Here is a 57,671-nt window from a genome sequence, read left to right as displayed (position 1 = left end):
AGGTAGCCCTGCTTGATGGACCCAACGCCTTCCTCGCCGGGTACCATGCTTTCCGGTTCAGTGTTGGGTGCGGCGGTAAATAGATTGTCTCCCGCCGCAGTCAGCCCGTTGGGGTTATCAAAAACGGCCAACTCAATTTGCCCGATTTCCACTCGATCACCGTTTTCATCCCGGCAGCTGACCCTGCCCGCTTCATCAATCATTAAATCGCTGTAATTTTGCGGCAGTTCCCCGTCCAGGAGCGCCAGTCCCCGGGTGTTGGTTATCCTTCCATCATTGTCTATGGTAAAACCACCATCCCGAGTATAAAAAGTTTCTCCGTTTTCCCCGGTCAACTGGAAAAATCCCCGGCCGGCAATGGCCAGATCAAGGTTGCGGCCGGTATACACGTGGGTGCCGGGTGCAAATTGTCGTCTGGTTGAAGAAACCATGGTTCCGCTCCCCTGGGTGACCCGGTCGGCGTTTTCCCGGGTTACCGGCAACCCCTGGTCTACCATGCGCTGGCGTACCAGTTCGGAAAAACCCACAGATTGTCTTTTAAACCCGGGTGTGCTGATATTGGCAACATTGTTGGCGGTAACGTCGATGGCCTGAATTTGTGCGGACAAGCCCGTCATACTGTTCCACAGGGATTTCAGCAAATTAATCACTCCTATTCCGCCCGATTACAGTGCTTACCTGACCACGCCTACTTTGTTGATCGCCAGGTCCAACAGGCCGTCCTGGGATTGAATTATTTTTTGTCCGGTTTCATAAGCCCTGGCTACATTAATCATGTGCATCATTTCTTCCACCGGTTCCACGTTGGAACCCTCCAAAAAACGCTGCATCAGGCCGGGATCCGCCACCTGTTCGGGCTCCTGCTCCCGGGCCCTGTATAAATTGCTGCCGATGCGTTCCAGGCTGCCGGGATCATTAAAGCTGGCTATGTAAAATTTACCGGTTACGTTTTCATTTTCCGTTATGCTGCCGTTTTCGTCAACGGTAAATTTTTCACTGTCCGAAATTTGTAATGGTCCGTTTTCACCAATGACCCGGTAACCGCCGTCGTTTACCAGGAAACCGTTTTCGTCCAGGTGAAAATTTCCGCTGCGGGTATAGTAGATGTCATCTTCATTTTCAGGGTCGGCCAATACAAAGAAACCCGGCCGGCTCAGGGCGAAATCGGTGTTGTTGCCGGTTTCCCGCAGCAGTCCGGGCGAAAAGTCGGTGGCCACCTGTTTTACCGACGCCCCCAGGTTTGTGCTGCCCAGCGGGACTCGACCGTTGTTCGGCGAAACTGCGCCGGTTTGCCGGATGCTTAATTGTAACAAGCTCGTAAAAGGTTCCGCCAGCGTGCGGTCTTTTTTAAAACCCGGCGTATTAATATTGGCCAGGTTATTGGAGAGCGTATCCATTCTGGCTATCTGCACATTCATTCCTGAAACGGTGGTATAAATCCCCCTGATCATTGGCAGGCTCCTTTCCGCAAACAAAAAGTTCATGTTATAAACGATCAGATAAAATACTTCGCAAGCGCTGCAGCGCTTTGGCATGCAACTGGCAAACCCGTGATTCGGTAACTTCCAGAATTTTACCTATTTCCTTCAAGGTTAGTTCCTCCTGGTAATAAAGGGCCAGTACCAGTCTGTCCCTTTCCGGCAGTTCGTCAATGGCCGCCGCCAGAACTTCTTTTTCGGTCCTTTCCACCACCTGGTCCAGCGGGTCGGGACTGCCGGGATCGCTGATCATATCCACCAGCACGCTGTCGTTGTCGTTCCCCGGGTTGTCGTCCAGGGAAACGGGAAAAGCATTGTTGTATTCCGCGGCCAGTTGGCGTAATTTCACATCATCCACGCCCAATTTTTCGGCCAGCAGTTTTTCTCCGGGATGTCCCCCCTGTTGCATCAAGCGCTCCTTTGCTTTTTTTAGTTGATTAAACTTCTGCCACTTGCTCCGCGGTACCCAATTTTGTTTTCTTATTTCATCCAGGATGGCCCCGCGTACACGGGTATAAGCATAGTTTTTAAATTCCATGCCCAGTTTGTTGTTGTACTTGTCTATAGCATCCAGTAAGCCGATCACCCCGCATCCCTCCAGGTCCTCCCGGGTCATACCGGGGGGAGCATTGACGGCCAGTCGCCCGGCCAGATACTTAACCAGCCCGAGGTGATCAAGCACCAACTTTTCTCTCAAGGACGGGTCCCGGGTTTTGCCGAACTGGTCCCAAACATCATGGTTGCCCATTTGATCACCCCGTTTAACGCAGGCGTTTTTGCTGGGCCATTCTTTCAAAAATAAAGCGCACGATCATATCTTCTTCGCGATAGGTTATATCCTCAAACCTTAAACCCAGGTGATATACCTCCCTTTGGGGATCCGCTTTTATTGAGCGAACAACTTTGGCTTTTAATTGTACGGGTTCGGCTTTGTTTTTCAACGGTAATACAAACTTTAAGATTAAAAGGCTGTTTTCTTCTATATTTTCCCGCGCCGCCAATTTCATGCCGCCACCGCTCAGGTCCACGGTGATGCCTTTGGTGAATTTTAATTTTTGACTTTCTGATTCCTTTACGGCGTACTCCACATCCAACATTACCGATAGCCGAACATGGTTTCGCAGTTGAATCCGGTCAATTTTTTCGGGGTAGGCCAGCTTGTAAAGTTTGATATTGTTCGTGGCTACCCCGATAACCCGGGTGGTAAATCTATAACTGGCGTTTTGCAGGGTGAACCGCACCCGCACCTCTTCTCCCCTGTAAAGTACCAGGGGGTGTTCCTTAAGGTAGGGGATGGCTATGCTAAAAAAACCGCCCCGTACGTCCTGGATGCTGGAATCAAAATAATTTTCTTCAGCTATTCTGGAAACCTGAATTTTTTGGTTGACATCAAAGGTTATTTGCTGAGACAAGATCAATTTCCTCCCAATCACCTGAATAACCTGCTTAACTTATTAACAAATCCTCGCAGACCCCTTTCTTCTTCCGTCGCCCATTCCTTGTGCAAAATGGCATGTGCAATTTTTTTAACCGCTATGGCTGCCCTGGCGTTGGAATCACTCAATATAAATGGCCGCTGGTTTTTAACAGCCCTGGAAACTGCTTGATCGTACCAGATATCGCCCAGGTAATTCAGTTTGATGGTTAGGTAATTGTCCACCACAGCCCGCAAGCGTTCCACGGTGTGGGACGTTTCGCGGTCATTGTGCGTTTGGTTGACCACGAAAAACAATTCCCTGTGTACTTTAAACCGGTCCAGCACCTTGATCAGTCCATAGGCATCAGCCAGCGAGGTTGGCTCGGGGGTGATGACCATAAAGACGTCATCCGCCGCGGCGCAAAAAGCGAGCACATCTTTGGAAATGCCGGCGCCGGTGTCAATTAAGACAAAATCAGCCATACGATTCAGTTTTTCAATATTTTTTAATAAACCGGCACGTTGACTACTGGAAAGATTAGTCAGCTCCAAAAATCCCGACCCGCCGGAAATTATTTTTATGCCGCCGGGCCCCGGCAATAAAATATCTTCAATAGGCACATCCCTGTAGATATGGTCATAAAGAGTCAGTGAAGGCGCAACATCCAGCAATACGTCCACATTGGCCAATCCCAAATCGGCGTCAAAAATAATCACCCGCTGTCCCAGTTGCACCAGGGCAATGGCCAGGTTCACCGTCAGGCTGGTTTTTCCCACGCCACCCTTGCCGCTGGTTACGGTAATGACCCGCGGTCCCCATGCCGGTACAGGCTCATGAGGAAAGCTTTGTGTCTCATCCTTGAAAAAATTACGTTTCAGAATCCTCATCCAGCACGACGCCCCCGAGCAATATTTCAGCAAAGCGTTTGGGAGTAACTTTTTCGATATCATCCGGTACGTTCTGGCCGTTGGTTGCGTAAGCCACCGGAAGGCCTGTGTTACAAGCCAGGTTTAGCATGGTGCCGAATGTATCTGTTTCATCCATTTTAGTCATAATTAATTGATTGTACCCGATGGGCATAAAGTCATTGGCGATCCTCAAAACATCACGGTTTCTGATAGCCGTGCTCAGCACAAGGAAAATATGCTGCGGCTCGTTCACGGCGCCGACAAAAGTTTGCAATTCCAGCACCTGGCTCTGGTTTTTGGATGTTTTGCCCTCTGTATCGATAAAAATAAAATCTTTGTCCCGGTGCGCTTCAACGGCCCGTGAAAGCTCTCCGGGGGTCATGACGACCTCTACCGGGGTGCCGATGATATCGCCGTAAAAGTTCAATTTATCCACGGCGCCGAATCGGTGATTAAACACACTGATCAAGGCGATTTGTTTTTTCTCCATTACTTTCATCCTGGTGGCCAGTTTGGCCAGCGTAAGGGTTTTCCCCACGCCGGTGGGCCCGATGAAAGTGTAAATGCGCGAAGTGTTAACCTTATTGTACGTAAGTTTTAACAAATTAATAATTTCTTTTTTCAGGTGCACTAGAAAAATGTCTTCAGATACTTCCTGCTCCTGATCTGCCAGTAAATCAAGCTCTTTAAATAATTTTTCTATAACGCTGTCGTTGACTTCCATCTGGCGCAATATTTTTTTCCATTTGCCCACCAGTCCGTTTTCCACAACGCTTTCCTCCTTATCCATTTCCCGTTCTAGAACAACCTTAAACCAGTTGTCATGTTCTTTACCGGCAATTTGCATAATAGGTTCCGGCAGTTTGGCGGGTATCAATCTACCGGGAATGATGCGCGGCGGTGTAATGACATCATCAGTGACATATAAATTATTTTTCTCCTTGTTATCAGGCCCGCCGGTGAGCAGTGGAGGCGGTTGAGTCTCACTAATGCTTTGGGGGCTACGATTGTTGTCCGGCACCTCGTCCACTGCCGCGGTAACTTCAATCTGCCTTTGGCCGAAAAGATGCTTGATACTGCGTATAGGTTCTTTTTGGGTGCTGATGATTACCGCGTCTTCCCCCAGTTCCCGGCGAACCTGCTGCAATATCTGCTGCATGTCGGCGGCCACAAATTTTTTAATTTTCATCCAAAACCACCGTCCCCACTGCTTCGATCTCAATTTCCGGTATGATTTCGTTCATGGACAGCACTGCCGTGGCCGGCATCTGCCGGGCGATAAACCGCCTGAGCGGCAGGCGCAGGCGCGCCGAGCACAACAGTACCGGTGAATAGCCGTGGCCCAGCGCCTTTTCCAGTGTTCCGGCAATACTGTCCAGTACCCGCCGGGCCAACCCGGGTTCCAGCACGGGATAGGAACCCAACTGGGTGGGCTGTATGGCGTCAGAAAGCAACTGTTCCAATTTGGGGTGCAGGGTAATTACCTGCAGCTTGTTTTCAGCGTTCAGCAGGCTGCGGCAAATACTGCGGGCCAGCGCCTGACGTACATGTTCAATTAAAAAGTCCATGTCCTTGTTGACGCGCACCCCGTCGCCCAGGGCCTCCAGTATAGATATGATGTCTTTAACGGGCACGTTTTCCCGTAGCAGATGCTGCAGCACCTTTTGAATCTCACCCACCGACATGAGGTCCGGAACCAGTTCGTCCACTACCGCCGGGTTTTTATCTTTCACCACATCAAGCAATTCCCTGACGTCCTGGCGGCCCAGAAGTTCATGGGCGTGCTTTTTAATAAACTCGGTCAAGTGGGTAACCAATACCGTGGGGCAGTCAACCACGGTAAAACCGGCCATTTCCACCTCGTCCTGCTTGTCCCTGGTGACCCACCAGGCCGGTAAACCAAAGGTGGGTTCGGTGGTGGGTATGCCGGTGACGCTGATTTCTTCGCCGGTGGGGTTAAGCGCCAGAAAATGGCCCGGCATCAGTTCGCCGTTTTCAATTTCTTCTCCCCGGATTTTGAAAATGTACCGGTTTGGCGGCAGTTGCAGGTTGTCCCTGATGCGGATGGGGCGCACGTAAATCCCCATTTCAATGGCGCACTGCCGGCGCACGGCAGCCAGTCTTTGCAGCAGGTCGCCCCCTGATTTTTCATCCGTCAGGGGAATCAGGTTATAGCCGATTTCAATTTGCAGCGGATCGGTTTCCATAAACTGCAGGACATTTTCCGGTTCGCGTTTTTCCTGCACCTGTCTTTTTGCTGCTTCTTCCTGCCGGTGTATTTCCTTCTTTTTCTGGTCGTTAAGCAAGGTATAGCCCAGAAAACCGGTGGCGCCGGCCAGGATGAAAAAGACCAGGGTCGGCATGGCCGGGATCAACCCGATGGCGAACAGGATACCCGCCACGATAAACAGAATTTTGGGGAAGTTTAAAAACTGCTGGGCTAAATCCGTACCGAAGCTGGCATCGGAGGTGGCCCGGGTGACCAGTATACCGGAGGCGGTGGATATAAGCACCGCCGGTATTTGGGAAACCAGTCCGTCGCCAATGGTTAAAATAGTATAGGTTTGCATGGATGTCAGCACGTCCATGCCTTTTTGCGCCACACCGATGGTTATGCCGCCAATAATATTAATGATAATGATGACAATGCCGGCTATGGCGTCGCCGCGCACGAATTTGCTGGCACCGTCCATGGCCCCGAAAAAGTCGGCTTCCCGCTGCAACTTGCGGCGGCGGTCCCGGGCTTCGTCCTCGGTGATCAGCCCGCTGTTGAAGTCGGCGTCTATGCTCATTTGCTTACCGGGCATGGCATCCAGGGTAAAGCGTGCCGCCACCTCCGATACCCGGCCCGCGCCGCTGGTGATGACCACGAATTGAATGACAGTGATAATAATAAACACAATGGCTCCCACCACGTAGTCACCGCCCACCACGAACTGGCCGAAACCGTTGATGATTTTACCTGCCTGGGCCTCGCCCAGGATCAGCCGGGTGGAGGAAATGTTCAGCGACAGCCGGTACAGCGTGGTTACCAGCAGCAGGGCCGGGAAAACCGAAAACTGCAGCGGCTCAGTGGTGAACATGGTGATCATGATGATGACCAGGGCCAGGGTGATGCTGATGGTAAGAAATATGTCCAGTGCCAGCGGCGGCAGGGGTATGATAATGAGCAGCACTATCCCCAGAATGGCGGCGGCGATGATAACGTCGGTATTATTTTTAAGATGCTGCCCCATGCCTGCCCTGGTATAGGTTGCCAATGCTGTTTCCTCCTAGTTTGAATAATTACCTTGCTGCGCCGGGTGCTGTTACCGGCGCTCCAGGACGTCACTTGCGGGGAGCCGCCGGCCCCGCCGCTGTCTTTCTTTCCTATGCATAGGTTCTACCCGGCTTTGCCTTTCATCCGGTATACCATGGCGATGATCTCGGCGATGGCCTGGTACAGTTCCACGGGAATCTCCCGGCCCACCTCGACACTGTTGTACAGCGCCCGGGCCACCGGCGGGTTTTCCACCACGGGCACATTGTGCTGCCGGGCCAATTTTTTCATTACGGTTACCAGTTCGCCCGCCCCCTTGGCGGTAACCGTCGGGGCACCCATTTGCCGGTCATCGTACTTTACCGCTACGGCCACGTGGGTGGGGTTGGTGACAACCACGGTGGCTCGGGGGACTTCCTGGCGAATGGCATTCATCAGCAATTCCCGCTGCCGACGGCGCAGCCAGGATTTGACCAGCGGGTCGCCCTCGGTCTGCTTCAGTTCATCCTTTAATTCCTGTTTGGTCATACGCAGGTTTTTTATGTGTTCATATCTTTGGAATAACAAGTCAAAAACGGATATGGCAAAAAAAGCGCCCCCGCCGGCAAAGGCGGCAATCAGCATGGTTCCGGCGATCTGGTCCAACAACTCGGGCGGGGTTTTGAAATATATTAATAACATTTCGGGTAACCGGACTTTAATGACTGAGTATACCACGGCGGCCACGATGATTATTTTCAAAATGTTTTTGGCCAGTTCAAACAAACTGCGCAGGCTGAATATTCTTTTAAAACCTTCCACGGGGTTCAGACGCTCCGGTTTGGGCTGTAAAACCTGCGGTGCGAAGAGCACCCCCACCTGCATGACGTTGGCCGCCACGGCGGCTATGACAATAATTATGAAAACGGGCAATAAAATCACGCCGGCGCGCAACAGAAAACCCAGTATGTAATAAGGCAGCTTTTCCGCCGGTAAATTTATTGCGAAGCCGCCGCTGAAATATCCTACCAGCAGGCGCTGCATGGAAATAACGATGTAATCCTTGAAAAAAGTTATTGTTACCAGGGCCGCCAGCAGTATTACCGCCGCGCTGAGGTCGCGGCTCTTGGGCACTTGGCCCTTTTTGCGCGCCTCCCGTAACCTGCGCGGTGACGGCGCTTCGGTTTTTTGCTGCGCATTGTTATCAGCCATCAGGTCATTCCCTTCAGCAAGAATAGTATATCTTTTTCAATAACCCCGCAAAGAGAATAGATAATGCGTACCAGAACGGGCACCATGATGCTGATGGTCAACAATCCGAAAATTATTTTAATGGGAAACCCCAGCATGAAAGCGTTTAACTGCGGCGCGGTCCGGGCCAGCAGACCCAGCGTTACATCAATCACCAGCATCACTGCTATCAACGGCGCGGCGATTTGCACCCCGATGGTAACGGCCTGGCCGAAAACCTTGATTAAAAACATGGCTGAGGCACCCTGTAGCAGCGCTGTATTAACCGGAACGATCTCAAAACTGCGCACCAGGGCGGCGATGATCATGTGGTGACCGTCAAAGGCCAGCAGCACGGCAATTCCCAGCAGGTGCAGGAATCGGGATAAAATACCGGTCATCGCCCCGGCCAGTGGGTCAAAAATCATACTCATAAAAAAGCCTATTTGCATGTCAATAAGCGCCCCGGCATAAATAAGCGCGCTGAGCACCAGACTGGCTATGTAGCCCACCGCCAGGCCCACCAGTATTTCGCGCGCCAGGGCAAATACAAAGCTCCAGCCGTCCGGCGGGTAGTTTGCCCCGGCTTTTTCCACCATGGGAAAAATAATTACGGCTATGGCAAAGGACAGCCCGATTTTAACCAGGCCCGGGATGTTGGGCATGGAAAACAGAGGCCCGGCGGCGAAAAAGGCGGAAAGTCTGGCCAGTACCAAAAAAAACAGGGCCAGTTGATTCATGTCCAGCAATTTATGTACCCCTTACCTGAGCAGATCGGGAATCCGGTTGTAAATACGGTTTGTAAAATTGACCATTACCCGGACAGTCCAGGGAGCCATAACAGCCAGGGTGATAAAAACGGCAATTATCTTGGGCACGAAGGTCAGGGACTGCTCCTGCACCTGAGTTGTGGCCTGCAGAATACTTATGACCAGGCCCACGATCAGGGAAACGGCCAGGGGCGGGAGGGCCACAATGCAGACCATTAATACGGCCTCTCGGGCCAGTTCGATGATCATTGCTTCAGACATTCCGCTATCCCCCCTGGAAACTTTCCACCAGTGTTTTAACCACCAGGTACCACCCGTCCACCATGACAAAAAGCAATATTTTAAAAGGCAGGGATATCATGACGGGCGGCAGCATGAACATGCCCATGGACATCAGGGTGCTGGCCACCACCATGTCAATGACCAGAAATGGCACATAGATCATGAAACCGATTTGAAAGGCGGTTTTCAGTTCACTGATCACAAAGGCCGGAATTAAAACGCCGGCGGGCACATCCTGTTCATTGCGTAGTTTTTCCCGGCCCGATAATTTAACAAACAGCGCCAGGTCCTTTTCCCTGGTCTGCCGGAGCATGAACTTGCGCAGGGGCGCATATGCGCTGTCCCAGGCCTGCTGCTGCGAAATTTGGTTGGCCAGGTACGGTTGTACGGCCTGCTCGTTAACCTGCCGGGCCACCGGGGCCATGATAAAAATTGTTAAAAACAGGGCCAGTCCGATAAGCACCTGATTGGGCGGCGTCTGCTGCGTACCCACGGCGCTGCGCAGTAAAGACAGCACCACGATAATCCGGGTAAAACTGGTCATCATCAGCAAAAATGCCGGTACCAGAGAAAGCAGGGTCAGCAGCAGTAAAATTTTAACGGTGTTGACCACCTGGGCCGGTTCGTCCGTGGGTTGAACATTTAAATCAATGCCCGGGAGCGGCTGGGCGGCAGCCGGGCCTGCATGGCCGGTAATTGCTACGGCAAGCGCTGTCAAGAATATCAATAACAGAACGCGTTTTTTGTCTGTTGGCAATGTCAATATTTCTCCCGCCTTGCTGATATACGCCCTTATTTGTCCGCCTTAATCCCGGATGGCCTGACTTTACTGATCAGTTGAACCAAACCCGGCCATTGGGGAGCGGCGGATTCGATGGCCGCGGGCAGTTCTTCCATTTCCCGCACCAGAATGATGTTGCCTTCCTGGTGGGCGAAAAGCATGTATCTTGTCCCCACCTGCACCAGGGAAAGCCCACACTTGGGGTCCAGGGATATCTGTTCTACCAGGCGCATACGTTTTTGTGATCCATGCGCCAGGGGAATTTTCGTCCGCCCGAAGCCGAACCGGATGCTCAAATAAGCCAGTCCGCAGATCAACGGCAGTAAAATGACTATGCGTACCAGGGCAGTGAGCATTTCTTTATCCATGCGTAGCGACATCCTTTGCTCTGCCCTGGCCGGGTGATTGCTTGGGATCAATCACCCGGTCTATGCGGATACCCAGGTTATTGCCGATAATAATAACCTCGCCCCGGGCGAAATCCTGCCCGTTTACCTTGATATTCAGGGTATCCCCGGCGGCTTTTTCCAGTTCAAAAACCGTTTCTTCCCGCATGTTGAGAATTTCTTTTACCGTGAGCGTGGCTTCACCCAGTTCCGCCCAAATGTCTACGGTAATATCGTTGATAAAATCAATGGGCAACCGGGACTGCGGTAACCCGGGTTCGACCTGCAGGGCGGGGAATTGCACTTTTTTTACAGTGGTGTCACGCTTGTGCAAATTACCAAGAAACTCGTCCAGTTCACGCTGAGAAAGCATCCTAAATACTCCTTTGGATTTAGTTTTTGAGGAAGTTATGCCGGGCGTAGGGACAGGCTGCTTTTTCGTTTTTTGAAAAAAATTGCCCGTCCCCTTTTTATTGTACAATGTACTGGGTAAAAACTACTCTCTCAATGACCTTTTTTCCCAGGCGGTCGTTTATATTCTTGACCAGTTCTTTTTTTAACTGGTCGGTGGCACGCGGGGGGCGGACATCGTCAATGGTTTTCTGTCGCAGCGTGATCAATACGGTTTCAATGATATGATGTTTCTTTTCCTGCACCAGTTCCTCCAATTTTTTGTCTTCCGGGTACTCAATGGTAATTCTCGTTTTCAGAAAATGGTCATTAGTAGGGCCGCCGGCCAGGTTCACCACCATATCACCCAATTCCACAGCGGACAAGGGGACCTCTTTTGGGGTTTTTTCTTTGGCTTCGGCTTTATTGCCATCCGGTGCAAAAAACTTGAAATACCCGATAACCATGCCTGCTCCTACCAGAAAAACCGCCAGCATCATGACAAACATGATGAGAAAGTTTACCTGCCCCGTCTTTTGAGCCGGTTGGGAAGTTTGCTTATCTTCTTTTTTGGATTTTCGCAAGGCCATTTTCAGTCACCCTAACTATGTTGGTCGATTTTCGTCGGCGATATGTCGCCGGTGGATGTGTCATAAAATATTAACTAATTATGTATGTAAATGTTAAGTGGAAGATTATGTACAGGTCAAGTATATTATGGTGTGCCCGCGCGCCCGATTGAAGCGCGCGGGTCTGCTATTGTCAACTACCTTTTCAGGTTCATAAGTTCTTCCAGCATGGTGTCAGAAACTGTGATAATCCTTGAATTGGCCTGGTAACCCCGCTGGGTGACGATCATGTTGGTAAACTCGTCGGTCAGATCGACGTTGGACATTTCCAGGAAGCCGGATTCAATGGTGCCGTATCCTGTTTCGCCCGGTATGCCGGCCTCGGCTGTTCCACTGCTGACGCTTTCCCGGAACAGGTTCTGGTTGATCCTTTCCAGGCCGTCCTGGTTGGGGAACATATATAAGGTGATATTTGCCACGTCGTAATCGCCTTCGAAGAGCAGCGGGGCTCCCTTGTTATCTTGACCGGTAATCATGCCGTTGTTTTGAATATTAATTGATGAAATGGGTACGTTGGTTATTTGGATGGGCACATTTTTGGTGTAATTGGTAATGTTTCTTTCAAGGTTGCCACCATCTAAATCTAAGCTACTTCCATCAGTAACTGTTAAAGCAGGATTTGCTACATCAGTATAAATTTCGTCGTAACCGTCATAAACAGTTGTAATGTACAGGTCAAATTGATCGGGGTTGGTAGCGTTCGGTCTTTTATAGGCCATAACGCCGGAGGTTGATTGCTCGGCGTTTATTTTTGTTAATACATCATTTATTGATTCGCCAGCATTGAAATCTATTTGTACAGTCTGTCCCACGGTTCCATCAGCCAAAACCCCTCGAACCTCAAGCGTCCCTGGAGTTGCTATGGCGTTGTTAGGGTCCAGATTGGTTGCGAATGATTTTGCCTTTTCCCAGGTCGTTCCAACCAGCTGATACCCGTCTGAATTGACCATCCTGCCGTCCTGCGTTAAGTAAAAAATACCGTCTCTTGTGTAATAGTTATCGTCAGCCCCTTTGTTAACTTTGAAAAAGCCGTTGCCGTTTATGCCCAAATCCAGGGTGCGGCCGGTGCTTTGTAGACCGCCGGGTTCCATGTAGTTACTGATACTGGCCACGTTGATACCTAAGCCTGTCTGAGCGGGGTTGGTTGAAATGCCGCCGCTTTTAATGGTTTGGTACAGGGTGTCCTGAAAATTGGTACGCCCTGCTTTAAAACCGGTGGTGTTGACGTTGGATATATTGTTGCCGATTACGTCCATGCGGATCTGGTGGTTTTTCATACCTGACACTCCGGAAAAAAGAGAACGGATCATGTGTTTTGTCCCCCTTGATTGATTTTAAAAAACAAAAATCTGTTTTACCGCTTTAGTTGGGTGGTTTCCTGGATAACTTCATCCGCCGTGGTAAAAACTTTGGCGTTGGCCTGATAGCCGCGCTGCGTAGCGATTAAATTGGCCAGTTCATCCGCTATATCAATATTGGACATTTCCAGAAAACCGGAACGAATGATCCCAAAACCTTTCGCCCCGTCCTGATTGGAGGTCCTTTCACCGGTGATATCGTTTTCCAGAAAAAGATTGTCGCCGGCCCTGGTTAAACCCGCTACGTTTAGAAAATTAAACAGACCGATTTGTTTGTCGGTACTTTCTTTCCCAATGAACAGTTCTCCCGTCTCCGATATCTCGATATCCTCAATAGATTGATCATCATCCAAATCCAATTGTATTTCATTTTCGTCGGCATCTACTACTTTAAGACCAGCATGGTTCCTCAGGATACCATCTTTATCAAAGAAAAAGGAACCGTCCCTGGTAAATTTTAACCGGTCATTATTGCCATTGTCGTCGATAACCCCAAAAAACCCGTTACCTGCAATACCCAGGTCCAGCTTCCTACCGGTCGCCTGCAGCGGCCCCTGGACAAAATTATTTGACACTCCCGCTATACTTACCCCTGTTCCCACCTGACAGGCGCTATAGCTGTTTCCGGCTGCGCCCATGGCCTGGTATAACGTATCTTGAAAATTGGCCCGACTAGTCTTGAAGCCAGTCGTATTGATATTGGAAATATTATTGCCGATTACATCCATGCGAATCTGGTGGTTTCGCATTCCGGATACACCCAAATACAGGGAACGAATCATTTTAAAAACCTCCTGAGTACCGCCGTATGATAATAAGCAGTAAAGAGTTCAACAGTGCCATTCCCGGATCGCGTCGTTCATTCGGCGACCCCCGGCCTCCCGCAGGTCCGGCCGTTTACTTGACTATGACCGCACTGTCAATATTGGTAAACACATGCTCTTTCATAGCTTTTTTATCCATGGCGGAAATTACTGTACGGTTTGTTACGCTTACAATAAGAGCCAGGTCTTCATGAATCATCAATGAATTTTTAGCACCTTTGGCTTCTACCTTATGCAGGGCGCTATTTATTTTCTCCCAGTCCTGTTGGTCAATGGTAATATTCCTTTCCTTCATGCGCTTTTGCGCATGGGCGGAAACCCTTAATTTCCCAGCGATGACTAGTTCACGGCACAAGACGTCATGAAAGCTTTCAGCTGTTTTAATTGTACCTGCTTGCTTTTTAGTTGTTTTTGCAGCGCTGTTGCTTTGAACCAGCGGTTCCGGGACAACAGGTATTTTATTAATTTCCAAGTATTATCACCTATCTTTATAACTGCTTCATATGGCATGGTCAGTCCCCGGGGTGCTTATCGAGCTTGTTTCTCCTGCACAGGCAGTGCCCGATTCAGTCGTTGTTGAATCAGTACCAGCGGTAGAGGCGAGTATTTGTTACGGCACCGGCTCAGTATCTTCTGGAGCCAATGATACTCCTACAATCTGTTCTACACCATACACTTCACCATCAACCTGAAGAGCGGCACCGCCATTTTGCAGCAACACCTTTTCCACCACTCCAGTAATCTCATACCCGTCATGCTTTACTGTCACCTGCCGGTCGACCAGTGAGAAATATGGGAGCATTTCATTTGTTACACTGCCATTAATGCCGGTGATCTGGTCCAGGGTATACCTTTCCCCGTTGGTTGATCCGGCCAGGTAAAAATAAGGCTTGCCTTCATCAAATACTACGCCGCCAACTTTGCCTTCGACTACGTCATCCCCATTGACCAGCGTAACCTGCCGGCCAATTAATTCATAGTAACGGGACATTTCATATTTGGAAGCTAGGTTATCCATGCTCTGACTTACATTGTACATTTGCTCCATCATGGCCATCTGGGTTAACTGCGTGACAAAGGTTTCGCTGTCCTGGGGCTGCATGGGGTTCTGGTACTTCATCTGGGACACTAAAATTTTGATAAACATATCCGGGTCGGTAATGGACTTTGATTCTTTTTTGCCTGTATTATCGTCCGGCAAATAATAGTTTTGGCTTGGAATTATAGCTTCCGTCATGGCGCACCTCCTAGACAAAATAATTCAAACGGCTACTGGCCTCCTGTTGCGTCGCGACCGTTGCTCCGGATTGGCCGATAAGCCCTGCGCTCGGTATGTGTGCGCTGTGCTGTTTTTTAAAATACCGGCCCTGGTTTCCGTCCTGTCCCCAGCGCCCGTTTTCATGGCCTACGGATACCGAAGCATTTTGCAGGCTCAGTTGGAATGAGGCCAGGGTTTCGCGCAACTGGGGCAGAGAATTTTCTATAATTTGCTTGACTTGCTCGGATGCCGCCTGAAAATGGGCGGTAACATTACCGTCACGGTAAATTAACTTTATCGTTACTTCACCTAAATTTTGCGGGTGCAGCTGCAGCCTGACATGCGTTTGTCCCTGGCTATCCTTGCTTACCTTGCCTTTTATGGCTTCGGCCAACTGCATAAATACAGGATTGTTTTCGGGGCGCATGGTTGCAGGTGTTTCCGCGCCCGCAGCTTTTGCGATTGTTACCAAGCCGTCCGTGTTGAATAACCCTCCGCTTGTATGTGGTTGCTGGTGATTTACGGCGGTTTCTCTAATGGGTACGCTTTCTGATACATTGTTTGCAGGGCGGTTGCCGTAAGCGTTCAACGCGCGCCCTGTCACAGCTTCAATAGATTTATCACCATGCGTTAATCGACCGTTTTCTGCATCACTTTTTACTTCACTGAACATATTTTTTTCTTGATTACCGATATTTACAGTCAACACGGCATTTTTATCGGTGAATATTGACTTCAGCTGCTCCCCGTTTACTGATTTACCTGTGGCCTGGCCCGGAGCCTGCGTATTGCTAACAGGCATTTCACGTATGTGTACAGAGTTTTGATCGTCCGTTAATTTAATACTGTTATTTACCGGCCCAGACAATGCTCTGTTTGTTAAACCGGCGTCCTGAAGCAGTTTTTGCCGCTGCGGTATATCGCCGCTTGTTTTTTCCACGTTCTGCAACACGGAAAGAAGCCGGCTTAATTGATTGTAATTCAGATTCCTCAAATTTAGTTGAGCAAGTGTTGCCTGCGATTTCAAAGACTGTTGTAACTCGCCCGTGTACAGCCGGTTTTCATTCATCCCGGCTTGTTGACCCGCTGCCATTTGCAGCAAGCGGGTGAATAGTTCATCCTGTGGAACTACCGCCGCTTCAGTAAAATAGTCACGCGGGTTTTTCGACGTAACCTGGCCAAACAATTGATTGATTAATTTCTCGATGTTTGACGGCCAAGTATTAGCTTCGGAGCGGACGCTTTGTGAATCAACAAAATGTTTTGGCAAGTCAGCTTGCAACAAGTTGTTAGCGGAAGAAAGTGGAGGTAATTGCAGCATTAACTGGTTGATATCCGGGTTCGGCGACATTGTTTTTTTATCTTTTAAATCACACTTTACTGTCTGCTCCCCCTGCATGCTTTCTGTCATCCCCGCCCCTGCGCTGTCGTCACCGGCAAATAACAATTGCAGCAACTCCATAAAGCCGTCTGTTGTTGAATTCTTTGCCTTATTGTTTTGCAGGCCATTTAATGGTTTGGTATTACAGGTTTCTGGACTGACATGCAAAAAATTTTCGACAGGCGTATTATTCACCCCCTTTTTTAGATACTAATTTGCGTATTAATAATAAACAGTCTTTTAGCCAGGCATCACCACCTTTACTCACGGTTCCTTTTTTCGCTTGCCAGCGCCGGCTGGTTATCGATTGTGCAGGCATTGCCTGGTAGCCAGGTCGTCGGTTTCTTTTTGCTCGTGGATGGATATGGCATGGTTATAGGCTTTAAACTGCTTTTCCTTGAGTTTTTCCATAATAGATCGTTCCTGCATGGCCTGAACCAGCTTTTGCCTGCACTGTTCAAACTTTTTAATCGATTGATCCACGACTTGCTCTTGCTTTTTAATTTCTCTTATCATGTATGCGCAGTAAATTTGCTGGTTGATAATATCTACAGGGCTCGCAAAGCAATTTTCTTGTACTGCCCGGTTTAATTTATCCCTGGCAATGCACAGGTTATCATATTGACGCCGGTATTCCTCATGCGCCCGGGCCTGTTCCAGTGCGGCCTTTTCCTCGCGGGCCTCTCGGTGTTTTAATACAGGTTCCAGACGAAATGAAAATTTATGCATTTATGCATCAGCCTCGCACGAAAGTTAATCCTTGCACAGTTATCTCAAAATCAGACTTTTCATGAAGGTCTTGTTTTAAAAATTTGACTATTTCAGGGTAATACTTTAACGCCTCGTCGATAGCCGGATTGGACCCCTTTACATAAGCACCTACGTTGATGAGGTCTTCTGATTGTTTGTAAGTGGCCAGCAGGTGTCGCAACCGGGTGGCGGCTTGCATGTGCTCGAGCGTTACCAGGTTTGGCATCAACCGGCTGACGCTGTGCAATACGTCAATGGCGGGAAAGTGGCCGTGGGCCGCCAATTCCCGGGATAAAACAATGTGCCCGTCCAGAATGCCCCTTACCGCGTCGGCCACTGGCTCGTTCATGTCATCCGCTTCCACCAGCACGGTGTAGAAAGCGGTAATGGTACCCCGTTGGGAAGTGCCGGAACGTTCCAGCAGCTTGGGCAAAAGGCTGAAAACCGATGGGGTATAGCCCTTGGTGGCGGGCGGTTCTCCGATGGCCAGACCCACCTCGCGCTGGGCCATGGCGAACCGGGTGATGGAATCCATGAACAGCAGCACATTTTTACCCCGGTCCCGGAAATATTCCGCTATGGCACTGGCAGCAAAGGCGCCCTTCAGCCTGACCAGGGCCGGTTGATCCGAGGTGGCGGTAATCACCACTGAACGGGCCATGCCGTCCCGCCCCAAGTCGTTTTCAATGAACTCGCGCACTTCGCGGCCCCGTTCACCGATTAGCGCGATGACATTCAGGTCGGCGCTGCAGAACCGGGCCATCATGCCCAGCAAAGTACTCTTCCCCACACCGCTGCCGGCAAAAATTCCGATACGCTGGCCCTTGCCGCAGGTCAGCAGCGCGTCGATGGCCCGCACCCCGGTTATGAAAACTTCGTTGATGCGCTTTCTTTCCAGCGGATCGGGTGGAGCATTGTTAATCGGGTGTTTTTCCCGTGCATCCAGACTTTTGCCGTCAATTGGCCTGCCCAGACCGTCCAAAACCCGGCCTAACAGGTCCTCGCCCACGCTGACGGTTAATGAAGACCCTCGGGGCACCACCTGGCATCCGGGGTAGATTCCCCGCAGTTCACCCAGCGGCATTAAAATGGAGGAATCTTCCTGAAAACCCACCACCTCCGCCATTACCGGTTCGCTTTCACCCGGCACGACTATATCGCATACTTCACCTACTCCGGCGGAGATACCCTTGACTTCCACTGTCAAGCCGATAACCTTGGTTACTTTGCCCGTTGAACGCAGCAGCTTGGCCTTATTCACTTGCTCCCGCCAGCGCCGGATGTCAGCGATCAAAGTTTGCATCTGGCTTACCCGGCCCCTTCATTATTAAAGGACTTCAACAGGGCCTGCCATCTGGTAGACAGCCTGGCGTCCACCTTGCCGTAATCGGTTTCCACAACGCAACCGCCCCTGCCCACAGCTTCATCCGTCATGATTTGCAGCTCCGCCCGGGGCGGCAGGTGGCCCAGCAATCGCTCGCGGTGTTTTTCACACATCTCCTTTTCCGCCGGGTGCACCCATAGGACGACATATTTGCGGTTACTGACCAGTTGAATGGATTCTTTCACAATGGCCAGGACGGCATCAGGGTCGAGTTCCAGTTCCCGGTTTACCAGTTTCTCGGCAATTTCCAGGGCCAAATTGCGGATTTCCGTTTTTAAGCTGGCCAGCTTTTCCCGTCGTGCTTCCTCGGCCCGTGCCAGCACTGTCCGGGCCTCGGCCCGGATTTTTTTAGCCTCGTTCCGGGCTTCTTCCATGGCTGCCCGGTAACCTTCGGCATAGCCTTCCCTGGCGGCTTCAGTATTAATTTTCTCGGCTTCGGCGGTAGCCGCCTGCCTGGCTTTTTCAATGATCGTGGAGGCAGCTTGTTGTGCGCGGTTTATAATGGCTTTGGCCTCGTTCCGTGCCTCAGCCAGTAAATCCGAGGGTATACTTTCCACGGCTTGTTTTTGTTGCGCCATATCCCCCGCATTATTACCAACAATGAAATGATGCCGCAAGTCTAAATTATACCGGACTTGCAATTCGGAAATGCCCGACTGTCGGTTACGTATGATTTTATGTAATAATGGCATCCTCACCACCCCGTGCTATAATAATCTCGCCGGTTTCATCCAGGCGCCGGATAACTTGTACTATTTTTTGCTGCGACTCCTCAACATCCCGGAGACGCACGGGTCCCATGTATTTGATTTCATCCCGCAGCATATCGGAGGCCCGCTTGGACATGTTTTTGAAGATCCGTTCCTGCACGTCTTCGTTGGTGGCGCGCATGGCCTTGGCCAGATCCTTGGGGTCGACTTCCCTGAGCACACGCTGGATGGAGGGGTCGGGCAGCTTGACGATATCCTCGAAGACAAAGAGCAATTTGCGAATTTCCTCGGTAAGTTCGGGGTCAGTTATTTCCAGTTCTTCAAGGATTGTTTTTTCCGTGCCCCGATCCACCCGGTTTATAATGTCCACCAACGACTTGATGCCGCCGGAACTCTGTTCGCTATGTTCCAACACCGACAGTTTGCGCTCCAGAATGCTTTCCACCTCGCGCGTCATTTCAGGGGAAACCCGGTCAGTCGTAGCGATGCGCCGGGCGATATCGCTCTGTAACTCCGGGCTTAACGCAGATAATATCAACGCCGCCTGGTCACTGTGCAGGTGGGTTAAAATTAAAGCTATCACCTGGGGGTGTTCATCGCGAATAAATGACAGCAAGTGCTTGGGATCAGTTTTACGCAACGAACTGAAAGGTTTATTTTTAATGGTGCTTTGCACTTTTTCCAGGATTTCTATAGCTTTGTTGTCGCCTAGTGCTTTATGAAGCATTTCTTTGGCGTATTCCAATCCTCCCACCATGAGGTACTCCCGGGCCTGGGTCATTTGTACAAACTCTTCCAGAACTGTCTTTTGAACTTCCTGCGGAATGGCATCCATCATGGATATTTGCTGGGTTATTTTTTCAATGTCTTCCTGGTGAAAATTCTTTTTTAATATTTGAGCTGATATATCTGAACCCAGTGATATGAGTAATATGGCGGTTTTCTGCAAGCCGTTTAATTTAGTTGCGTTGGTGACCACAACACATTACTCCTTTAACCATACTTTTAATATTTCCACTACGTCGGACGGTTTTTCCCGGGCAATTTCCTTGATCAGGGTGCGGTATCCCGGCTGAGGTTCTTCTATTACGATTTCTTCTTTCGGCTGCTTTGCTTCTTCGGCGGCCCGGCGCAGTGCTTCTTCTTCAGCCTTTTGGCGTAACATCATTTCTCTGCGCCGACGGGCCCGCCGCCGGAACAAGAAAAATGCGATCAATAAAATTAATAACGCACCTGCCACTGCTCCGGGGATCAGAAGCTGCTTATCAAGCGGCGTTGCCGCAGTGGTTACAGGCGTATCCTCGAAACTGGGAACGGCTGCCTCGTTGAATTCTATGCCGGAGACGGTTAATTGATCGCCCCGGGTGGCATCGTAGCCCATGGCGGAAGCGATCACCCGCTGGATGGAATCCAGCTGGTCCTGTGTGTATTGGCCGTCCACTACCACGGATACCGAAAGGCGGCGGATGGTGCCCGGCGCTTTCACCAGCGTTTGCTGGGTGGTATCTACCTGATAGTTGGTGGTGCGCTCTTCCCGGTTATAATTAGAACCGGCGCCCATACCCTGATCCGCTAAAGGCATGGTTGTCCCCGGCATTTCGGAGTCCATGCCCGGTATCCCCCCGTTACCCGCGCCGCCCGAACCGTCTTCGGTCACTGTCTGCTCGCTGAGCACCGAACCGGGACCAAACTCCGTTCGCACCGTTTCTTCCCGGTCAAAGTCCATATCGGCGCTAACCATGGCCACCGCCCGGCCCGGACCCAGGATGCGATTCAACATTTGCTGCAGCCGGCTTTCCATTTCCTTTTCGTATTGCCTTTTAATCCCGAGACTTTGCAGCGTTGAGGCCGAAAGCAATCCGTCATCGCCGGATTTCATGGCGTCGTTGAGCACATTGCCCTGCATGTCAATAATATGTATGTTATCCGGGGACAATCCCTGGACGCTGCCCATGACCAAGCTTTGAATGCCTTCCACCTGGTTGGGTTCCAGCTTGGCAAAAGGTTTTAATTTCAGCGCTATGGAAGCGGAAGGCGTCACCTGTTCGTCCAGAAAAACGCTTTCCCGGGGCAGCACCAAATGCACCCGTGCTTGTTCCACTTCGCTCAGCTGGACTATGGTACGGCGCAGTTCCTCTTGCAGGGCTCGCTGGTAGCCCACATGCTGTTCAAACTCCGTTATGCCGAATTTCTTTTCGTCAAAGAGTTCAAAACCGGCGCCATTTGTGTACAATGCACCGGCGCTGGCCATTTGAATACGTAATTTATAAACCTGGTCTTTGGGCACCTCAATGGTTTTGCCGTTATTGGTCAAGCGATAAGGAGTCTGTAAGCTTTCCAGTTGTTCAATGACCTTGGCTGCATTTTGCGGTTCTAACTCGGTAAACAATGGTGCATAAGCGGGGCGCAATAACATTTGGCCCAGTAAGGCCATGGTTACCAGAATACCGGCGCAACTTGCTGTAAATAAAACTTTTTGGGAAGATCCAAGGGACTGCCACCATTGTCGCAATTTATCCAGTATTCCGCTGCTCATCCGACCACGCCTTCTACCAACATGTAATTATATCTGCATTCGTGACATTTCCTGATAAGCCTCAATTAATTTGTTACGCACCTCCACAGCCAGCTGCATGGTAAGTTTGGCTTCTTCCAGGGCGATCATGACCGTATGCAAGTCCTTGACTTCGCCGGTTAAAAATTTTTTGACAGTTTCTTCGGAATTTAGCTGACTGCTGTTTAAGTTTTCAAGGGCTTTGTCGAAAACATTATTAAAGGAATTACTTGCAGTTTTTGTATTTCCCGGTGTTTGGTTTACAGGCTCGAGTTGCAACGGTAAAGCCGCGGGCAATATTTTCATAAATTATCATTCTCCTGCAAAGGAAAGTATTAACGACCCATTTCCAGGGCGCTGACAGCCATGTTTTTTGACGCTTCCAAAACGGTGACATTGGCCTCGTAAGCCCTTGTGGCTGCTATTAAATTAACCATTTCATTTAATATATTAATATTCGGATAAGCTACGTACCCGGTTTCCGGGTCAGCGTCAGGATGGCCGGGGTCGTGAACCAGCCTCGGTTCACTGTTATCGTGGACCAACCGGGTGACATGCACCCCTCGGCCCGGAGTAGCATCGTTGTTCATTTTTTGCCTCAACACTTCAGCAAAAACGGGCACCTGGCGTTGGTAAGGACGGTTGGCCGGGTCATCCGGCGTGCCGGTGCTGTTGATATTGGCTACGTTATTGGCAATCAAATCGGCCCAAAAGCGATTGGCCGTCATTCCCGATGCGCTGATGTGAAAACTTTCAAACAGGGCCATGATTACCTGCCTCCCTTAATTACATAGCTCATGGTGTTGGCCCGGTCGCTTCTCACCCGGGTTGCCAGCCTGTATAAAAGGGTGTTGGCGGCCAGGTCAACCATTTCTTCATCTATATCTACATTGTTTTTACCGGCTTTCATGGCGGTATCCCCCACCTGGACCACCTCAGGTTCCAGGTTTTGCAACCCACTCTGCCCCGGAGCAATATGTCGCGCGTTGGTGGTGCGCATGGTAAAGTCGCTTTTTCCCAGCGCTTGCTGCAACTGCTGCTGAAAATTAACCTCGAATTTTTTAAAGCCGGGGGTATTAATATTGGCAATGTTATTGGCAATTACCTGCTGGCGCAGGGTACAGGCATCCATTTGCCTGACCAAAACAGTGGATAGAGTATCGTTAAATAAGTTCATAAAATTCCCCCAGTTGGTATAATATTTCCAAATTAATTTGATGAGGAATATCTTCAACATTATTTTTTTTATTCCTGCAAAAAAAATTAATTATTAGGCATTTTATGAAAAAATAACCCTTATTTTAATATTTTTGCAATAAAAAATAGGAAGCCACAAGTGACTTCCCGCTTTTAATTTATATAGAAGTTATTACTTGCAGCCTGGCAATCATAACGCAGATTTGCACCTTAGACCCACGGCTTTGCGCCCCCGGTTTTCACCGGGTTTGCCCAGTGTATGATTCTTTTGTCAAATGTACATAATTATATATCTTATGACAAATTATATCAATATTATATAGATTAATCAATAAATATATCATTTCAGGGCTTTATAAAGTTTTAATCAAGGTGAATAAGAAAAATGCAATAATTTACACTATTTTATCATAGAGGTTAAACGATAAATAGGAAATAAGCAATAGGGTTTTAGACTTATATCTTCATGACCAATGTCCCATTGACTTACGGAAAGTGTGGTGTTTTTTTCGGCCATTGATAAAACTAAAATACCCCGCCTGAGCCGGCGAGGTCAGAAATAATGTTATTCTGATAATCATTCTTAAAATTAAATCATCTTATCGACAATAATACCTAATAGCTTTTTAAAATAAGCCACCATGTCCAGTACCTTTTCCGGGGGGATTTCCCGAATTACAGTATTGTCTTTCTCATTGATGACCTTGACCATAATTTCCCCGCTTTTTTCGTGCAATTCAAAACGCAGTTCCGTTACATAAGATTCCATGGTGTTGTTTAATTTGTTAACAGCCTGCTCCAGTTCCTTCCTGGAATACTGTTGCCCCTGGCGTTGTTCATCGGTATCCGCTATGGTCTGCTTGGCTGCGACCCCTCCGTCGTGCTGCTTTTCCGCCACTGCCGGTGGCCTGTGCTTATTCAGGTCGGCAACCGCCCCGGGGTCTATACCTGCAATTTTCATTACACTTCACCTCCCACCGGCTTTTACTTTTTTTTATCAATAAAGTACGCTCGCATCTGCCGGGCTTTTTTACGATACAAGTTATCGGCCTGCCTGGCGGTGCGCAGTTTACCCATGGATTTAACCAGAGCATGATGTTTTTCTTCCAACTCCTGCATGACCTGCCGGTTAATCTCTTGGACTTGAAGCAAACAATCCTGGATGTTTTGTTTCAGGCGTTGCATATCCCGTACCAATTTTTCGGCTGCAGCATTGTGAAAAACAGCCTGGCGGGCATTTGCCAGGTAGGCTTGCTCACGGATAATTATTTCCTTATCGAGCCCGTCAACGATATCTATAATTTTCTGACGCGCTTCGATGAGTTCATTGAACTTTTGCATGTCATCGCCGGCCAGGGCTTGTTGCTGCAACGTGGTCATTAGACAAAACTCCTGCAGTAACGCCAGTTTCTTCTGCAGGGCCGCACGGGTTTTAAGCAACGGTTCCCTGCCGTTAAACACAATTGCCAACTCCTTAGCCCTGTTCCCGGGCCTTTTCCATGGCCTCTTTCCATGTGTCGCGCAAATCTTCGGTCAGCGCGACGATTTCTTGGAGAATGTCGGTATCTTTTTTTATATTGGCCTGCATCAACTGGTGAATTATAAAATCGTACAGGCTGTGCAGATTGCCGGCTATCTCGATATCCCTGTTCAGGGTGTCCTGCAGGTGCGCGTATATTTCCTGGGCCCGAACCAACTTTTCATGCGCTTTTTCCAGCTCTTTGGCTTCGATATGTTGCATGGCCTGGCGGATAAACCGCACCCCGCCGTTATACAACATATGTGTCAATTCTTCCGGCGCAGCGCTCATAACTGAATTTTGCTGGTACTTTTGATATGGGTTGCTTAAAGCCATTAACTTTACCCCCTGTCAATCTTTTTACTGACCGCCCGTGCCGAACTGCTGCATCAACCACATACTTTGAGCATTCATTTGTTGGATGGCCTTTTCCATGGCCGTAAACTGCCGCCAGTAGCGATCCTCTATCTGTTGCAGTCGTTCTTCCATGGTTTCAATTCTTTCGTCGATATCCTTGATTTCTTCACCGATAAAGCTATCGTCCACCAGATCGTAGTTGGTGTCGCTACCGGCCTTTTCAATAATCCTGTCCATGGCGTTGTTTACATCATCGTACAGCCGCATGGCAATGCCCTTCTGGCTGTAATCATCGGCGCTTTTGGTGAACAAGTCCAGCACGCCCTGCGGGTCTTGTTCCACCGCCTCGCGCAGTTTTGTTTCATCTATTACCAGGGTGCCGGACATGTAATCCTGGGTAGTGGTGATGCCGATGGCGGCCAGGCTGTTGCTGTAAACGGTTTGGCCGTCCTTTACATACCCCCCGCCAACGTCCACCGTGGCCGACATGGTCATGCGCATGTTGGAAAAAATACTTGATAATGTGGGATCGTGGCGCAACAAGCCGCTGCGGGCTTTTTCTATCCACTGGTCAATCTGGTCATCAGTAAGCTGTTCCCGCTGCTCGTCAGTAAGCGGTTTGTAGTCGGAGTAGCGTTCTTCGTATAGTTTGTCACTGATTGTTTCCATGGTGGTGTTATACTTGTCAATAAAGTCGACAATGGCATCAAATACGGCGTCGGTATTTTTAGAAACGGTAACGGTAGCGGTGCCGCCGGCCTTGAGCGTCAAGTTTACGCCATTTACCGTCACGTTGTTGGTGGAACTGGTCAGCCCGGCGGCGTCGCCGAAATCAAAAGAAGCATCCTGGCCGGTATTGTTGCCGGTTACCAGTTTGAGTTTAAGCGTGTTGTCATTACCGGTGCCGTCCCCGGATAAAAATTTATCGGGGTCGGCGGTTACATTAATAACGGCGTCTGTTCCCGTGGTGGTCGTGTTCAAGAAAAACCTGTTTAATGTACCGTCATAACTGGCGGTAATGCCCAGATCCGCGTCATTTATTTCCGCCACCACATCGTAAATGGTTTTGCTGGCGGTATCAAAACTAAAGTCCTTGCTTCCCTGACTGCCGGTAAGCGAAAAAGTGAGCGTGGCGGGCAGTCCGGTAAACTGTTCCGCCAACTTTTTTAATGTGCCACTATCGCTTGTTTCATCAGCCAATTCGCCGGTACTGGCCACGGAAACGCCCTTGGCCAGTTTCGTCACCGTAACGGTATAACTGCCCGGCGCTGCGGTGCTGGCGGCCGTAGCCGTCAGCACGCTTTCATTTGAAGAAGAAGCGTTTTTGGCCAAGTAGGTGGACTGCAATTTCATATTAAAAACGGTGTCCCGGAAAGTCCGCAGCGACGTATTAATCTCTCGATAGTCCTCCTGCTGCCATTCCAGGATTTGCTTATCCTGTTCCAATTTTTGCACGGGTATCCGGTGCGCCTGCATCAAGTCTTTGATAATTGAATCGGTATCTATGCCGGACGCTAATCCGCCGATCCGCAGGTTGGAGGTCACGGTTATCACTGCCTTTCTTTTTGAAAAATACTATGTTATTAATATCGGTATAAGTACCAGAAACTTAACTTATCTTAATAGCTTGTTTAATACTTTTCAGCCAAATGGCATTCAAAAATGACTGGATTGACTGCATTATCCAAAAGCTGGTATCATAAGCTTATAATTGAGTCTATTTGTGCCTGTCATTTAGAAGCTATCTTTGATATTAGCCGGCATTGCAACAGAACCTTTTAAGGAGAACAACATGGAAACCAATTAGATAGTAACATTTCCTGAGTCAACCGCTTCCTGTAAATTCGTAACGCCAAAGCACTTGTTCCTACCCCGCGCAACCTCACGATACACGCCTTTGGGTACATAAACCTCATCAAATAACTCCCATAATAGTTGGAGTTGTTCTATTTTGACAATTTAAGATCTTCCTTTGTATATTCGCACTTTAGAATAATGCTTTGTCAACTTCTATTCATCGGCGAGTCTTGACTGTTACAGCAATACGAAGGTGAAAAAATTAAGCTCACAGAAGAGGCGGACAACATCTTTTTCAATCCCGGCCACACAACACATTGCCACCAGAAAGTCTGAGAAGAACGAAATCGCTTTGCGATAGCTTATAACAGTTCAATTTCGAACAGATCATGTTATAATAGAACGGTACAGCCATTGAAAAGCAGGAATTATCGCCACTACCTTGTGAGCTGCGCAATCCCGGATTATCGTCTATGAAAAAATCCGTTTTAAACATAAGCATACCGCTGTGTTACATGAATTATTTGGATCTGCATTAACTTTTGGGTATGTTAGAAACCGCCGACCCGTGCTACCATCGCCAGTAGCCGGATGGGAAAAGAAAAGCCCTCCGCCGACGTGGTAGCAGAACTGAAAGAATTCTTTCTCTATTATGATTGTAAATTAGCGGGAGATGGTTGTATGTTAAAATTCCGTTTAAATAAATTAGAATATATTTGTCATAAGAACCGGGTAGCACTGGTTTATCTTTTTGGCTCACAAGCCCAGGCGGGAGCGAAAATACTTGCGGGAGAGAAAATCATAATTGATGACCCGTTAACTGACCTGGATGTAGGTGTAGTAACGGAAGGTCCGCTACCCCCTCCAAGCCAGCGATATAAGTTTTACGCAGAGCTATATAACGAAATGGAGGATATTTTCAAGCCTTTGCGCCTTGACTTGGTGCTGTTGGAAGAAAATCATTCGGTATTTCAATTGGAAGCTATTAAGGGGATATGTGTTTACCAGAATAGCCTGGAGAAAAGAGATGATTACGAAATGATGATTCTCCGCCGCGCCGCTGATTTCCGTCCATTCCTGGAGAAATACCTCCAGGAAGTCCTGGAGGAGGTTAAATATAATGATTAATCATATCTTGCTTGAACAACGGCTGGTTTTAATGACAAATTACCTGTTAGAATTGGAAAAGTTAGCCCAGACCCCGAAGAGTGAATTTTTAAACGATAAAACTAAAACCGGGGCTGCCGAGAGTTACCTGCGCCGGTCATTAGAAGCTATCTTTGATATCGGCCGGCATATTATGGCCAAGACTGGATCAATCGATCTCGCGACAGAGTATAAAGCTATTGCCAGAGGTTTGGAACAAAAGGGTATCGTAGATGACCGGCTAGGCAAAAGACTTATTGAGATGGCTGGCTATCGTAATCGCATGGTACACTTATATAACGAAGTGGACAGATGAAGAACTCTATAACATCTTAGAAAATGACCTTAGTGATATAAAAAACTTTATAATTCAGATAAGGGATTACTTAACGCAAAAGTTAACATAGGGGACGGTTCCTTGGCTCCGACAACAACTTCGATTTCCCCGTAATGCAGCGTACCATAAAGTTGGTTAACAATTTCACGGTTTCTAACTGAACAGATAGTAACATTTCCTGAGTCAACCGCTTCCTGTAAATTTGTAACGCCAAAGCACTTGTTCCTACCCCGCGCAACCTCACGATACACGGCTTTGGGTACATAAACCTCATCAAATAATTCCCATAACAGTTGGAGTTGCCCTATTAACGATAGAGCCACAATGGGGCTGGTATTGCATATGGCTTTACTCATGGTTATTCCCAATGTCTTTCATTATTTGCTCAATCGCCAACTCATCCTGCTTAAGATCTTCCTTTGTATATTCGTACCAAGGTATACCCCGTTCCTTTAAAATATCCATGAAATCAACATACGTTTTCCCTGCAATCTCCGCTGCCTTCCCTATAGATATGACCCGGTTGACAAATAATTCATTGGCTACAGACAGTCTAACTTTATCGTCAATTGATGTACCCGAAAGTTTTCTCAGAAGAGGTTTTAGTTCTGCAGGTAGTGTTACCTTAAAGGTCGATTCTTGCGTGGCCATATATTAAATCACCCCCGTTAGGGATATTATACCACTAAGAGTAGGCACAACCAAAGTCTCCCAGGCATAACTGGTGAAAATTGTGATCAAGGGAAGGTGACAATTTCAACACTTTTAAGCCTGGCTTTTCTTAGATCTAAAGGGAACCAGGTTAGAAAGGTTTTTATTGCTTTTAGAAAAAACATTAATAGCATACTTTCAGCCTATACTACTTATAAGAACAAAACCCTTAAAAATGAGATCCTGCGGCGTTTAATTGACGTTGTCATCCTAAATAAAACAGGAAAAGGGACTTTTGACTTATTTATGCAGCCAAAGATATTATCGCAAATGGTTATTATTGACAGTTAACACTGTCCTAGGTATAATTAATAAAAAACTAAGAGGCTTTAGCTGTGTCCAAAAAACGTAAGGATAACGAAAAGAAGTTTGGTTCCTGGGACAAACTTCCCGGTGGCGGTCGCCGGTATTACTACGAAATTAAAGGAAAGCACGGCTGGTCAGCCCGTTACGTTAAAGAAGTCAACCAGGCGGAAACAACCATTCGGTTCTATCAGGAGATTTACGATCAAAATGATAATCTAGTAGAAATACATGAGAAATATCCCATTGATAAAGGCCACAAAAAAGTTCTGAAAGGAGAGATAGAGTGAAAATCACCCGTAAACACATAGCACAAAAGCTTATTGATTACCTTTACCATCGAATTACCCTGACAGAACTTGTTAATTGGGCTGAAAATGCTATGATGGAAGCTGAATTTGAAGAAAAAGATTACGAGACTCTGAAAGAGATCACTGGTCGTATAGGCCTGGCCGACGTCAAGGCCTTCGGCATTACCTGGGAAGAATGCCAGAGCTATTTGCGCCGTCTTGGATACCAGATAGACCTAAAAATCGTCGACCTGAGAGCAGTTTAAAACTGGATTGCCAAAGCCCCTGAAACCTTAAAAAATCATGCTTGGGGGCTTTGGTACTATGAGCTAACATTCTACACAAAGAAGACAAATACCATCAAAATTATTACCAAATTGCTTTTTTTTCGGGTCACCGGGATCATCGGGGTCAGATCTTGACTTTGACATCTTAAACTTTCCTTAATAACAAATGTGCCGAGTAGATATGGGCCTCTAAACTTTAGGAGCAGGTTTGTTTTATCCTTTTCTTCCCGTTTCCTCTGGGAGTGCCGCAATATTCGCTCCATCCCCCCATGTCGGCATAACCACGGGTTCTTTGTATTCTTACAGGTGAAGATGTAACGGTGTGTCCGGTATACCAAAAAGTTAAAATGCGGGCAGTCTTTGGTAAAAAATTTAAAACCCATAGCCCTGGGGCCCAAGAACCGCGACTTCGCTCTTCTGGCGCAATCAAAAATTTTGCAGCTTAGTTTGGGCGTGTAGGTTTTTGAAAAAAGCTCAAAAGTCGGCTAATATGCGACAGTTGAGCCTTTTTTGCGCGCAAAACTTCCGATTGCGCCCTTCAAGAACCAGCCCGAGTGTGATTCCTAACGGTTACTTTCTGGATTCAAGTTGAAGTTTTAGGATTAATTCCGCTAGTAACAAATCCATTTCTTCATCAATATCAACCGATCTTTGCCGAGGCATAACGTAGGCAAATGTATCCGAACCAAACCAGTTTTCACGCTCACGGATAAAGTCCCACCATGCCAGGTAAATGGCTCCGTTAAGACGATAATATTTGGGTAATTCCTGGCGGTTGGCCGGAATGCCGGGCCTGAGAAAATCTTTCATGCAATCGTCCTCGGGCAAAGTATTGCTCCACCACGGGTGATGTTCAACTTCACAAACAGACACGATTGCGTCGGCATCGCGTTCGATCAAATGATCTAGTGCTGCAATAATATCCTCAGCGCTACGCAGGGGGCTGGTGGGCTGCAGGGTCATTACACAATCATACTTTTTACCCCGCTCCTCCAGCCAGGACATGGCGTGGTGGAGCACGTCAATGCCTCTGGCATTATCGGTGGCTAACCCGGCCGGACGCATAAACGGGACATCTGCCCCAGCCTTCCGGGCAATACCGGCGATATCTCCCCCATCGGTCGAAACCATCAGGTAATCAAATACGCCGCTTCTCCTGGCCGCCTCTATTGTATAAACGATAAGCGGCTTGCCGGCCAGCGGCCTGATGTTTTTCCCGGGAAGCCCTTTTGATCCGGCCCTGGCCGGTATAAAGCCGAGGACTGATAGACCTTTAAACAATTTCTACCCTCCAAAACCCATGGTTTCAAAGAATTTAAGCGTTTGCTGGTATTCATCCCATTGCCCGATGTCAAACCAGCGGCCGTAATGCGGGTAAACTCCGATACGGAGCTCCTGGTCCTGCACGGCATTTATAAGCTCCGGCATGTCAATTCTTTTTCCTTCCGGCACCAGAGTCAGCACGGCGGGCTCCAGCACATAAAGCCCCGTATTCACCAGGAAGTGAAAGTTAGGTTTTTCCTCGATCCAGAAACTGCTGTCTTCGGTGCGCAAAACGCCGTAAGGAACGACAAATTCTTTCAGCGCTCCCACTATGGTGATCGTATTTTCCCGCTCCCGGTGGTACTGCAGTAAATGGGCGTAATCCATTTCCACAATAATATCGCAATTAGTTAACAAAAATGTACCATCGAGATGCCCGGCCAGCAGGGAAAGGGCGCCGGCCGTGCCCAGAGGAGCCTCTTCCTGAACAAAATCAATATGGTAAGGACGCGTATTGCCATTGAAGTAAAGGCGAATTATCTCGGCCTTGTAACCAAGGCACAGGATAAACTGGCTGAGCCCCTGGTGGTAAAATTTTTCCATAATGACCTCGATAATAGGCTTGTCTCGTAGTGGAATCATGGGTTTGGGGAGAACTCTGGTAAAGGGGTCCAGCCGCGTACCCTGCCCCCCGGCCATAATGACCACTCTTTCAGAGTGAGCTTCCGCCCTGGGCAAAAACAGTTCCTGCCAGACCAACAGGTCCACAACCCGCCCAAGTTTATCGACAAGCGGAACATGTCGAATGCCATGATCAACCATTAACTGGCGGGCAGCTTCTAAGGAAGAACCTGCCGGGAGGATTTTCGGATACGGGTTCATTATGCGCGAAACGAGTTCTTGCAAGTTGACTCCCTCTAGGAGGGCACGGCGTACATCGCCATCCGTGATCGTGCCCAACAGGCGGCCGTCCTCATCCGTTACTAGCAATATTTGCCGGGCGGCACGGTCCATCTTTTCCAGTGCCTGTACGATAGGCAGATCAGGAGACACCTGAACCTTCTCCAATTTATCGCTAAGTTCCATAGGCTACGCCTCCAAAGAAAGATTCAGATCATTTCCCAGGTGATCACTGTATCGGCTGAAATATCCGTTCTGGCGCGCCGGCCTACAACTACATCCCACATCTTCGGCGGTATGCCTGTCCCCGGTCTTTTGACGGCCAACTTGTCCGGTGTGATTACCTCCCCTGCGGCTATATCAACCGCGGCAACCAGACTACGTCTGGCAGCACGCATGATTTCCCTTTCACCCGGGCCGGGACGTTTAAAACCGTCTCCTAAAGCCTTTTCGACATTACGGATAGCTTGAACCATAGCCGCCAGTTCATCAGGTTCCAGGGAGGCCTTATGGTCGGGGCCTTCCATTTCCCGGTCCAGCGTAAAATGCTTTTCAATCACACAGGCCCCCAGCGCGGCAGCCGCTATGGCCACTTCAATACCCCGGGTGTGATCCGAGTAGCCAACCGGTAAACCAAAAGCCTGCCGCAAAGTAATCATTGCCTTTAGATTCACTTCTTCAAACGTAGTCGGATAGTTGGATGTACAGTGCAGGAGGGTGATTTCCCGCGCCCCGGCTTTCTGCAGCGTTTCAAGCGCTTCCTCAATTTCGCCAAGGGTAGCCATACCGGTGGACAGGATAAGCGGTCTTCCTTTGGCTGCAACGTACTTTAAAAAAGGAAGGTTGGTCAGTTCACCGGAAGCGATTTTAAAAAAGGGTACCTCCAGCGTATCCAAGAGGTCCACACTATAATAATCGAACGGAGTAGATAAAAACATAATGCCCGCCCGGTCGCAGCAGGCCTTTAATTCACGAAATTCTACGGACGAAAGTGTCAGCCGCCGGATCATCTCCAACTGCGATTCTTGGTATCCCGGCATGTTGACCTGCTGGTACGATGCTCTTTCCGCGTCTTTTGCCACCACCTGCTCCGGAATGAAGGTCTGAAATTTCACCGCATCAGCGCCGGCTTTAACAGTAGTATCCACCAAGAGTTTGGCAATATTGAGACTTCCATTATGATTAATCCCTGCTTCGGCAATAATAAAAACACCTTTTTCAGGCACCAAAGGACACCACCTCTTCCGTTGTTGGAAAGTCCAGCTTCTTTTCCAGTAACCGTCTGTCCAGGGGTATTGATTCTAAAACGGAAACTACCCGGCCGCTTACATTGCCATCCCCGTAGGGGTCATAAGGATTTTGAACATTTTTCACATCACGGCGGAATTGCTCGTCGTACAGTGCCTTTTGTAAACCGGCCACAATATCTTCTTTGCGGCAGGGCACATCAATGACGCTTTTTGCCCGTACCCGCCCCTTTTGCCTGTCGCCAATGTTAACGGTGGGCACTTTGAGCGAAGGTGCCTCGATAATACCGCTGGAGGAATTGCCCACCACTGCCGCCGCATATTTCATAACTCCCAAATAACCGCGGGTGCCCAAACTTTTATGCAACTTGACATTTGGATATTCAGCCGCGTAGGCTTCCCAGGCCTCAATAATCTTTCTGAATCCAACCTCTTTGCCCGGATAGGTAATAACCTGCTGAAAATCATAGAATTCCTTTAAAGCAGAGATAAGAATAGCTACCTGTTGCGCGGGATCTTGCTCCTTGGTTAAAGTTTCTGGATGATAGGTGATCAAAAGTATGGGCTGATTGACATCAATACTAAAGCGGGCTTGTATCTCTTCAGGAGGCATTAACTCCGCGCGCATGATATTCTCCACACCCGGTGCGCCGACAACATGGATACGCCAGGCCTCTTCCCCCATTTGTCTGGTGCGCCGTCCATATTCAAAGGTGCTGGGGAAATGAAGGTGGGCCATCTTGGTGATGGCATGGCGCACCTGCTCATCAAGAGCTCCTTCTGTTGTTTCCCCTCCACAGAGATGAGCAACAGGGATTCTATAAATAAGCGCTGCAATTAACGGAATGAAGAGTTCATAACGATCACCCAGTAGAATAACAATATCTGGGGTTTGGCCGGAAAAGTACGTAGCAGATTCTACCAATCCTAAACCGACAGATTTGACAAGAGCACCGGGGGTATCGGAGGCCAGAAGATTATCAACCAGGTAGGCAACTGGTAGGCCATCGTTTTTGATTTCTTGTACTGTACGGCCCTGTGTGGGCGAAAGGTGAGAGCCAGCAACCATAATCGATAGATCTAAATTGGGTGAAGCCATAATTGCCTTTAACAAAGGCTTAAGAAGACCATACTCAGCCCGCGTGGCCGTGAATGCCATTACTTTTCGCATTTTTCAATCATTCCTCAAGTTCTCTTATGACCCTGGCCGGATTCCCTGCTACTACCGTCCAAGGCTCCACATCACGAAGCACCACCGCCCCTGCTCCAATAATGGCGCCTTCGCCTATCTTTACCCGCTGGATAATAACGGCGCCAGCGCCGACGTGAGCCAGGCGACCCACCCGCACGTCACCGCATATTACCGTACCCGGTGCCACATGAACGTGATCGCCAATTGAAGAGTCGTGTTCGATCACGGCGCCAGAGTTGATAATTACATTTTTGCCGGTTTCCACTCCGGGGTTGACCACCGCACCGGGAGCAATTACAGTACCATTTCCCAGAATTACATTGCCGGAGACGATGGCTGTCGGGTGGGATAACACTGGGAAGGAGAATCCGAGTGCCCGGATTTGCTCATACAGCTGAGAACGCGGCCGGTTATCTCCGGTGCCACCGACACCGAGGGCGACCAGGGTAATATCTTTTTGCAGTAGATTGGGAAGAATGCTGTCGTCACCCAGGTAATTGTAGCCCCAACTGGCAGCGGGTGATCGTTCTCTGGGAGCGGTATAACCAATTATGCCATACCTCCCTTGTTTCTGGATAATGTCCGCGATTACCGCCGCGTGGCCACCTGCGCCGATGATTACAATGGGTATTTTTGTTTCTCCTGCAGTCACAATTTCACCCGGTGGCATATTTATTTCACCTGCTAAGAAGTACTTCACACACATGTCGAATATCCTCTGCGGTAAGAAAACTGGTGCTGGGCAAATTAAGTCCGTTTTTATGTAAAGATTCGGCTTTCGGACATCCGTTTAAGCCGTAATGTTTATATGAAGGCTGTTTTGTAAGGGGCATAAATAAAGGCCGCACTTGAATACCTGCAGCTACCAATTTTCCCCTTGCAGCATTCCTGTCCACGCCAAAATTATCCGGGTCAATCAGCACGGAGAAAAGCCACCAATTACTGACCGCCTCCTCCAATTCGTGCTGCCATTCCAGGCCAGGTTTGTCCTGAAGGAGTTCACGGTAAAGTGCCGCGTTACGCTGCTTGGTGCTCAAAAAATCCGGCAGCCGCTCCAGTTGGGCCAGACCCAATGCGGCCTGCAAATTGGTTAACCGGTAATTATAGCCGATCTCCAAGTGTTCGTATTCAATTGCCTCGGGTGCCCGTCCCTGGTTGACCAGCAGGCGTGCCCGGGAGGCCAGGTCGGGATTGCTGGTCACCAGCATGCCTCCGCCGCCCGTGGTGATCACCTTGTTTCCGTTGAAGCTGAATACCCCGATATCGCCAAACGTGCCTACGTGCTGGCCTTTATAAGTGGCGCCCAGCGCCTCAGTGGCATCCTCCACAACGTAGAGGTCGTATTCGCGCGCCACATCGAGTATCCGGCGCATGTCCGCGGGGTTGCCGTATAAATGGACGGGAATAATGGCCCGGGTACGTTCTGTTATTGCCTTTTCAACTTTACCGGGATCAATATTCCAAGTCAATGGGTCTACGTCAACCACCACCGGGGTGGCCCCTGCATAAACTACCGGATTTACGGTGGCAATAAAGGTAAGTGCCGGGACAATCACTTCGTCGCCAGGACCGATCCCCAAAAGCCTCAGGGCCAGGTGCAGGGCGGCGGTGCCGTTTACCGTGGCCACGGCATACCGTGCGCCCACATATGCGGCAAAACACTCCTCAAACTCGGTTACCATTGGCCCAACCGAGGAAACGTAGCCGCTTTCCAGGGCGCGCATTACATATTCTTTCTCCAGTTCGCCGATATTAGGCGCGTCCAAGGGAATGCGAAATTCGACCACCAAAGATTTCCTCCTACACATTATAAAGCTCCGGTTTATATAAGTAAAGGTTTTCCCTCAACCAGTCCACAGTCTCCGAAAGACCTTCCTCCAGAGTGTAACGGGGAGCCCAGCCGGAAAGCTCGTATGCCCGGCGGTTGTCGCACAATAGACGCTCCACTTCACTGTCCACGGGCCTGACGCGATCCTCTTCCTGCTCAACAAAAATATCCCTTCCAACAACATTTTCGATGTGCCGTACCAGTTCGCCTATAGAGACTTCCCGCCCGCTGCCCACGTTTACCACCTGACCCAGAGTACGATCAGAAAGCCCCACCGTTATCATTCCTGAAACGGTATCACGTACATAATTAAAGTCGCGGGTCGGGTTGAGATTGCCCAGACGGATAACCCGGGCGCCGGCCAGCACCTGGGTAATAATGGTGGGAATAACAGCCCGGGCCGACTGCCGGGGGCCGAAAGTATTAAAAGGCCTCACCACCACCACCTGCAAGCCGAAGGAACGGTGAAAGCTTAAAGCCAGTTGGTCGGCGGCAATTTTAGTAGCCGCGTAAGGGGATTGTGCCTGCAGGGGGTGTTCTTCGTTGATGGGCACATACCGGGCTGTGCCGTACACCTCGGAAGTGGAGGTATGCACCACCCGCCGCACCCCTTCTTCCCGGGCGGCCTGGAGGATATTGTAGGTTCCTTCTATATTTGTTTTGATATAGGCCAGTGGTGAAATGTACGAATAAGGAATACCGATAAGGGCTGCAAGGTGGAAAACAACCTCAACATCGCGGACGGCGTTTCTGACGCTGTCGTAATCGCGAATGTCCCCGGTATGAATTTCGATGTCCGTAAGGCACGGCAGCGTCTGCAGCCAGCCCCACTCATTGCGGGAATTGTAGCGGACAAGTGCCCTGACATAATTTCCCTGTTTAACCAGTTCTTCAACAAGATGCGAGCCGATGAAACCTGCTGCACCAGTAACCAAAATTTTATATTTCATTATTCCTATTTACTCCTTATGTGCACGTTTTACCGGTTCCAATTTCATTTTTTCTTCATCCCAACTACGTCCAAGAGACACCAGAATTCCATCTCCGCCAATCATTAATTGCCCGTCTGATACCGGTTCCGGCAAGTTAAAAATAACTTCCATTACCTGCCCGGCTTGTTTTTCATCTATAGGGGATTCCTGGAATAAGGATCTTAACTTTGCATCCAATCCAATCTTTATGTCAGCTTCGTAGATATTTACAACGTCATATTTGCGTTGGTAAGCATTGATAGTGTTTACATCAACTTTATTATCATTAAACAATACTATAAATGGTAGATAATAATCATATATAAAATTACACAATTGAATATTTAAGTCAAAGCTATTTTCGTCAAATCCTTCAGGGTCCTTCCAAAATACCTGAAAAGTAGAATTTCTGAAATGACTCTCCAGGGCGACCCTAAGCACAGGAAACTGCCCGGCGATTGTTCTTAACATACGCACTTGGTATTTAGCCTTTTCAAGAGTTTGAGAATCAAATCTATTTGACCGTCCTTTAGCTTCTATAACAACCCATTCCCTTCTATTATTCGGGCCAAAGAGATCCGGTCTTGACCTCCCGTTCCAAAATTGCATTTGATGAATATTTTGATATTTTTCAATATGCATAAGCCAAAAGACGTTGAGCAATTTTGCCGCAAATAGTTTCGCACTTGTTAAGCCCAAGAAATAAGATATAGCCGATTTTTCGGAAGGATCAAGATTTATATATGCATGAGAACGAATTAAGCTGTTGTTCTCCTGTTGAAGATTCGCATAGACGATGGATAAGCGGTACAAAATTTCAAACCTTGAATATTCCCCAAAACGAATTACATGAGACCAGTTTTTTCTTCCTACTGTGATCGCTGCCCAGATTATTTCTTCCCAGGTACATGATAAATTATTAACTCCTTGGAATAATGGCCCCATGCTCGGCCCAAAATTTGAGGATTCATAAGGTATGGTCAGCATGTCTACCTCCATATTATCTTTATATCTTTATATCTTGCATAGAACATTAATTAATTCGCTTCGTTATAAACCGTGACATATCTAACTCTGCCTAAAGCCTCTAAAACTAGCATCTTTATTTAGATACAGATTTTCTGCAGTATTAAGCGTCTTACTTAGCTGAGCTGAAAAATAATTTGTAATAAGTTTCTTGTTTGCTTCATAAAGAAGCCTATGAAATTCATCATCACTCATATCCGTAAAGTTAACAGACAATAAATCAGAATTCACATGTTTATTTTCATAAAAATCTTCACAATCTTTTAATAGACCTTTTTCGATTGCATAGTAATATAAAGGTGACCCGGGATAAGGGGTTACCGGCCGTATTGTTCTCATCTGTGCGTGATCATCGTATTTAAGCAGGAAATCTACTCCGCGATTTAATGATTCGGCCGTCTCCCCGATATTGCCGAATATAATATTAAACCCGGGGCTAATACCGGCCGCCAGGGTATTTTCAATACCTGTAATGATCTGCTTAACAGTAAGCCCCTTGCCCATAACACGTAGAGCCTTCTCATCTAACGATTCAATACCATAATTAATAAAAACACAACCTGCTTCTTTCATTAACTTAAGGACGTCCGGTTTGGCATAGTTCAGCCTCCCGTTACAATCCCACTTAATATTAAGTTTTGCTTTAATAAAACTCGTGCAAAGTTCAATTGTCCTTTTGGTTGAACTCATGAGCAATTCATCCGAAAATGCGATATATGAGATACCATAATCTTTCTGAAGAATTTGGATCTCTTCAATGATACTCTCAGCCGTCCTGGCTCTAAAACCTTTATCCATACGATAGCAAAAGTTGCATTTAAAGGTACATCCTCTCCCGGATAATACAGGCATGCAACTCTCGCTGTTCTTGATATGGGGCATTCTTAACAGGGCATAATGGTCCATCGGAAAAAGATCCCAGGCAGGAAAGGGAATCTCATCGATGTTTTTAATCAGTTCACGAGCGGGAGTTTTAACACATTTCCCATTCTCCATATATGCAATTCCATTCACTGAAGATAAAGACCTTAATCCTCTTACCGCCTCCAACAGTTCAATAATTGTATTTTCTCCCTCTCCAATAACAACAGCATCGGCCTTGGTCTTTTTTAAAAAGTATTCTGGCTCAGGCGCGGGGCCGTGCCCTCCAATTATGTAGAAAGGTCTATATTTCGCCTTGTTTATGGCATCAGAAATCTTCAATAATTTTCTATACTGATAATATCCTGCAATAACACTGACACCAATTACGTCAAAGCGCTCCTTATTTAACAAATCAAGTAGATGTGATTCCGGCCAATGATAAACATCCTGGTTGTAAATTTTAACTTCATAACCTACATTCCGGCATACTGCTGCAATATAAGCCAAACCCTGCGGAAACCATGATATATATGAGTCATTATCATAAACGACTAAAAGAATTCTCATTCTTACACCTCACAATCCAAACACTTCAATTAAATGTGAACCGATAAAGCCATCGGCGCCGGTAACGAGTATTTTTTATGTTAAATAAATAACCCCTTATCAAACGTTTTTCCGTTTCAAATTTCATTTTTTACCATTATTAACTCTACAACTTTCTATTTTTTGAAGCATTGTTCCGTGTACGTTCTTCCATAGCGGAGTTATAAGCTCTAAATCTTTTTTGCACAAGTAGATATATTTTCCAAAGTATTGAGTAACCTTTCGTGCTTTATAAAATTGATTTTTTTCAAAACGAATATTTGCTATTTGACTTGTCAACAATTCAAACTGCACTCTGTTCATCGGCATGAGAAACAGTTCATAAAACTTGTTTTCCCTTATTTTAGTAAATGCTTTATCCAATTTTGGAAATGTTTTTTCCAGCTGTTGTTTATTATTCGTAGTTATCAAATTATTCATTTCTTTAAAGATATTAATAATAGATTTAATTATTTTAAAGATATTTTTATATTCTGTATCCATCACGGTAAGCTGTCCGGCCAGATATTCCATGTCATAATTATATTTCTTTTGCAGCCAGTTATCCCTTACTACACGTTCTACCAGCATCTCTTTAATAACTTTTTCTAGCGGTATAAAAGTGGTTCCCGCAATTTTTGCGCCACCCTTAGTGGTGTTAATAATTTGCTGGTTGGTATATAACGAAATAAGCATTTCCATATTTTTTCTCATTTTGTTAAAGGTTTCGCTTGTATATACCTCGTTACCGTAGACATCCTCAACAGTTATCGCCCTTTTAAGCTCCTGTTCACCAACTATACCCGAATAGTATTCAATTCCTTGCGAGTAGGATTTATTATCTTTATAAGCTAGGTTTTGGCCGGCAAGAAAAACCGGATTGCAACCCAGTTTATGCAGCAATTGCAGGGTTATTACCGCTATGGAAGGTGCGTCTTGGACTGTTTCTAAATCTGAAATATCTTCCCTTCTTAAAAAGAAAGGGGCAACCGTATCCTGACTGGTAAGCATATGCAGTTTCGGACCGGGGTAAGCAGTAAGCGTTTCATACCCGACACTGCTGCCAAAAATCAGTGGAATAGTAGAAATGCCCTCCTTCACAACCTTCTCAAATACCTTTTGGTTAAAGTGGGACGGGTCATAAGTACACGCAAAGTCCGGGTATATCCCATGGGCCAATAAAACATTAATGGCCGAACCCACTGAAAAAATATAAGCCAGGCCGTTTTCTTTTATATAGCGGACTTCTTCAATATCTTCTTGCAGTGAGGGTCCCGCTGCCACAAGCAGGGCGGGTTTATTTAGAAAACATTCCTGGTTAAGATCATAAAACGCATTGGGAGTCGTGACGGTTTCAGGGAGATTGAGCAAACTATTGATAATCCAACGCTTTTCAAAGGCGACATTAGTATTGAGGGAAAAACGTCTATCAGAAATTAGCTGTCTAAATAACGTGGTGAAATGCTCGTATTCCTCCTTAAAAACCCGCTCATAACTGGGCAGGATAACCAGAAGAACCTTTTGACTATTGATGACTTTCATAAAATCATTTAAATTATTAGATATGTCTGTTGAATTCATTTCCAAGTATATATTTTTTAATTTTTTCGCAGGTAATAAATTTAACGACCTATGGGATAAAAATTGTGAAAATATTATTTTGCTGGGTTCGTAAAGCGAAAAGGAAAGGTGGGGATACTTTTTCATAAACGCCTCAATATGATAGCCTAACCCCACACCGTAAAACATTACATGGTCATAATCCCTCGCATCCTCATATTTGCTGATCAAACGTTCTGCTTCCTGAACAGGGTCATATTTACTGTGAAGATAAACCGACCGCCCCTGGGCTGTCCACATAAGAGTAGGGACACCGCTCTTAGCCGGGAATACTTGAGCCACAGTAGATAATCCGTTATCACTTATGTCCTTAATGTTTTCCCATACGGCAGGAAACTGCTCCCTCAAAAAATTAATATTGTCAATTAAGATCATTTCTTTTCACCTCAGAGTCGATGGTTTTTTGAACGTCAACCATAAGGGACTCCAAAAGAGGCATTATTTCATAATTAATGATGTCCGCAATTAAAATCGTGTCGGAATTTTCCATAGCTTCAGCAAGATTATCCAACGCTTCTTTAAAACTTGCTGCAACCGTAATGTTAGTGCCCCAACCGGGATATAGGAGTTTATTTTGTTCCATCCCGTGGATTAGTTGGACCAGCCACTCCACCCCTTCCAATAATTGTGCAAATTGTGTCCATGTACCGGCGGAGGGCCCTTGATAAAACCGGTCGGCAAGCTGTTGAACCGCCGGGATACTGCGTTCCAGATAACGAGCACCAGAGAGCAACATGTCATCAAGCCACTCTTTTCTATTTTTTACTTCCACTTCAATAACTTGAATAGTATTGAGATGTTCTTCTATATAAAATTCAAAGTCATTGTAAATATCTTTTCCATTCACCTTCAGACAACTTAAAAACAAGCCAGAATCACGGATTAGCTGGTTTATAACCTCAATTATCTTTTGCGCTGAGGTAGATTGATTGTTGAAAAATATACTTTGGCCTAAGATTTTTACCTCCATAGCGAACCCCTCCGAAATATTACCCCTACCCATATATTCGACATTTCCTGCTTCATTCTTAAGTATTTAAAAAACCCTTTAAGCGATAGCGCTATAAGTAACCTGTACTTTAACGCAATCTGTTTGACAAAAACCATAAGTTGACTTATTTAGACAATTCTACACATAAAATATAAATCCTCTCTCTTTGGATTTCAGCTTCACCTAAAAAATACCACCGTGGTAATACAATCTAAGGTTACAAAGTCATATATTTATGGTATGATTAAATTGGAACATTTGTTTGGAGTGGTATAATGGATATTAATCATTTAATTTCTAATCAAATGCAGGCTGATTATTGGAACAAGAAATTACACTCGAATTACCGTATTAAGCACAAACTTTTTCTGGATACTATAAAAAAGTACCCCCAAGCTATGACTGTCATCATAGCAAGCCTAATAGGGGATGCAGACCTGTGCCCTGTACCCAGGGGATACGCCGTATTCCGCGATCACCACGGAGCTGACCAGTACGAATGGCTGAAATTCAAATCCCGCTTCCTTCCACCACATCCGTTTTTCCGGATTACCAGTTTTGGAGACGGGTCTTATTCCCTAACCTCCCAGTCGAACCCGCTGTTTTCAGAGCTTGAACGGCACTTCTATAGAGCACAATCCAACAAAAATAAAATTACAAGCCAAAGAAAGAAGCGGGAAAAATACCCCGATCAGGTTGCTCTACAAATGTGCGAGGAAATATTTTCAAAGGAACCATGGCTGGCGATGGCCATCCTTATTGGTGATGACGGTTCCTTAATCTCGTCAATTACGCGAAATACCGTCACTTTTGAATATGTTATTTACAGCCAGGGTTTTGCCAGGGAAATTGGTTTACAATTAAAGGAAATTATTGAACGGGCTACTGGTTTGCAACTTTCCTTTACAAAGGCATCAGCGGAAAGTGGAATCCGTTTGACCATATCTGGAATCACTCAAATTAAATTAATAAGTAAAATGATATCTCCCTATTTATCACAGGTTAAGTTGAATATTTTCCAGAGAAAGTACGATCTGAACAGACATGTGCGTGAACTGTCGAAAAAACATCAGCGGACACTTTCTATTGCTTGTCCAGTAAATTACTGGACGGAACAGGAAATTGAAATTTTAAAGAATGGTATAAGCAAGAAACTAAAGCCAGTCGAAGTACATAGACGATTGTTGGACGCAGGTTTTATGCGGACGTATTATGCTACATATTATAAGTACAAGTGCATTTCCGAATTATAGTGATCAGGACCCCGGGGACAAGAACCGCTGGCCAGGATGCGCTGTAGTACCGTTCACAATTACACGTCGTATAAGATGTTAAAGTTTTGACTATAGAAATAATAAAAAGGTAAACCGGAAGGAAAATATACACTTCCAGTTTACCATGAGCTTACTGTAATATTCTTGAGTCGAGATTACCGCAGGAGCTGGAGGACTCCCTGGGGCTGTTGGTTGGCCTGTGCTCTGCCGGCCCGCCGGCTTTCGCCGGCGCCTAGACTATATCTTCATCCCGCCTTTTCCGGCGGGAGCCGGGCGCTTCGGGCGCCTCCAGGCGCCCTACGGGCTTCATCACCGTACCGCTTGGCGGCCGCAGGTGGTATGCCCTAGTCGTTGAACCTTCCCCAGCCTTTCGGCACAGGGGCTCGGCTGCTGGTTGCCCAATCCTCCCGGCTTTTCGACCATCGCGCCTGCCGTTTCCGGCTTCGCTGTCGGGCGGGAGGCTCTCAGGGTTTCCCAGCAATTCACCCGGTGATCCTCCCGGAAGTTACCCTCCGGGACGCCTGTGGTTCCGGCCTTAGGCGGCCAGAACTTCAAGCATGGCCTGGGCGGCCTGTTGCAGGATGCTCATCTTAGTGTACTGCATCATTTCCTTGGCCATGTCAACGTCTCTAACACGGGATTCTGCCGCAGTAAGATTTTCTGCGGATGTCCCCAGATTATTAATGGTATGTTCTAAACGGTTTTGGTAAGCGCCAAGCTTAGCCCGTTCTGCGGATACCAACTCAATTGCATCATTAATTGTAGTTATAGCTGCATCTGCACCACTTTGGGTTAGAACTCCTCCAGATGTAGCGCTATCAACGCCACTAACCTTCAGGGTATTTACACTTGTTGTTATGCTGCCGCTGGAACTAGTTCCTATATGAGAAGAATCCATAGAGTTAATTGTAAGGGTAATATTTTGGGCTTCGTTAGCACCAATATGGAAAGTGAAAGATTGCCCACTACCGGTAAAAGTTCCGCTTGCATTTGTTTTACCTAGTAAATTTTGGGTGTTAAATTCAGTATTTTTTGCGACGCGATCGATTTCATCAATTAGTTCATTAACTTCTTTTTGGATCTCTCTTCTATCTGTTATAGTGTTTGAATCGTTCGCAGCTTGGACTGCTAATTCACGCATACGCTGCAAAATACTATGTGTTTCGTTCAAAGCACCTTCTGCTGTCTGAATTAGAGAGATTCCATCCTGAGCATTTCTTGACGCTTGTTCCAATCCCCTAATCTGGCCGCGCATTTTCTCAGAAATGGCAAGTCCCGCTGCATCGTCTCCGGCACGGTTAATACGTAAACCCGAAGATAGTTTTTCTAATGATTTTTGGCTCATAATATTGTTGTTACTCAACTGACGATAGGTATTCAGCGCCGCAATATTATGGTTGATAATCATCTAATCATTCCTCCTTGAATCTTAAATTTGCATCCCTGCAAAGTATATATCCCGGGTGGCCACCCTTTTAGGGCCTCATAAAAAGTACCCTATTATATTTTTCGGCACGGGGGTCGGGTATCTTAAGGGTTTTCTGCCGCTGTTAGAAAAAATTTTTCAACATGTCCGCTATGTTCCGGTCACTGGCGACGGCGGTTGTGTTCTCTTCTTTGACGGCCTGGTAGAGCTCGCTGCGCAGGATGTTGACCTCTTTGGGAGCTTCGATGCCGATTTTGACGGCGTCTTCCCTTATTTCCAGGACGGTTATTTTTATATCGTCCCCCAGTATGATGCCCTGGTTTTTTTTGCGGGTGAGAACCAGCATTACACTCACTCCCCGCCGGAAACTTTTTCTTTTGGTTTGGGAGCCGGCTTTTGGTCCGGGAAAAGCCGGTGCTTGGTAGTATAAGGGGAGTTGTTCAAAATAACCTGCCGGGCCTGATTCAGCCGGGTGTTGATAATAATGGGAGCCACCAGGTTGGCGGTGGTGGCGGCGGGGTTGTCCCGGGGCACGGTTATGGTAGTGAGCACCAGGGCTTCGGCGGGGTCCCGGATGTCCAGTTCTTCTATGTACTGGTCGGGCACGTTGCAGGTATAGCCCCGGAAATATTTAAACGGGTCGATGACCAAAAGGGCTACGGCGGGCTCTTCCACTGCCTGCAGCCACTGCATGTTTTCCGTTCCCTCCACGGGCAATATGCAAAAGCGCCGCAGGTTTTCAAAGCCGGGGATGCCCCGGGGAAAGTTTATAATTTGCTTTTCGTCTATTTCCAGAACCCCGAAGCGGGTGGTTTTTACTTTCATGTCCTTATCCCTTTCTATCAAACTTGGATAGTAAATTTTTAGGTGACCCGTTTTTAAGGTCACCTAAAGAGAAGAAATATTCTATTCTACACATATACGTCCACATACCGGCCTAATTGTTCCGCCGGTTCTTCCTGTTCATTTTGTTGGGACATTTGCTGTCGGGGTGCGCTGTGATTATCCACGGCACGGTCTTTTTGGGGTTTTTCCGGCGGTCGGTTCAGTACCGGTTCCCGCGCCCTGTCCTGTCCTTCGACCTGGTTGGCCGGTATGGCTTCTTCGTGGCCGGGTTTGTTCCGGGCTGAATCCACCTGGCGGACTTTAACAGCCTTTTCGGTTATCTGTGACTGCAGCCCGCCGGCGCCAATTTTCACTGGGTTCACCCCCGAGGAAAATATTTCTTTAATTAATTTTACTTTATTTTAGAAAATCAAGCAAGGTAACCTGCAGAATTTGCGCGCCCGCCGCCAGGGAGGACTGGTAGGTGAGCTGCTGCTGGGCCAGGTCGATGGATACCCTGGCCAGATCTACGTCCTCCAGGTTGCTCATTACCTGGGTGAGACGGAGTTCCTGGTCCTGCAACTGGTCCTGCACCGATTCAAAGTGGTTGGTGCGGGCGCCCACCTGCACCCGGAAACTCAGCAGGTGGTCAACCTGATCGTCAATTTCGTTGATGGATTGTTCAAGGCTTGCAACATCACCGTTTTTAAGTCGATTTTTAAAATCTATCAGTGTATCAAATATTCCACCGGAAACGATGTTGGTGGCATTGTCATAGAATCCGAACAAGCCCGGATCACTACTGTCGCCCACCGAAGGGACATCTATGGCATAGTTGGCCTGATCCAAAATTTCCCGGTAAACCCGCTCGAGATTACCCTGGTAGGTAATTGTATCATTCACCCGTTTAAACGGCGGCCGGTTGTTGTCCGTACCGGCAAAAATATATTTGCCGCCCATTGTGGTGTTGGCGATGTCTACAAGTTCATCAATCATTTTATCAATTTGTTCCCCGATGGCGGCCATGTCATTATTGTTTAACGTGCCGTTGGTCGCCTGAATGGCGTAAGTTTGGGCTTTTTTCAAGAGGTCGCCCGCCGTACCCAGGGCGGTGTCAGCCCCCTCCAGGTAGCTGAGGCCGTCCTGGATATTGCGCATGTATTGCTTATTCATTTCCATGCTGGATTTTACGTCCAGCAGTTGGCTGAGTGCGGTGGGGTCGTCACTGAGCCTGATGATTTTTTTGCTGGTGGACATCATTTCCTGGGTGCGGGCCAGTTTTTGCATTCCTTCCTGAATATAGTTCCGGGTGTGCCGGGCTATCATTCCGTTGGTTACACGCATCATCTTTCCCCCTCAACGGGCGTTAATTTTAAAATCATATTTTACCCTGTCCGGTTGATCAGGTGGTCAAGTAATTCGTCCAGCGTTGTCATTACCCTGGCTGAAGCCTGGTAACCATGCTGGAATTGGATCAAAAGGGAAAGTTCTTCGTCCAGGTTGACACCGGAAGCGGATTCCCTCAAAGACAAAATTTGCTCATTGATGGCCTGCTGATTTTCAGACATGTCCGATGCGCTGCCGGAACGGGCGCCTATATCGGCCAACAGGCCGTTGAAATATTCGCTATATGTCGCGCCGCTCAAGTCTGAAGTGGTAACTTTCACGTCATCACCAAGATCTACGATGCTTCCGTCCATGCTTATGTTGTACAACCTGGCCACGTATATGGCTTTAGTGCCGTCTATATTGGTGGCAGGGTTATTCATAACATTACTGGTTACCATGAAATCGCCTTTTTTCAGCTCGCCCGTAAAAAACTCGGGATTAAGAATTTGATTAAGTGTATATCTTAAAGCACCAGCCAAGTTGTCAAGCTGCTCCTGGTAACCTGCTATCCTGGTGCGGATTTCCTCCAGGCCGGCCAGGCTTCCCGACAAAGAATCGGCAAGAGAAATACTGGGAAGAGTAGTATTAGTGGAGTCTTTTATGGTAAGATTTACTTCATCGGTAAGATTTACTTCATCGTCGGTGCCGCTTACATATTCAAGGTCTACAGTAATACCTGCCGCTCTGACATCCACGCCGTAAAAGGTGAAATTGATTTCCCCCGTGGGTTTACCCCCGTTTGTAAGGTGCGTTGCGCTTACCGGTCCGTATTGAGCCAATTGATCCAGGAGCAGGTCGCGTTTGTCCAGCAGATCGTTGGGCTGGTTGCCGTGAGCATAAACTTTCTTGATGGCTTCCGTTACGTCCCTGATCTGCTTGAGAATATCGTTAACCGCATTGACCTGATCACGCATTTGGCCGCCGCTCAAAACCAGGTTTCCCGTTCCGTCATCCTTTATTTCAGCCACGCTTTCGCTGATATTGCTCAACTGTGTATAAGTCTCTCGCATCAGGGTAGCCAACTCGTCACCTACTTCCGCCACGGTCGCCTTAACCCCGGGATCCTGGGGATTGTTGTTCAGGTCGTGCCAGGTGCTGAAAAACTTGGTCAGTGTATCCCCTATACCGGTAGCGCCCGGCTCCGGAAAGACGGATTCGATGCGGGCGAAAATATCTTCCTGGGCTTGCCAATAATGTAGTGATGAAGCGCTGTCACGCACTTGGACGTCCAGGTAATCATTGCGAATGCGTCTAATCTGGTTTACTTCCACACCGGTGCCCAGTTGGCCGGCAGTCAGGTTGCTGTGCAGGGTGGGAACGGTATACGGCTGGCTGGCCGATAATACGGCCTGCTGGCGGGAGTAACCCTCAGTGTTGGCGTTGGCTATGTTGTGCCCGGTGGTTTCCAGGGACCGCTGGTGGGTCTGGAGCGCCCGCCGGGTGGTTTCGATGCCTAAAAATGTATTGGGCATGTTTATGACCCCTTAAACGGATTTATTAAAAGTGGATGCCGGGTGACCGGTGTCCTGCACCCGGCCGTTGTTGCCGTAAGTTGCCCCGCCTGGTTTGCGGAACACGTTCAGCAGCGCGCCGTTCAAGCGCAGGGCGTTGCGGGTGAGCAGGCTGTTTAATTTGACCAGTTGCTGCAATTCTTCCAGGCGATGGCGCATTTCCCGGCGTAATGACAGCAACCGGAATAACAAATCCCCCGGAGCTTTGGCTGCAATACTTTGCAATGTAGCACCGGAAGCCAGCCCCAGGGCATCTTCCAGCCGGCCCTGGATTTGTTCCCGTTGCTGTTCCAGTTGCTGCATTTGGGTGCTGAATTTGTAAATATCGGCTATAATCCGGTTTAATGCATCAATATCGTTTTGACGCAGGGCGATGTTTTGTGTCCTGGTTGCCTCCATAAGTTGCCCGGTCAAATCGTGCTGCTGCCGGAGCACTTTCTCCAGTTTGACCCAGTTGGTTTCCATGTATTATGCTCCTTAATCTAAATCCTGACATCCAGGTTTTTCTCCCGGATTATGCCTTCGGCGATTTTTCCCGCGTCGGGTTTATAAGTGCCGTTTTTAATGTGGGTTTTGAGAGCTTCCACCCGGTCCTGCCGGACTTCGGGCATTTCCCGCAGCCTGGCCCGGTAGGTTTGTAGTTCCCGGCCCAGAGATGATATTTCGGCTCGGTCCTGCCCGGGTGCGGGTTTACTCTTTTGTAAGGGTTTGTTTTTATCGTTCTGGTTTTTGTAGGCGTCTATAACGCCCGGCCCCGGTTGGGTGATTTTCATCAGCTTTCACCCCTTGGCTTTAATTAAGCATTATTTATATGTTCGGCAACTACGGTCCTGAACTTTACACCACCCGCACAATTTCCCCGGCGATTTTTTGCAGGGGTAGTATCTTGGCCGCCGCGCCCAGTTCGGCGGCGGCCCTGGGCATGCCGTACACCACGCAGGTGCTTTCGTCCTGGGCAATGGTATAGCCGCCGCGCTGCTTGATAGCCAGCATGCCCCGGGCGCCGTCCCGGCCCATGCCGGTGAGCAACACGCCCATGGCCCGGCTGCCCGCCACTTCCGCCGCCGAGTTCATCACCACATCCACCGAGGGGCGAAACCCCCCGGGCGGTACGGGCTTGCTGCCTTTGTCCAGGGCCACGCTGAGCCGGCCGGCATATTTGCGGAAGGTCAGGTCGTAACCCGCCGGGGCCACCAGCACCTGCCCCGGCAGCACCCGGTCGCCATGCTCGGCGTGTTTTACCTCCAGCCGGCACTTGCGGTTCAAATGCTCGGCCATGGGGCCGCTGAACCCCACCGGGATATGCTGCACCACCACCACACCGCAGGACAAATCGCCGGGCAGCGCGGGCAGCAGCGCCTGCAGCGCCGCCGGGCCGCCGGTGGAGGAACCGATCACCAGCAGTTCGGTTTGACCGGGGGTGGGCCGGACCGTTGGTATGGGTGCCGGTTTTTCTCCGGCGGCTGGCCCCGGTAAAGGTGCTCCGGCCGGGCGGGGCCTGGCGGGCGCGGGCGCCGGGGTGGGCCGCCGTTGCTCCACCGGTGCCGCCGGGCATCTTTTCAGTGACGCCCGCCTGGCGACCCTGATTTTGCGGGACAGTTCCGCCGCCAGCTTTTCCGCTTCGCCGGCTTTCTGCGGCTTGGGTACAAAGTCCACCGCGCCCGCCGCCAGTGCTTCCATGGTTACCCTGGCGCCTTCGGTGGTATGGGCGCTGAGCATGATCACCGGCACCGGGCATTCCCGCATCAGCCGGGACACGACGGTCACCCCGTTCATCCCGGGCATTTCTACGTCCATGGTTACTACGTCGGGTCGCAGCTTGGTTATTTTTTTTATGGCCTCCTCGCCGTCGGAAGCGGTGTCGATGACCTTGATATCGGCTTGCACTTCCAGAAGACGGGTGATGACCCGGCGCATCAGCGCCGAGTCATCCACCACCAGCACCTTAATTGGCTGCAGCATATGTTAAGGCCTCCTCGGAACCGGCGCTGCGCACCAGGCCCCGTACGTCAACTATCAACGATACCTTGCCGTCCCCCAGGATGGCCGCGCCGGCCAGACCTTCCACCTGGCCCAGGTAGGAGCCCAGGGACTTGATAACGATTTCCTGTTCACCGATCAGTTTATCCACCACCACGCCCAGCTTGCGGTCACCGGAGCCGACAATGACCACGTATATTTGGGCGTTATTATTATCATTATTATCAGACTGGGAGCCGAATATATCTCCCAGGCGTTTCAGCGGGTGAACCTGGCCGCGCACCACGATCACTTCGGAATGCCTGATGTTTTTCACTTCAGCGCGGCCCACATTGAGAGTTTCCACCACGTAGGTAAGCGGGAAAGCGTAGGTACGACCGCCTTGTTCCACCATCAGCGCGCGGATAATGGCCAGGGTCAAGGGCAGCTTGATGGAAAACCGGGTGCCCTGCCCGTGGCTGGTGGAGTAATCCACGGTACCATTGATGTTTTCTATCTGGGTGCGCACGATGTCCATGCCCACGCCCCGCCCGGAAATATCACTGATATGGTCCTCCTCAATGGTGGAAAAACCCGGCGCAAAGATCAGGTCCTGGGCTTCCCGGTCGCTCATCCGCTCGTACTGTTCCCGGGTAATCAGCCCGCGCTGCAGGGCTTTGTTTTTTAGTTTGTTCACATCTATGCCCCGCCCGTCGTCTTCCACGGTGATGACGATATGGCTTTCCACGTAGGAGGCTTTCAGCTGCAGCAGGCCCTTGGCGGGCTTACCCAGGCGCTGCCGCTCCTGCGGGTCTTCAATGCCGTGGTCGATGGCGTTGCGCAGCAGGTGAATCAACGGGTCGCCGATCACCTCGATGACGTTGCGGTCCAGTTCGGTTTCCTTACCTTCAATGATAAATTCCACTTCCTTACCCAACTTGTGGGCGATATCCCGCACCATCCGGGGGAACCGGTTAAATACCTGGGCCACCGGCAGCATGCGGGCCTTCATTATCTCGTCCTGCAGGTCAGTGGTCACCTGGCCCAGGTGGCTGGATATCTCCAATATATCCTCCGCCAGATCATCGGACCCGTACCTGCTTTCAAAAACATCCACAAAACGGTCCAACCTGGTCCGGTCGATGACCAGTTCGCCCACCAGGTTCATCAGGGTGTCCAGCTTTTCCACGTCCACCCGCACGGTTTTAATGGTTTTCTTTTCCTGCTTTACGGCTTTGCCGGCATCAGTGCCGGTGACATTATCAGACCCGGTTGCGGGGGCTTTCTGGGTCGGGGTCGGGTTTTCCGGTGAGGGTTGCGGATTTTCCCCGGTCTGCGCATCCTGGGGTGCACCGGTGCCGGATTCAATTTGCTTGATATGTACCGCCTTGATTTCCGCCACCGAAAGGGCCAGGTTTTTTATTTGATCAATATCGGACTGGCTGACTAGTATCATGGCTATATTATTGTTGAAGCGCCCGCTCTGGATATCCTCGGCCGGCGGGTTGGTTTTAATTATTTCTCCGGTTTGTTCCAAGGTTTCAAAAAGTAAAAAAGCGCGCACTTCTTTCATCTGGCAGTCGTCTTCAAAGACGACTTGCAGACCGTAGGCGCTATACCCGCGCATTTCGGCTTCCCTAATTACGTCATCCACCGCGTCGTCCATGCCCAGATCCAAAAGCGGTTGTGCCTTTTCGGCGGCGGGCTGCGTTATTGGCGGGGGAGCAGGAGCCTGCTCTTGTTTATCCGCACATGTTTTCACTTTCAGGGAAACACCGTCTTTGACTTGTTTAATTTTTTGTAAAACAGGCCCGATGTTGACGTTGTTGGTGGTGCCGGATACAACTTCCTCTTTTAATTCCGTCAATGTATCCATGGCTTCAAAAAGTACATTCACCAGATCACCGGTTATTTCCAGCCGGTCATGGCGTATTTCGTCAAACAGACTTTCTATCTCATGGGTTAATTCCGTCATCTTATCATAACCCATAACCGCGGATGAACCTTTGATGGTATGGGCGGCCCGAAAAATTTCCTGGATTACCTCGGGCGTGGACTGCTGCTGCTCCAGCAGCAATATGTTGTCGTTGATAATCTGCATCTTTTCTTCCAGTTCTTCCTGGAAAATAGCAATTTCCGCGTCGGTAAACACGGTTTCTCACCTCCCATGTTTGCTGCTTTAAGCCGGTTGTTCCATATCTTTTAATAATTGCATTTCCCGTTCGGGCAGGAGTTTGTTAACGTCCATTAACACAATCAGGTTTTCCCCGTCCAGAATGATCCCTTTCAGGTAATACTGGTCTATGCTTATTTCGGGCGGAGCGGGTTTGATCATGTCCGGGACAACCTTGCGTACTTCGGAAACGGCGTCCACAATCAGGCCGAATTTGTTTTGACCCGTTTCCACTACAATCACCCGGTTGCTGTCGTTCCGTTCACCTACCCGGGTGTTGAACAGTACGTGCAGGTTAATAGCCGGTACGACCTGCCCCCGTATGTTGATGACTCCCTCCACGTATGCGGGGGCCTGGGGAATGGGGGTGATTTTTTCCAGCCGGATGATTTCCGATACGGAAACTATATCAATACCGAAATCTTGGTTGGATATGGAGAATACAGCTATTTGCATGTCGTTTTTCTCGACGGACAAGTGCAACGCCTCCTTAAAATTTCTTTATGTGAATTGTACGGCTATTCTTCTTCCGCAGCTTCTTCTTCCCTTTTCTCGCGGGTGGACGGATTTAGGTAAGCCACCAGCCTTTCCCTGATCAAGATGGGATTGTACCCCGCCTGTAAAGAAATAATGCCTTCCATCATTAACTGCTTTAACAAAATTTCCTTGTTGCTGATGTTGGCCAGTTTAGCAGCCAGGGGGAACCAGAGCAAGTTGGCGCTGCCCACGCCATACAGGGTGGCCATGAAGGCCACGGCGATGGCTGGACCTAGGCTGTCCGGGTCGCTCATGTTGCCTAACACATGCACCAGGCCCATAACAGTGCCGATAATGCCCATGGTGGGCGCGTACCCGCCCGCCACTTCGAATATGTTACTGCCGATGCTGTGCCGTTCCTCAATGGTATATATCTCCACTTCCAGGATGTTTTTCACCAGGTCCGGGTCAGTGCCGTCTATTACCAATTGCAATCCTTTTCTCAAGTAGGGGTCTTCAATTTCCGGGATGCGGTTTTCCAGAAAAAGCAGTCCTTCGCGGCGGGCCTCCTCTGCCATGGCGACGATATTGTCAATGGTTTTGGCGGGGTCATAGGGTTTGTTGAATATGGCCAATTTGATCAACTGCGGCACTGCCTTGAAATCCCCCGGGGTAAAACTGAACAGGGTGGCCCCCATGGTACCGCCGAATACAATCAGGGCGGCGCTGGGTTGCAACAGCGCGCCTGCATGACCGCCCTCCCACAGGAATCCGGCGAGTAACGAGCCCACGCCTAGAATAAATCCAATAATAGTTGCCAGGTCCATACTATACCTTCCTTTGCATTTTGTCAGTAGCTTGAAGATTTAATTGATTATTTATTCTTCTTTGATACTGTTATTCCGTGTCGTCAATATAGGCAGCGTTTCCGGTTCTATTTCGGCAAATTTGCTCCGCAGAATCACCAGATCCACCCGGCGGTTTAATTGCCGGTTTTCCGGGCTGGTGTTGGGCACGCGGGGCCTGTATTCCCCGTAAGCGGTGGCGGATAACTTCTGGGGTGCAAAACCGTGTTCCCGGATTAATTCCTGCACCACGTTGGTGGCCCTGGCCGCCGACAGTTCCCAGTTGGAGGGAAACCGGGCGTTATTGATGGGCAGATTGTCCGTATGGCCCTCAACGCGAATGTAATTAGGAGTATCTGCCAGGATCGGCGCCACTTTGTCCAATATCTCCCGGGCCCGGGGGGTCAGCCGGGCCGAGCCCAGCTCAAACAGCACATTGTCCTGGAAACTCAGTACAATGCCCCTTTCTTCCGTGGTCACAGAAACCCGGGTGGCCAGGCCGTTTTCCTGAATGTAATTCTCCAGTTTCTTTTTTAAATTGTCCAGTTGGGCTTTTTCCACGATATCCTGCACCTGTTCCGGCGGAGTGCCGGTAATAACCTGCGGGCCCGGGCTATCCAGGACCATGCCCCCCGCGCCGAAAACCGCGGCCAACGATTCGGCCAGGGTTTCGAATTTGGCCGCATCTATTTTACTCAATGTATACATGACAATAAAAAAAATCAGTAACAGGGTGATCATATCGGCATAGGTGATCAGCCAGCGTTCCTTGTTGCCTTCACTTTCTTTTTTATGTCTGCGTCTGTTGACCAATGAGTTACCTCCAAGCGCAGCGGGAATATTTTAACAACGGCTGCGCCATAATTTTACTATATTAGATAATATATTAGCAATTATCTAAATGGTCAATGCAAAATAATATCTCCATGTTCATTAATGCGCGCCAGCACCATGTTATGGTTCTCGCGCACCGGGTAAACACGGGTGCCGATCTGTAATATCGTACCGTTATACACCCGTTTAGCCTTGATAATGCTGCCCTCATCTGTGCGCACCAGCGTTTTTACCCCCATTGGGGCGCCGATTTCACCCGCCTGGACATTCCCCCGGGCAATCAGTTCCCCGCCCCGGAACACGCCCTTGATATTGATGGTACCCAGGGCCGTTAAAATCGAATTAAAAGCGCCCTGTCCATTGATAGTAATGTCACCGGTAGCTTCAATTTCCGAATTCCAGATACTGTTAGCAATAATATTGGCCGGAGAGTCGGTAACAGCATCAAAATATTTTATCGCTTCGGAGATGCTTTCCTGCACGCCGTGCAAGCTTTTTGTCTTTAGCGCATTGATGCCAATGATTGCGGTTATGGCCTGCAAGGCATTTGTCAATTCCGCCGGCGACTGTTGTTCTCTTTTTTGTACATGTTCAGATAGTTCCTGCACCTGCTTGCCCAAAAGGGGAAATTTTTTATCCAGCAGCGTCATGATTATCTGGCCGTATTGCACGTTTTTATTATCTTTGCATAGCCTGCCCATTATTTGCCGGGCCATCACATCCAGTTCATCAACTGTTTTTTTCATCCGGGTTAATTGTTGTTTAATCTTGTTTTGATAAACCGCTTCTCCGCCGACTGTAACCTTGCTGGCAGTAACCACTTTCACCACTTCCAGGTTGCCGCTGACGTTTACGGTGGCCCGGGAAATAAATCCGAACACTTTCAGGTTGCCGGATATATCGACAATCATATTTTCCATGACGTTGCCACTGACCGTAACATCGCCGGTAAAGCGCAGGTTGCCGGATTTAATGTCCACGTCGCCGTCGTGCTGGTAAACCGCATCCACGCCCACAACCACATGTTTGCCCCGTTTTTGTACCCAGGGGCGACCGTTGGTGGTGCTGGTCACCGCTCGGCCGTCTTTGGAAAGCGCCGCCCCCTTACCGGCCCGCAGGTCCAATTCCAGCACCTTCCGGCACGGGATGGCCTCGCCGGTTACCGCGACGCCGTCTTCCCCTTTTTCCGCCGGGTGATAGACGGCCAGAACGGAGTTGGCATTAACCGAGGGAACATTGAAAATTTCCCTGAAGTCGATATTTTTTGCATCCTCAGCACTTTGGTGCGCCTTTTGAGAGGTGAAAAGATACTGCACATAGCCGTCTTTACCGTCCCTGGCCGGTTTACCGTTAGCAATCACGTAAGTGCCGGGGCGGGGGTTTTTAATCAGTTCATCCAGTATTTTTTGGTCAATGCCGTACTTGATTCCTTTTTCCTGCAATAATTTTTCCCAAAAATCCCTTTCCGGAACCTCAGCTGTTTCCTCGGTACGCACGGTAACAAAAGCCTTCAGCTTATCCCCCGTAATGACCAGCGTGATTCCGTTTCTGGCCGTGTTCAATAAATCACCCCATCAATGTAGGTTTATGTTGGTTTAGTTAAATTTTCTGCAACAACTGTTAAAATCCTGCAAATTTTACTTTTCAGTTGCACTTTGCCAGTTTTCAATCCTTTGTTAACGTATTTTTAACATAGGTTAAATTTCTGTAAAACAAGACATCCGTAGTGCAATTTATTGTAAAATAAAAATTGTAAAATATGTATCAGGGGAGGGGTCGCAAATGCTCAGGTGGATTGAGTACCTGGACAAAACGGGAGCAATAAGCGACATTTTTACCAAGCACGAGTTTAAAGAGCAGGTCGTAGCCAACTGCCGTCCTGTTCAGGTGCAGTTAAGTTTTCCGACGATCGGCGACAGGGATGAAATTTTACAGTTTATTGACCAGTTAAAAGTCGTGCGGGAGAATGTTGCCCTGGAATTGCGCAACCAGGTGGAACTATCGGTATTGCTGGCCGCCCTATATAAAAGTATCGGCGATACCGCCACCGGACTTGAGGAACTGGAAAATGCGCTGGACTATTTGAATATTTTAATTGTCACCAAAAAGAGAAGCCTGAACCGTTTATCAAACATGCAATCAATGACCCCGGGCGGCGTGCCGGAGTTTGGCGAAAGAATCTCGGCATTGCTTAAAGAAAAAAAAGTACTGGAAGATAAAATTCAGGGTATCAATCATACCATCGGCAAGTGGAAAAACGCCTGTTAAGATAAAATTCAATACTGATAAACGGCGGCTCGGCACCGGGCCGTGTTTGTTTTTTAATAATACCTTGACCTGATGATCATGATCAGCAGCCAAAACCCCAGCAGGCCGGATAAAATGAACCCCACTTCCGCCAGGGGAACTCCCCAGAAACTAATCCGTTCCCTGATCAGCCACGAAGAACTGATGACCATGGCCCCCACTATAATGCTGTAAACCAACCGGTTTACCATGGTGTTAATTTTAAATAAAGCCCTGGCCAGGTCCGGGTTTTCGGTTTTTACTTTGATTTCCCCCCGGTCCAACAATTCAATGATCTGGTTCAACTGCCCCGGCAGCCGGCTGATGAGAAAATGGTAGTCATATAGATTATCCCATAAAAACTTTTTTATGTTGCGCACGCTGAACCGGTGCCGTAAGAGCCTGGTTCCCAGCGGCTCCAGCACTTTTACGATGCTGATGTCGGGATCCAGCCGGGTGGCGATCCCCTCGGTGACCATCAATGTTTTGATGAGCAGGGTAAATTCCATGGG

The 57,671-nt window shown here is 48.5% G+C and carries 66 protein-coding genes and 1 riboswitch (2 of these 67 cut by a window edge); of the genes, 6 read left to right on the top strand and 60 right to left on the bottom strand.

The genetic code is table 11. The features are described from left to right. The 31 genes from BM299_RS02050 to BM299_RS01900 form a co-directional block, all read right to left on the bottom strand. Positions 1-650: the 5' portion of a flagellar hook-basal body protein gene (locus BM299_RS02050; protein ID WP_131820594.1), read on the bottom strand. 133 nt of this gene lie to the left of the window's left edge; the window shows 650 of its 783 coding nt (coding positions 1-650); it begins with the start codon at positions 648-650; its stop codon lies beyond the left edge, outside the window. Between the two features lie 24 nt (positions 651-674). Then, complete coding sequence (flgF, locus tag BM299_RS02045) at positions 675-1,451, bottom strand: flagellar basal-body rod protein FlgF (protein WP_165608136.1); 777 nt, start codon at positions 1,449-1,451, stop codon at positions 675-677. 34 nt (positions 1,452-1,485) lie between these two features. Beyond that, positions 1,486-2,226 carry a FliA/WhiG family RNA polymerase sigma factor gene (locus BM299_RS02040; RefSeq protein ID WP_092481792.1) on the bottom strand — a complete coding sequence of 247 codons (741 nt, stop codon included), beginning with the start codon at positions 2,224-2,226 and terminating at the stop codon, positions 1,486-1,488. A gap of 13 nt (positions 2,227-2,239) precedes the next feature. Next, positions 2,240-2,890 carry a flagellar brake protein gene (locus BM299_RS02035; protein ID WP_131820593.1) on the bottom strand — a complete coding sequence of 217 codons (651 nt, stop codon included), beginning with the start codon at positions 2,888-2,890 and terminating at the stop codon, positions 2,240-2,242. A gap of 17 nt (positions 2,891-2,907) precedes the next feature. Further along, positions 2,908-3,783, bottom strand: coding sequence for a MinD/ParA family protein (locus tag BM299_RS02030; RefSeq protein WP_092481790.1), 876 nt, complete (start codon positions 3,781-3,783; stop codon positions 2,908-2,910). Then, on the bottom strand, positions 3,764-4,993 hold the full coding sequence (gene flhF, locus BM299_RS02025; RefSeq protein WP_092481789.1) for a flagellar biosynthesis GTPase FlhF: 1,230 nt from the start codon (positions 4,991-4,993) through the stop codon (positions 3,764-3,766). The genes BM299_RS02030 and flhF overlap by 20 nt, the downstream gene beginning before the upstream one ends. After that, the gene (gene flhA, locus BM299_RS02020) at positions 4,983-7,040 is read right to left on the bottom strand and encodes a flagellar biosynthesis protein FlhA (RefSeq protein ID WP_092481857.1); all 2,058 of its coding nucleotides are present in this window, start codon (positions 7,038-7,040) and stop codon (positions 4,983-4,985) included. The genes flhF and flhA overlap by 11 nt, the downstream gene beginning before the upstream one ends. A gap of 146 nt (positions 7,041-7,186) precedes the next feature. Next, the gene (gene flhB, locus BM299_RS02015) at positions 7,187-8,254 is read right to left on the bottom strand and encodes a flagellar biosynthesis protein FlhB (protein ID WP_092481788.1); all 1,068 of its coding nucleotides are present in this window, start codon (positions 8,252-8,254) and stop codon (positions 7,187-7,189) included. After that, positions 8,254-9,012: a flagellar biosynthetic protein FliR gene (gene fliR / locus BM299_RS02010; protein WP_245779609.1), complete on the bottom strand. Its 759-nt coding sequence runs from the start codon at positions 9,010-9,012 to the stop codon at positions 8,254-8,256. Before fliR ends, flhB begins: the two co-directional genes overlap by 1 nt. A gap of 21 nt (positions 9,013-9,033) precedes the next feature. Next, on the bottom strand, positions 9,034-9,303 hold the full coding sequence (fliQ, locus tag BM299_RS02005; RefSeq protein ID WP_092481786.1) for a flagellar biosynthesis protein FliQ: 270 nt from the start codon (positions 9,301-9,303) through the stop codon (positions 9,034-9,036). Positions 9,304-9,307: 4 nt separating this feature from the next. Next, positions 9,308-10,048, bottom strand: a complete 741-nt coding sequence (gene fliP, locus BM299_RS02000) for a flagellar type III secretion system pore protein FliP (RefSeq protein WP_425429457.1) — start codon at positions 10,046-10,048, stop codon at positions 9,308-9,310. 68 nt (positions 10,049-10,116) lie between these two features. After that, the gene (locus tag BM299_RS01995) at positions 10,117-10,473 is read right to left on the bottom strand and encodes a flagellar biosynthetic protein FliO (protein ID WP_165608135.1); all 357 of its coding nucleotides are present in this window, start codon (positions 10,471-10,473) and stop codon (positions 10,117-10,119) included. Further along, positions 10,466-10,864, bottom strand: a complete 399-nt coding sequence (locus BM299_RS01990) for a FliM/FliN family flagellar motor switch protein (protein WP_092481784.1) — start codon at positions 10,862-10,864, stop codon at positions 10,466-10,468. The genes BM299_RS01995 and BM299_RS01990 overlap by 8 nt, the downstream gene beginning before the upstream one ends. Before the next feature lie 97 nt (positions 10,865-10,961). Next, on the bottom strand, positions 10,962-11,471 hold the full coding sequence (locus BM299_RS01985; RefSeq protein ID WP_092481783.1) for a flagellar basal body-associated FliL family protein: 510 nt from the start codon (positions 11,469-11,471) through the stop codon (positions 10,962-10,964). Between the two features lie 176 nt (positions 11,472-11,647). Beyond that, a complete protein-coding gene (locus tag BM299_RS01980; RefSeq protein ID WP_092481782.1) occupies positions 11,648-12,820 on the bottom strand; it encodes a flagellar hook protein FlgE in 1,173 nt (390 codons plus the stop codon). Between the two features lie 44 nt (positions 12,821-12,864). Then, complete coding sequence (locus BM299_RS01975; protein ID WP_092481781.1) at positions 12,865-13,650, bottom strand: flagellar hook-basal body protein; 786 nt, start codon at positions 13,648-13,650, stop codon at positions 12,865-12,867. Positions 13,651-13,765: 115 nt separating this feature from the next. After that, positions 13,766-14,164: a TIGR02530 family flagellar biosynthesis protein gene (locus BM299_RS01970; protein WP_092481780.1), complete on the bottom strand. Its 399-nt coding sequence runs from the start codon at positions 14,162-14,164 to the stop codon at positions 13,766-13,768. 138 nt (positions 14,165-14,302) lie between these two features. Beyond that, on the bottom strand, positions 14,303-14,929 hold the full coding sequence (locus BM299_RS01965; protein ID WP_092481779.1) for a flagellar hook assembly protein FlgD: 627 nt from the start codon (positions 14,927-14,929) through the stop codon (positions 14,303-14,305). Positions 14,930-14,939: 10 nt separating this feature from the next. Continuing rightward, complete coding sequence (locus tag BM299_RS01960) at positions 14,940-16,526, bottom strand: flagellar hook-length control protein FliK (RefSeq protein WP_131820592.1); 1,587 nt, start codon at positions 16,524-16,526, stop codon at positions 14,940-14,942. 105 nt (positions 16,527-16,631) lie between these two features. Beyond that, complete coding sequence (fliJ, locus tag BM299_RS01955; protein WP_092481777.1) at positions 16,632-17,060, bottom strand: flagellar export protein FliJ; 429 nt, start codon at positions 17,058-17,060, stop codon at positions 16,632-16,634. Positions 17,061-17,067: 7 nt separating this feature from the next. Further along, a complete protein-coding gene (gene fliI / locus BM299_RS01950; protein WP_092481776.1) occupies positions 17,068-18,384 on the bottom strand; it encodes a flagellar protein export ATPase FliI in 1,317 nt (438 codons plus the stop codon). A gap of 5 nt (positions 18,385-18,389) precedes the next feature. Continuing rightward, entirely contained in the window at positions 18,390-19,043 is a 654-nt protein-coding gene (locus tag BM299_RS01945; protein ID WP_165608134.1) for a FliH/SctL family protein, read from the bottom strand. Positions 19,044-19,140: 97 nt separating this feature from the next. Further along, positions 19,141-20,154 (bottom strand): flagellar motor switch protein FliG, encoded by a 1,014-nt coding sequence (fliG, locus tag BM299_RS01940; RefSeq protein WP_092481774.1) that lies wholly within the window; start codon positions 20,152-20,154, stop codon positions 19,141-19,143. 6 nt (positions 20,155-20,160) lie between these two features. Beyond that, positions 20,161-21,711 (bottom strand): flagellar basal-body MS-ring/collar protein FliF, encoded by a 1,551-nt coding sequence (gene fliF, locus BM299_RS01935; protein WP_092481773.1) that lies wholly within the window; start codon positions 21,709-21,711, stop codon positions 20,161-20,163. A 27-nt stretch (positions 21,712-21,738) separates the two neighbouring features. Beyond that, positions 21,739-22,035: a flagellar hook-basal body complex protein FliE gene (gene fliE / locus BM299_RS01930; RefSeq protein WP_092481772.1), complete on the bottom strand. Its 297-nt coding sequence runs from the start codon at positions 22,033-22,035 to the stop codon at positions 21,739-21,741. Positions 22,036-22,064: 29 nt separating this feature from the next. Continuing rightward, the gene (flgC, locus tag BM299_RS01925) at positions 22,065-22,496 is read right to left on the bottom strand and encodes a flagellar basal body rod protein FlgC (protein ID WP_092481771.1); all 432 of its coding nucleotides are present in this window, start codon (positions 22,494-22,496) and stop codon (positions 22,065-22,067) included. A 2-nt stretch (positions 22,497-22,498) separates the two neighbouring features. Beyond that, complete coding sequence (gene flgB / locus BM299_RS01920; RefSeq protein WP_092481855.1) at positions 22,499-22,906, bottom strand: flagellar basal body rod protein FlgB; 408 nt, start codon at positions 22,904-22,906, stop codon at positions 22,499-22,501. A 194-nt stretch (positions 22,907-23,100) separates the two neighbouring features. Further along, positions 23,101-23,189: riboswitch (cyclic di-GMP riboswitch) on the bottom strand. Positions 23,190-23,515: 326 nt separating this feature from the next. Then, on the bottom strand, positions 23,516-23,887 hold the full coding sequence (locus BM299_RS01915; protein ID WP_092481770.1) for a flagellar protein FlaG: 372 nt from the start codon (positions 23,885-23,887) through the stop codon (positions 23,516-23,518). A 23-nt stretch (positions 23,888-23,910) separates the two neighbouring features. Beyond that, on the bottom strand, positions 23,911-24,387 hold the full coding sequence (locus tag BM299_RS01910; protein WP_092481769.1) for a hypothetical protein: 477 nt from the start codon (positions 24,385-24,387) through the stop codon (positions 23,911-23,913). Positions 24,388-24,400: 13 nt separating this feature from the next. Next, complete coding sequence (fliS, locus tag BM299_RS01905) at positions 24,401-24,781, bottom strand: flagellar export chaperone FliS (protein WP_092481768.1); 381 nt, start codon at positions 24,779-24,781, stop codon at positions 24,401-24,403. Between the two features lie 24 nt (positions 24,782-24,805). Beyond that, complete coding sequence (locus BM299_RS01900; RefSeq protein ID WP_092481767.1) at positions 24,806-26,347, bottom strand: flagellar hook-associated protein 2; 1,542 nt, start codon at positions 26,345-26,347, stop codon at positions 24,806-24,808. Between the two features lie 843 nt (positions 26,348-27,190). Between BM299_RS01900 and BM299_RS01895 the strand changes: the two genes are divergently transcribed. After that, entirely contained in the window at positions 27,191-27,727 is a 537-nt protein-coding gene (locus BM299_RS01895; RefSeq protein WP_245779604.1) for a nucleotidyltransferase domain-containing protein, read from the top strand. After that, complete coding sequence (hepT, locus tag BM299_RS01890) at positions 27,720-28,061, top strand: type VII toxin-antitoxin system HepT family RNase toxin (RefSeq protein WP_207545098.1); 342 nt, start codon at positions 27,720-27,722, stop codon at positions 28,059-28,061. The genes BM299_RS01895 and hepT overlap by 8 nt, the downstream gene beginning before the upstream one ends. A 47-nt stretch (positions 28,062-28,108) precedes the next feature. Here the strand turns inward: hepT and BM299_RS19175 are convergent, their stop codons facing one another. Both BM299_RS19175 and BM299_RS01885 read right to left on the bottom strand, forming a co-directional pair. After that, positions 28,109-28,438, bottom strand: a complete 330-nt coding sequence (locus tag BM299_RS19175; protein ID WP_165608129.1) for a PIN domain-containing protein — start codon at positions 28,436-28,438, stop codon at positions 28,109-28,111. Next, entirely contained in the window at positions 28,431-28,733 is a 303-nt protein-coding gene (locus BM299_RS01885) for a UPF0175 family protein (RefSeq protein ID WP_092481765.1), read from the bottom strand. The genes BM299_RS19175 and BM299_RS01885 overlap by 8 nt, the downstream gene beginning before the upstream one ends. Positions 28,734-29,128: 395 nt before the next feature. Between BM299_RS01885 and BM299_RS01880 the strand changes: the two genes are divergently transcribed. Beyond that, positions 29,129-29,386, top strand: a complete 258-nt coding sequence (locus tag BM299_RS01880; protein ID WP_092481764.1) for a hypothetical protein — start codon at positions 29,129-29,131, stop codon at positions 29,384-29,386. Then, positions 29,383-29,652 carry a hypothetical protein gene (locus tag BM299_RS01875; protein WP_092481763.1) on the top strand — a complete coding sequence of 90 codons (270 nt, stop codon included), beginning with the start codon at positions 29,383-29,385 and terminating at the stop codon, positions 29,650-29,652. The genes BM299_RS01880 and BM299_RS01875 overlap by 4 nt, the downstream gene beginning before the upstream one ends. Positions 29,653-30,243: 591 nt before the next feature. Here the strand turns inward: BM299_RS01875 and BM299_RS01865 are convergent. The 11 genes from BM299_RS01865 to BM299_RS01815 all read right to left on the bottom strand — a co-directional run bounded on the left by BM299_RS01865 (position 30,244) and on the right by BM299_RS01815 (position 42,139). Next, on the bottom strand, positions 30,244-30,954 hold the full coding sequence (locus tag BM299_RS01865) for an acylneuraminate cytidylyltransferase family protein (protein ID WP_092481761.1): 711 nt from the start codon (positions 30,952-30,954) through the stop codon (positions 30,244-30,246). Between the two features lie 3 nt (positions 30,955-30,957). Next, on the bottom strand, positions 30,958-32,022 hold the full coding sequence (locus BM299_RS01860) for a nucleotidyltransferase family protein (protein WP_092481760.1): 1,065 nt from the start codon (positions 32,020-32,022) through the stop codon (positions 30,958-30,960). Between the two features lie 23 nt (positions 32,023-32,045). Further along, complete coding sequence (neuB, locus tag BM299_RS01855; RefSeq protein WP_092481854.1) at positions 32,046-33,062, bottom strand: N-acetylneuraminate synthase; 1,017 nt, start codon at positions 33,060-33,062, stop codon at positions 32,046-32,048. Beyond that, entirely contained in the window at positions 33,055-34,254 is a 1,200-nt protein-coding gene (gene neuC / locus BM299_RS01850) for a UDP-N-acetylglucosamine 2-epimerase (protein WP_092481759.1), read from the bottom strand. Before neuC ends, neuB begins: the two co-directional genes overlap by 8 nt. A 7-nt stretch (positions 34,255-34,261) precedes the next feature. Beyond that, positions 34,262-34,945, bottom strand: a complete 684-nt coding sequence (locus BM299_RS01845) for an acetyltransferase (protein WP_165608133.1) — start codon at positions 34,943-34,945, stop codon at positions 34,262-34,264. A gap of 7 nt (positions 34,946-34,952) precedes the next feature. Next, positions 34,953-36,062 carry a LegC family aminotransferase gene (locus tag BM299_RS01840; protein ID WP_092481853.1) on the bottom strand — a complete coding sequence of 370 codons (1,110 nt, stop codon included), beginning with the start codon at positions 36,060-36,062 and terminating at the stop codon, positions 34,953-34,955. A 13-nt stretch (positions 36,063-36,075) separates the two neighbouring features. After that, positions 36,076-37,053, bottom strand: a complete 978-nt coding sequence (locus BM299_RS01835) for an NAD-dependent 4,6-dehydratase LegB (protein WP_092481757.1) — start codon at positions 37,051-37,053, stop codon at positions 36,076-36,078. A 9-nt stretch (positions 37,054-37,062) separates the two neighbouring features. Continuing rightward, complete coding sequence (locus BM299_RS01830; RefSeq protein ID WP_092481756.1) at positions 37,063-38,061, bottom strand: hypothetical protein; 999 nt, start codon at positions 38,059-38,061, stop codon at positions 37,063-37,065. 81 nt (positions 38,062-38,142) lie between these two features. Next, entirely contained in the window at positions 38,143-39,531 is a 1,389-nt protein-coding gene (locus tag BM299_RS01825; RefSeq protein ID WP_092481755.1) for a B12-binding domain-containing radical SAM protein, read from the bottom strand. Positions 39,532-39,654: 123 nt separating this feature from the next. Then, positions 39,655-41,544: a motility associated factor glycosyltransferase family protein gene (locus BM299_RS01820; protein WP_092481754.1), complete on the bottom strand. Its 1,890-nt coding sequence runs from the start codon at positions 41,542-41,544 to the stop codon at positions 39,655-39,657. Further along, positions 41,531-42,139, bottom strand: coding sequence for a DUF8042 domain-containing protein (locus tag BM299_RS01815; RefSeq protein ID WP_092481753.1), 609 nt, complete (start codon positions 42,137-42,139; stop codon positions 41,531-41,533). Before BM299_RS01815 ends, BM299_RS01820 begins: the two co-directional genes overlap by 14 nt. 296 nt (positions 42,140-42,435) lie before the next feature. Here BM299_RS01815 and BM299_RS01810 point away from each other — a divergent pair, with 296 nt between their 5' ends. Further along, a complete protein-coding gene (locus tag BM299_RS01810; protein ID WP_092481752.1) occupies positions 42,436-43,413 on the top strand; it encodes a hypothetical protein in 978 nt (325 codons plus the stop codon). 253 nt (positions 43,414-43,666) lie between these two features. On the opposite strand, the gene BM299_RS01805 is transcribed toward BM299_RS01810, so the two are convergent. From BM299_RS01805 to BM299_RS01735, 15 genes are all read right to left on the bottom strand, one after another. Then, positions 43,667-43,915, bottom strand: coding sequence for a hypothetical protein (locus BM299_RS01805; protein WP_092481751.1), 249 nt, complete (start codon positions 43,913-43,915; stop codon positions 43,667-43,669). Positions 43,916-43,969: 54 nt separating this feature from the next. Beyond that, complete coding sequence (gene hag / locus BM299_RS01800; RefSeq protein ID WP_092481750.1) at positions 43,970-44,842, bottom strand: flagellin Hag; 873 nt, start codon at positions 44,840-44,842, stop codon at positions 43,970-43,972. 142 nt (positions 44,843-44,984) lie between these two features. Then, complete coding sequence (csrA, locus tag BM299_RS01795) at positions 44,985-45,206, bottom strand: carbon storage regulator CsrA (protein WP_092481749.1); 222 nt, start codon at positions 45,204-45,206, stop codon at positions 44,985-44,987. Positions 45,207-45,211: 5 nt separating this feature from the next. Beyond that, positions 45,212-45,685, bottom strand: coding sequence for a flagellar assembly protein FliW (gene fliW, locus BM299_RS01790; RefSeq protein WP_092481748.1), 474 nt, complete (start codon positions 45,683-45,685; stop codon positions 45,212-45,214). Positions 45,686-45,771: 86 nt separating this feature from the next. Continuing rightward, positions 45,772-46,059, bottom strand: coding sequence for a hypothetical protein (locus BM299_RS01785; RefSeq protein WP_092481747.1), 288 nt, complete (start codon positions 46,057-46,059; stop codon positions 45,772-45,774). Between the two features lie 43 nt (positions 46,060-46,102). After that, positions 46,103-47,029, bottom strand: a complete 927-nt coding sequence (gene flgL / locus BM299_RS01780; RefSeq protein WP_165608131.1) for a flagellar hook-associated protein FlgL — start codon at positions 47,027-47,029, stop codon at positions 46,103-46,105. Between the two features lie 41 nt (positions 47,030-47,070). Continuing rightward, positions 47,071-48,546 (bottom strand): flagellar hook-associated protein FlgK, encoded by a 1,476-nt coding sequence (gene flgK / locus BM299_RS01775; RefSeq protein WP_092481745.1) that lies wholly within the window; start codon positions 48,544-48,546, stop codon positions 47,071-47,073. Between the two features lie 12 nt (positions 48,547-48,558). Continuing rightward, positions 48,559-49,050 (bottom strand): flagellar protein FlgN, encoded by a 492-nt coding sequence (locus BM299_RS01770; RefSeq protein ID WP_092481744.1) that lies wholly within the window; start codon positions 49,048-49,050, stop codon positions 48,559-48,561. 17 nt (positions 49,051-49,067) lie between these two features. Continuing rightward, positions 49,068-49,358 carry a flagellar biosynthesis anti-sigma factor FlgM gene (gene flgM, locus BM299_RS01765; protein ID WP_092481743.1) on the bottom strand — a complete coding sequence of 97 codons (291 nt, stop codon included), beginning with the start codon at positions 49,356-49,358 and terminating at the stop codon, positions 49,068-49,070. A 64-nt stretch (positions 49,359-49,422) separates the two neighbouring features. Then, entirely contained in the window at positions 49,423-50,544 is a 1,122-nt protein-coding gene (locus BM299_RS01760) for a protein-glutamate methylesterase/protein-glutamine glutaminase (RefSeq protein WP_165608137.1), read from the bottom strand. Continuing rightward, entirely contained in the window at positions 50,531-52,696 is a 2,166-nt protein-coding gene (locus BM299_RS01755) for a chemotaxis protein CheA (RefSeq protein WP_092481741.1), read from the bottom strand. The genes BM299_RS01760 and BM299_RS01755 overlap by 14 nt, the downstream gene beginning before the upstream one ends. Before the next feature lie 27 nt (positions 52,697-52,723). Next, on the bottom strand, positions 52,724-53,194 hold the full coding sequence (locus tag BM299_RS01750; protein ID WP_092481740.1) for a chemotaxis protein CheW: 471 nt from the start codon (positions 53,192-53,194) through the stop codon (positions 52,724-52,726). Positions 53,195-53,235: 41 nt separating this feature from the next. Continuing rightward, positions 53,236-54,021 carry a flagellar motor protein gene (locus BM299_RS01745; protein WP_092481739.1) on the bottom strand — a complete coding sequence of 262 codons (786 nt, stop codon included), beginning with the start codon at positions 54,019-54,021 and terminating at the stop codon, positions 53,236-53,238. A gap of 51 nt (positions 54,022-54,072) precedes the next feature. Further along, positions 54,073-54,852: a flagellar motor protein MotB gene (locus BM299_RS01740; protein ID WP_092481738.1), complete on the bottom strand. Its 780-nt coding sequence runs from the start codon at positions 54,850-54,852 to the stop codon at positions 54,073-54,075. 92 nt (positions 54,853-54,944) lie between these two features. After that, positions 54,945-56,435, bottom strand: a complete 1,491-nt coding sequence (locus BM299_RS01735; RefSeq protein ID WP_092481737.1) for a flagellar assembly protein A — start codon at positions 56,433-56,435, stop codon at positions 54,945-54,947. 220 nt (positions 56,436-56,655) lie between these two features. Here BM299_RS01735 and BM299_RS01730 point away from each other — a divergent pair, with 220 nt between their 5' ends. Next, positions 56,656-57,141 carry a hypothetical protein gene (locus tag BM299_RS01730; RefSeq protein ID WP_092481736.1) on the top strand — a complete coding sequence of 162 codons (486 nt, stop codon included), beginning with the start codon at positions 56,656-56,658 and terminating at the stop codon, positions 57,139-57,141. Positions 57,142-57,194: 53 nt separating this feature from the next. Here BM299_RS01730 and BM299_RS01725 read toward each other — a convergent pair whose 3' ends face one another. Continuing rightward, a protein-coding gene (locus BM299_RS01725; RefSeq protein ID WP_092481735.1) for an ABC1 kinase family protein crosses the window boundary here: on the bottom strand, positions 57,195-57,671 show its end. The gene runs 1,191 nt beyond the window's last position; 477 of the gene's 1,668 nt are visible here — the last part of the coding sequence; its start codon lies off the right edge, out of view; the stop codon is at positions 57,195-57,197.

Origin of the sequence: Desulfoscipio geothermicus DSM 3669 (assembly GCF_900115975.1) — a bacterium.
Classification (GTDB): domain Bacteria; phylum Bacillota; class Desulfotomaculia; order Desulfotomaculales; family Desulfallaceae; genus Desulfoscipio; species Desulfoscipio geothermicus.
The sequence above is the reverse complement of the archived record's forward strand: the minus strand, read 5'-3'. Positions and strand labels throughout refer to the sequence as shown.

Coding starts and splice junctions, on each gene's coding strand:
- BM299_RS19175 (WP_165608129.1), bottom strand. CDS start 28,438: ATGAGTAAAGCCATATGCAATACCAGCCCCATTGTGGCTCTATCGTTA.
- hepT (WP_207545098.1), top strand. CDS start 27,720: ATGATTAATCATATCTTGCTTGAACAACGGCTGGTTTTAATGACAAAT.
- fliJ (WP_092481777.1), bottom strand. CDS start 17,060: ATGCATAAATTTTCATTTCGTCTGGAACCTGTATTAAAACACCGAGAG.
- neuC (WP_092481759.1), bottom strand. CDS start 34,254: ATGCGAAAAGTAATGGCATTCACGGCCACGCGGGCTGAGTATGGTCTT.
- BM299_RS01980 (WP_092481782.1), bottom strand. CDS start 12,820: ATGATCCGTTCTCTTTTTTCCGGAGTGTCAGGTATGAAAAACCACCAG.
- BM299_RS01825 (WP_092481755.1), bottom strand. CDS start 39,531: ATGAGAATTCTTTTAGTCGTTTATGATAATGACTCATATATATCATGG.
- BM299_RS01860 (WP_092481760.1), bottom strand. CDS start 32,022: ATGGAACTTAGCGATAAATTGGAGAAGGTTCAGGTGTCTCCTGATCTG.
- BM299_RS01975 (WP_092481781.1), bottom strand. CDS start 13,650: ATGATTCGTTCCCTGTATTTGGGTGTATCCGGAATGCGAAACCACCAG.
- csrA (WP_092481749.1), bottom strand. CDS start 45,206: ATGCTGGTTCTCACCCGCAAAAAAAACCAGGGCATCATACTGGGGGAC.
- BM299_RS01745 (WP_092481739.1), bottom strand. CDS start 54,021: ATGGACCTGGCAACTATTATTGGATTTATTCTAGGCGTGGGCTCGTTA.
- flgK (WP_092481745.1), bottom strand. CDS start 48,546: ATGCCCAATACATTTTTAGGCATCGAAACCACCCGGCGGGCGCTCCAG.
- flhF (WP_092481789.1), bottom strand. CDS start 4,993: ATGAAAATTAAAAAATTTGTGGCCGCCGACATGCAGCAGATATTGCAG.
- BM299_RS01830 (WP_092481756.1), bottom strand. CDS start 38,061: ATGCTGACCATACCTTATGAATCCTCAAATTTTGGGCCGAGCATGGGG.
- BM299_RS01845 (WP_165608133.1), bottom strand. CDS start 34,945: ATGCCACCGGGTGAAATTGTGACTGCAGGAGAAACAAAAATACCCATT.
- BM299_RS01730 (WP_092481736.1), top strand. CDS start 56,656: ATGCTCAGGTGGATTGAGTACCTGGACAAAACGGGAGCAATAAGCGAC.
- fliS (WP_092481768.1), bottom strand. CDS start 24,781: ATGGCTTTAAGCAACCCATATCAAAAGTACCAGCAAAATTCAGTTATG.
- BM299_RS01915 (WP_092481770.1), bottom strand. CDS start 23,887: ATGAAAATTGCAGGTATAGACCCCGGGGCGGTTGCCGACCTGAATAAG.
- fliW (WP_092481748.1), bottom strand. CDS start 45,685: ATGAAAGTAAAAACCACCCGCTTCGGGGTTCTGGAAATAGACGAAAAG.
- fliI (WP_092481776.1), bottom strand. CDS start 18,384: ATGCAAACTTTGATCGCTGACATCCGGCGCTGGCGGGAGCAAGTGAAT.
- BM299_RS01835 (WP_092481757.1), bottom strand. CDS start 37,053: ATGAAATATAAAATTTTGGTTACTGGTGCAGCAGGTTTCATCGGCTCG.
- BM299_RS01810 (WP_092481752.1), top strand. CDS start 42,436: ATGGATATTAATCATTTAATTTCTAATCAAATGCAGGCTGATTATTGG.
- BM299_RS01985 (WP_092481783.1), bottom strand. CDS start 11,471: ATGGCCTTGCGAAAATCCAAAAAAGAAGATAAGCAAACTTCCCAACCG.
- flgM (WP_092481743.1), bottom strand. CDS start 49,358: ATGAAAATCACCCAACCGGGGCCGGGCGTTATAGACGCCTACAAAAAC.
- flgF (WP_165608136.1), bottom strand. CDS start 1,451: ATGATCAGGGGGATTTATACCACCGTTTCAGGAATGAATGTGCAGATA.
- BM299_RS02040 (WP_092481792.1), bottom strand. CDS start 2,226: ATGGGCAACCATGATGTTTGGGACCAGTTCGGCAAAACCCGGGACCCG.
- flhA (WP_092481857.1), bottom strand. CDS start 7,040: ATGGGGCAGCATCTTAAAAATAATACCGACGTTATCATCGCCGCCGCC.
- flgL (WP_165608131.1), bottom strand. CDS start 47,029: ATGCGTGTAACCAACGGAATGATAGCCCGGCACACCCGGAACTATATT.
- BM299_RS01815 (WP_092481753.1), bottom strand. CDS start 42,139: ATGGAGGTAAAAATCTTAGGCCAAAGTATATTTTTCAACAATCAATCT.
- fliF (WP_092481773.1), bottom strand. CDS start 21,711: ATGAGCAGCGGAATACTGGATAAATTGCGACAATGGTGGCAGTCCCTT.
- flgB (WP_092481855.1), bottom strand. CDS start 22,906: ATGAACTTATTTAACGATACTCTATCCACTGTTTTGGTCAGGCAAATG.
- BM299_RS01895 (WP_245779604.1), top strand. CDS start 27,191: ATGGGAAAAGAAAAGCCCTCCGCCGACGTGGTAGCAGAACTGAAAGAA.
- BM299_RS02030 (WP_092481790.1), bottom strand. CDS start 3,783: ATGAGGATTCTGAAACGTAATTTTTTCAAGGATGAGACACAAAGCTTT.
- fliE (WP_092481772.1), bottom strand. CDS start 22,035: ATGAAAATATTGCCCGCGGCTTTACCGTTGCAACTCGAGCCTGTAAAC.
- BM299_RS01945 (WP_165608134.1), bottom strand. CDS start 19,043: ATGGCGCAACAAAAACAAGCCGTGGAAAGTATACCCTCGGATTTACTG.
- flhB (WP_092481788.1), bottom strand. CDS start 8,254: ATGGCTGATAACAATGCGCAGCAAAAAACCGAAGCGCCGTCACCGCGC.
- hag (WP_092481750.1), bottom strand. CDS start 44,842: ATGATTATCAACCATAATATTGCGGCGCTGAATACCTATCGTCAGTTG.
- flgC (WP_092481771.1), bottom strand. CDS start 22,496: ATGGCCCTGTTTGAAAGTTTTCACATCAGCGCATCGGGAATGACGGCC.
- BM299_RS01990 (WP_092481784.1), bottom strand. CDS start 10,864: ATGCTTTCTCAGCGTGAACTGGACGAGTTTCTTGGTAATTTGCACAAG.
- BM299_RS01965 (WP_092481779.1), bottom strand. CDS start 14,929: ATGACGGAAGCTATAATTCCAAGCCAAAACTATTATTTGCCGGACGAT.
- BM299_RS01885 (WP_092481765.1), bottom strand. CDS start 28,733: ATGGCCACGCAAGAATCGACCTTTAAGGTAACACTACCTGCAGAACTA.
- fliQ (WP_092481786.1), bottom strand. CDS start 9,303: ATGTCTGAAGCAATGATCATCGAACTGGCCCGAGAGGCCGTATTAATG.
- BM299_RS01995 (WP_165608135.1), bottom strand. CDS start 10,473: ATGGATAAAGAAATGCTCACTGCCCTGGTACGCATAGTCATTTTACTG.
- BM299_RS01820 (WP_092481754.1), bottom strand. CDS start 41,544: ATGATCTTAATTGACAATATTAATTTTTTGAGGGAGCAGTTTCCTGCC.
- fliR (WP_245779609.1), bottom strand. CDS start 9,012: ATGAATCAACTGGCCCTGTTTTTTTTGGTACTGGCCAGACTTTCCGCC.
- BM299_RS01770 (WP_092481744.1), bottom strand. CDS start 49,050: ATGGAAACCAACTGGGTCAAACTGGAGAAAGTGCTCCGGCAGCAGCAC.